At 62.9% G+C, this 57,671-nt stretch carries 44 protein-coding genes, 1 pseudogene and 1 riboswitch (1 of these 46 running past the window's edge); of the genes and pseudogenes, 13 read left to right on the forward strand and 32 right to left on the reverse strand.

Features of this window, described 5'->3' with window-relative positions; all coding sequences use genetic code 11:
• The coding region (locus D6858_RS01545; protein ID WP_165859593.1) for an Ig-like domain-containing protein at positions 1–1,359 on the reverse strand (1,359 nt) is incomplete at its 3' end.
• Positions 1,360–1,618: 259 nt separating this feature from the next.
• Here D6858_RS01545 and D6858_RS16005 point away from each other — a divergent pair.
• Complete coding sequence (locus D6858_RS16005; protein ID WP_120106541.1) at positions 1,619–2,338, forward strand: helix-turn-helix transcriptional regulator; 720 nt, start codon at positions 1,619–1,621, stop codon at positions 2,336–2,338.
• A gap of 103 nt (positions 2,339–2,441) precedes the next feature.
• Positions 2,442–3,365, forward strand: a complete 924-nt coding sequence (locus D6858_RS01555; protein ID WP_120106543.1) for a DMT family transporter — start codon at positions 2,442–2,444, stop codon at positions 3,363–3,365.
• On the opposite strand, the gene D6858_RS01560 is transcribed toward D6858_RS01555, so the two are convergent.
• The gene (locus D6858_RS01560; RefSeq protein WP_120106545.1) at positions 3,362–3,595 is read right to left on the reverse strand and encodes a hypothetical protein; all 234 of its coding nucleotides are present in this window, start codon (positions 3,593–3,595) and stop codon (positions 3,362–3,364) included. The two genes, D6858_RS01555 and D6858_RS01560, sit on opposite strands and share 4 nt — an antisense overlap.
• A 152-nt stretch (positions 3,596–3,747) precedes the next feature.
• On the opposite strand from D6858_RS01560, the gene D6858_RS01565 reads away from it, so the two are divergent.
• Positions 3,748–3,879, forward strand: a complete 132-nt coding sequence (locus tag D6858_RS01565) for an entericidin A/B family lipoprotein (protein WP_120106547.1) — start codon at positions 3,748–3,750, stop codon at positions 3,877–3,879.
• 55 nt (positions 3,880–3,934) lie between these two features.
• Here D6858_RS01565 and D6858_RS01570 read toward each other — a convergent pair whose 3' ends face one another.
• From D6858_RS01570 to D6858_RS01615, 10 genes are all read right to left on the reverse strand, one after another.
• Positions 3,935–4,393 carry an ABA4-like family protein gene (locus D6858_RS01570; RefSeq protein ID WP_120106549.1) on the reverse strand — a complete coding sequence of 153 codons (459 nt, stop codon included), beginning with the start codon at positions 4,391–4,393 and terminating at the stop codon, positions 3,935–3,937.
• A 12-nt stretch (positions 4,394–4,405) separates the two neighbouring features.
• Positions 4,406–6,004 (reverse strand): aminomethyl-transferring glycine dehydrogenase subunit GcvPB, encoded by a 1,599-nt coding sequence (gene gcvPB / locus D6858_RS01575; protein ID WP_120106552.1) that lies wholly within the window; start codon positions 6,002–6,004, stop codon positions 4,406–4,408.
• A complete protein-coding gene (gcvPA, locus tag D6858_RS01580; RefSeq protein ID WP_120106555.1) occupies positions 6,001–7,362 on the reverse strand; it encodes an aminomethyl-transferring glycine dehydrogenase subunit GcvPA in 1,362 nt (453 codons plus the stop codon). The genes gcvPB and gcvPA overlap by 4 nt, the downstream gene beginning before the upstream one ends.
• Before the next feature lie 97 nt (positions 7,363–7,459).
• Positions 7,460–7,831 carry a glycine cleavage system protein GcvH gene (gene gcvH / locus D6858_RS01585; protein WP_120106557.1) on the reverse strand — a complete coding sequence of 124 codons (372 nt, stop codon included), beginning with the start codon at positions 7,829–7,831 and terminating at the stop codon, positions 7,460–7,462.
• Positions 7,828–8,979 carry a glycine cleavage system aminomethyltransferase GcvT gene (gcvT, locus tag D6858_RS01590; protein ID WP_276308676.1) on the reverse strand — a complete coding sequence of 384 codons (1,152 nt, stop codon included), beginning with the start codon at positions 8,977–8,979 and terminating at the stop codon, positions 7,828–7,830. Before gcvT ends, gcvH begins: the two co-directional genes overlap by 4 nt.
• A 164-nt stretch (positions 8,980–9,143) precedes the next feature.
• Positions 9,144–9,240: riboswitch (glycine riboswitch) on the reverse strand.
• 51 nt (positions 9,241–9,291) lie between these two features.
• Positions 9,292–11,919 (reverse strand): methionine synthase, encoded by a 2,628-nt coding sequence (gene metH / locus D6858_RS01595; RefSeq protein ID WP_120106561.1) that lies wholly within the window; start codon positions 11,917–11,919, stop codon positions 9,292–9,294.
• Positions 11,920–11,942: 23 nt separating this feature from the next.
• On the reverse strand, positions 11,943–12,989 hold the full coding sequence (locus tag D6858_RS01600; RefSeq protein ID WP_120106563.1) for a homocysteine S-methyltransferase family protein: 1,047 nt from the start codon (positions 12,987–12,989) through the stop codon (positions 11,943–11,945).
• The gene (metF, locus tag D6858_RS01605; protein WP_120106566.1) at positions 12,986–13,885 is read right to left on the reverse strand and encodes a methylenetetrahydrofolate reductase [NAD(P)H]; all 900 of its coding nucleotides are present in this window, start codon (positions 13,883–13,885) and stop codon (positions 12,986–12,988) included. Before metF ends, D6858_RS01600 begins: the two co-directional genes overlap by 4 nt.
• Positions 13,885–14,910 carry an ArsR/SmtB family transcription factor gene (locus tag D6858_RS01610; protein ID WP_120106674.1) on the reverse strand — a complete coding sequence of 342 codons (1,026 nt, stop codon included), beginning with the start codon at positions 14,908–14,910 and terminating at the stop codon, positions 13,885–13,887. The genes metF and D6858_RS01610 overlap by 1 nt, the downstream gene beginning before the upstream one ends.
• 52 nt (positions 14,911–14,962) lie before the next feature.
• Positions 14,963–16,864: a glycosyltransferase family 39 protein gene (locus tag D6858_RS01615; RefSeq protein ID WP_120106569.1), complete on the reverse strand. Its 1,902-nt coding sequence runs from the start codon at positions 16,862–16,864 to the stop codon at positions 14,963–14,965.
• Positions 16,865–17,073: 209 nt separating this feature from the next.
• On the opposite strand from D6858_RS01615, the gene D6858_RS01620 reads away from it, so the two are divergent.
• The gene (locus D6858_RS01620) at positions 17,074–18,429 is read left to right on the forward strand and encodes a lipopolysaccharide biosynthesis protein (protein WP_133305213.1); all 1,356 of its coding nucleotides are present in this window, start codon (positions 17,074–17,076) and stop codon (positions 18,427–18,429) included.
• 42 nt (positions 18,430–18,471) lie between these two features.
• Here the strand turns inward: D6858_RS01620 and D6858_RS01625 are convergent, their stop codons facing one another.
• Together D6858_RS01625 and D6858_RS01630 are read right to left on the reverse strand one after the other, a co-directional pair.
• Positions 18,472–19,548: a polysaccharide pyruvyl transferase family protein gene (locus D6858_RS01625; protein ID WP_133305214.1), complete on the reverse strand. Its 1,077-nt coding sequence runs from the start codon at positions 19,546–19,548 to the stop codon at positions 18,472–18,474.
• 4 nt (positions 19,549–19,552) lie between these two features.
• Positions 19,553–20,473 carry a glycosyltransferase family 2 protein gene (locus D6858_RS01630; RefSeq protein WP_120106576.1) on the reverse strand — a complete coding sequence of 307 codons (921 nt, stop codon included), beginning with the start codon at positions 20,471–20,473 and terminating at the stop codon, positions 19,553–19,555.
• A gap of 95 nt (positions 20,474–20,568) precedes the next feature.
• On the opposite strand from D6858_RS01630, the gene D6858_RS01635 reads away from it, so the two are divergent.
• Complete coding sequence (locus D6858_RS01635; protein WP_120106578.1) at positions 20,569–21,573, forward strand: glycosyltransferase family 2 protein; 1,005 nt, start codon at positions 20,569–20,571, stop codon at positions 21,571–21,573.
• A gap of 873 nt (positions 21,574–22,446) precedes the next feature.
• Here D6858_RS01635 and D6858_RS01640 read toward each other — a convergent pair.
• Complete coding sequence (locus D6858_RS01640; protein WP_165859594.1) at positions 22,447–23,274, reverse strand: glycosyltransferase family 2 protein; 828 nt, start codon at positions 23,272–23,274, stop codon at positions 22,447–22,449.
• 103 nt (positions 23,275–23,377) lie between these two features.
• Between D6858_RS01640 and D6858_RS01645 the strand changes: the two genes are divergently transcribed.
• A complete protein-coding gene (locus tag D6858_RS01645) occupies positions 23,378–24,493 on the forward strand; it encodes a glycosyltransferase (RefSeq protein WP_120106582.1) in 1,116 nt (371 codons plus the stop codon).
• Positions 24,494–25,397: 904 nt separating this feature from the next.
• Here D6858_RS01645 and D6858_RS01650 read toward each other — a convergent pair.
• From D6858_RS01650 to D6858_RS01695, 10 genes and pseudogenes are all read right to left on the reverse strand, one after another.
• Entirely contained in the window at positions 25,398–26,348 is a 951-nt protein-coding gene (locus D6858_RS01650) for a glycosyltransferase family 2 protein (protein ID WP_120106585.1), read from the reverse strand.
• 178 nt (positions 26,349–26,526) lie between these two features.
• Positions 26,527–26,856 (reverse strand): hypothetical protein, encoded by a 330-nt coding sequence (locus D6858_RS01655; protein ID WP_133305215.1) that lies wholly within the window; start codon positions 26,854–26,856, stop codon positions 26,527–26,529.
• Between the two features lie 182 nt (positions 26,857–27,038).
• Positions 27,039–28,682, reverse strand: coding sequence for an acid phosphatase (acpA, locus tag D6858_RS01660; RefSeq protein ID WP_120106590.1), 1,644 nt, complete (start codon positions 28,680–28,682; stop codon positions 27,039–27,041).
• A 214-nt stretch (positions 28,683–28,896) separates the two neighbouring features.
• Positions 28,897–29,054, reverse strand: a pseudogene (locus tag D6858_RS01665) (IS5/IS1182 family transposase); the annotation flags it as partial.
• A 15-nt stretch (positions 29,055–29,069) separates the two neighbouring features.
• Positions 29,070–29,507, reverse strand: a complete 438-nt coding sequence (locus tag D6858_RS01670) for an SMI1/KNR4 family protein (protein WP_165859595.1) — start codon at positions 29,505–29,507, stop codon at positions 29,070–29,072.
• Positions 29,508–29,522: 15 nt separating this feature from the next.
• The gene (locus tag D6858_RS01675) at positions 29,523–30,983 is read right to left on the reverse strand and encodes an HNH/ENDO VII family nuclease (RefSeq protein WP_165859596.1); all 1,461 of its coding nucleotides are present in this window, start codon (positions 30,981–30,983) and stop codon (positions 29,523–29,525) included.
• A gap of 144 nt (positions 30,984–31,127) precedes the next feature.
• On the reverse strand, positions 31,128–31,694 hold the full coding sequence (locus D6858_RS01680; RefSeq protein WP_120106596.1) for a hypothetical protein: 567 nt from the start codon (positions 31,692–31,694) through the stop codon (positions 31,128–31,130).
• A 2-nt stretch (positions 31,695–31,696) separates the two neighbouring features.
• Positions 31,697–41,065, reverse strand: a complete 9,369-nt coding sequence (locus D6858_RS01685) for a two-partner secretion domain-containing protein (RefSeq protein ID WP_120106598.1) — start codon at positions 41,063–41,065, stop codon at positions 31,697–31,699.
• On the reverse strand, positions 41,062–41,436 hold the full coding sequence (locus D6858_RS01690; protein ID WP_120106600.1) for a hypothetical protein: 375 nt from the start codon (positions 41,434–41,436) through the stop codon (positions 41,062–41,064). Before D6858_RS01690 ends, D6858_RS01685 begins: the two co-directional genes overlap by 4 nt.
• A gap of 2 nt (positions 41,437–41,438) precedes the next feature.
• Positions 41,439–43,100, reverse strand: coding sequence for a ShlB/FhaC/HecB family hemolysin secretion/activation protein (locus D6858_RS01695; RefSeq protein WP_165859597.1), 1,662 nt, complete (start codon positions 43,098–43,100; stop codon positions 41,439–41,441).
• A 364-nt stretch (positions 43,101–43,464) separates the two neighbouring features.
• On the opposite strand from D6858_RS01695, the gene serS reads away from it, so the two are divergent.
• Genes serS through D6858_RS01715 form a run of 4 tightly spaced genes read left to right on the forward strand, consistent with a single transcriptional unit; the run spans position 43,465 to position 47,410 of the window.
• Positions 43,465–44,745 (forward strand): serine--tRNA ligase, encoded by a 1,281-nt coding sequence (gene serS / locus D6858_RS01700; protein ID WP_120106605.1) that lies wholly within the window; start codon positions 43,465–43,467, stop codon positions 44,743–44,745.
• Between the two features lie 54 nt (positions 44,746–44,799).
• The gene (gene surE / locus D6858_RS01705) at positions 44,800–45,564 is read left to right on the forward strand and encodes a 5'/3'-nucleotidase SurE (RefSeq protein ID WP_120106608.1); all 765 of its coding nucleotides are present in this window, start codon (positions 44,800–44,802) and stop codon (positions 45,562–45,564) included.
• Positions 45,561–46,343: a M23 family metallopeptidase gene (locus D6858_RS01710; protein ID WP_120106610.1), complete on the forward strand. Its 783-nt coding sequence runs from the start codon at positions 45,561–45,563 to the stop codon at positions 46,341–46,343. Before surE ends, D6858_RS01710 begins: the two co-directional genes overlap by 4 nt.
• Entirely contained in the window at positions 46,340–47,410 is a 1,071-nt protein-coding gene (locus D6858_RS01715) for a potassium channel family protein (protein ID WP_120106612.1), read from the forward strand. Before D6858_RS01710 ends, D6858_RS01715 begins: the two co-directional genes overlap by 4 nt.
• A gap of 39 nt (positions 47,411–47,449) precedes the next feature.
• On the opposite strand, the gene D6858_RS01720 is transcribed toward D6858_RS01715, so the two are convergent.
• Complete coding sequence (locus tag D6858_RS01720; protein WP_120106614.1) at positions 47,450–47,860, reverse strand: DUF1761 domain-containing protein; 411 nt, start codon at positions 47,858–47,860, stop codon at positions 47,450–47,452.
• Positions 47,861–47,941: 81 nt separating this feature from the next.
• Here D6858_RS01720 and rimO point away from each other — a divergent pair, with 81 nt between their 5' ends.
• Positions 47,942–49,321: a 30S ribosomal protein S12 methylthiotransferase RimO gene (gene rimO / locus D6858_RS01725; RefSeq protein ID WP_120106616.1), complete on the forward strand. Its 1,380-nt coding sequence runs from the start codon at positions 47,942–47,944 to the stop codon at positions 49,319–49,321.
• 77 nt (positions 49,322–49,398) lie between these two features.
• On the opposite strand, the gene D6858_RS01730 is transcribed toward rimO, so the two are convergent.
• From D6858_RS01730 to D6858_RS01745, 4 genes are all read right to left on the reverse strand, one after another.
• Positions 49,399–49,893 (reverse strand): GNAT family N-acetyltransferase, encoded by a 495-nt coding sequence (locus D6858_RS01730; protein ID WP_120106618.1) that lies wholly within the window; start codon positions 49,891–49,893, stop codon positions 49,399–49,401.
• Positions 49,894–49,904: 11 nt separating this feature from the next.
• Positions 49,905–50,162, reverse strand: coding sequence for a YjhX family toxin (locus tag D6858_RS01735; protein WP_120106676.1), 258 nt, complete (start codon positions 50,160–50,162; stop codon positions 49,905–49,907).
• 257 nt (positions 50,163–50,419) lie between these two features.
• The gene (locus D6858_RS01740; RefSeq protein ID WP_120106621.1) at positions 50,420–51,334 is read right to left on the reverse strand and encodes a bifunctional helix-turn-helix transcriptional regulator/GNAT family N-acetyltransferase; all 915 of its coding nucleotides are present in this window, start codon (positions 51,332–51,334) and stop codon (positions 50,420–50,422) included.
• Positions 51,335–51,668: 334 nt separating this feature from the next.
• Positions 51,669–52,961 carry a SulP family inorganic anion transporter gene (locus tag D6858_RS01745; protein ID WP_120106623.1) on the reverse strand — a complete coding sequence of 431 codons (1,293 nt, stop codon included), beginning with the start codon at positions 52,959–52,961 and terminating at the stop codon, positions 51,669–51,671.
• A 132-nt stretch (positions 52,962–53,093) separates the two neighbouring features.
• On the opposite strand from D6858_RS01745, the gene aqpZ reads away from it, so the two are divergent.
• Together aqpZ and D6858_RS01755 are read left to right on the forward strand one after the other, a co-directional pair.
• Positions 53,094–53,819, forward strand: a complete 726-nt coding sequence (gene aqpZ / locus D6858_RS01750; protein ID WP_120106625.1) for an aquaporin Z — start codon at positions 53,094–53,096, stop codon at positions 53,817–53,819.
• A gap of 126 nt (positions 53,820–53,945) precedes the next feature.
• Positions 53,946–55,187 carry a CaiB/BaiF CoA transferase family protein gene (locus D6858_RS01755; protein WP_120106627.1) on the forward strand — a complete coding sequence of 414 codons (1,242 nt, stop codon included), beginning with the start codon at positions 53,946–53,948 and terminating at the stop codon, positions 55,185–55,187.
• Between the two features lie 569 nt (positions 55,188–55,756).
• On the opposite strand, the gene D6858_RS01760 is transcribed toward D6858_RS01755, so the two are convergent.
• Positions 55,757–57,055: a sugar MFS transporter gene (locus tag D6858_RS01760; protein WP_120106629.1), complete on the reverse strand. Its 1,299-nt coding sequence runs from the start codon at positions 57,053–57,055 to the stop codon at positions 55,757–55,759.
• A gap of 582 nt (positions 57,056–57,637) precedes the next feature.
• Positions 57,638–57,671: the end of a malate synthase G gene (locus D6858_RS01765; RefSeq protein WP_120106678.1), read on the reverse strand. The gene runs 2,069 nt beyond the window's last position; the window shows 34 of its 2,103 coding nt (coding positions 2,070–2,103); its start codon lies beyond the right edge, outside the window — the gene reads right to left on this strand; the stop codon is at positions 57,638–57,640.

Below are 57,671 nucleotides of genomic sequence, written 5' to 3' on the forward strand. Positions count from 1 at the left end.
AAACGTCTGATCGACCGAGGCGCCGTCGCCATCGGTGGCGGTCACGGTCACGCTGTACACGCCGCCGGTGCCACCCTGACTGGCCGAGTTATCGACCGTGCCGCTGATGACGCCGGTCACCGGGTCGATCGTCAGCCCGGCAGGCAAGCCGCTGGCGCTGTAGGTCAGCGTGGGGCTGTCGATGTCGGTGAAGAACGAGGTCACATCGATAGCGGTCACCGTGCCTGCATCGATATCGGCCTGATCGACCATCGTGCCGACAGTCGTCGGCGCATCGTTGACCGGGTTCACCGTGATATCGACCGTGCGGGTCAGCGTTTCGCCCGATGCCGGATCGGTTACGGTATAGGTGAAGCTGTCCGGCCCGTTGTAGTTGGCATTCGGGGTATAGGTATATGTCCCGTCCGGGTTGACCACGACCGTGCCGTGCGAAGGATCGCTGGCCTTCTCGAACGTCAGATCGCCGCCGCTGGTCGTGCTGTCATTGCCCGCGACGCTGCCATTCACCGGCGTGTCTTCGTCGGTCGTCGCGCTGTCGTCAGCCGCCGTCAGATCGGTCACCGGATCGACCACGATATCGAGGTCAGCGGTATCGCTGCCACCCTCGCCGTCACTGACAGTGTAGGTGATGGTCGGCACCGTGCCGTTCCAGTTGGCGGCAGGTGTGAAGGTATAGGCACCGGTGCTGCCGATGGTGATCGTACCGACACCGGCGATGGTCACGGTGTCACCTGCTGCATGGGTGGCGGGATCGCCTGCCACTGTGAAGCTCGCCACACTCAGCGTATCGCCATCGGGATCGCTGTCGTTGGTCAGCACATTGCCGCTGACTGGCGTGTCTTCCGCAGTGGTGACAATGTCATCGGTGGCGACAGGTGGATGTTTCGGATCTTCTCCGCCACCGCTTGCCAGCGCGGCAATTCCTGCACCCCCTCCGAGAATGCCGAGCAGCCAGGGCCACCAGACGAAGCCAGCCACATCGTCGAGCTCAATTTCGGTGAAATGGAATTCAGACCATTCTTCTGGATACTGTCCCCACCAGACAACACCGTAATCGTCTTGCAGCACGAGCTCGTTACGACCTTCATCTGCATCGATTCCCTCGGTTCCGTCGGCACCGTCCGACGTGCCTTCCCTGGAATCGTTCGCGTCGGGATATTTGACGAAAAAGTCGTCGATGGCGATCTCCTGGCCATCCTTAAGGATTAGTACGAGACCGTCGCCCCGGCGTTCGTAGCTCGCTACATTTTCCGGCGCCAGCTTCAGTACGATAACGGATGGACGATGAAGAGAAATCTTTTCACCTTCATCAATGCTCCGCCGAGACCCGCTCTTCTTGTCAATAATCTCGGCGTTCACGAGGTTCGTTGAGACATGGGGGGCCGAAGCTGGCATGCAATTAAATCCCTGAATTTAAATTATATGCGATTGTATCCGGTTACAAAACCGAAACCCGAGGAATCATTAAGTAATTAACGTACCTGTTCAAATCAGGTGCATCATGATGCAGTCGCATCCAGCGATAACACAGCTATAGGAGGAAGAATTTACCCAAATTCTCCTCTCGTTATTGACCATTGAGCCATTCGGAACGCCAGATAGATTATCGCTTAAACATATGATAATAGACGTTTTAAATGCCGCCACATTCGCTGTCGCGCGAGCTCAGACGCGAGCAGACCTCGAAAAAGCGTTACAAAATGCTGTAACCGCGCTGGGGTTTGACAGCTTCAACCTGTCCTGCGGTAAATCCGACAAGCGGGAATTTATGCTCGATCCGACTATATCGTCGTGGACCGAAGCGGACATGAAACTGTACGATCAGGATCGTTGGGCAGAGCGCGACCCGCTGCTGGCCTATGCCGCAAGTGGCGGTGAAGTGCGCGGCTGGCACGTGGCCGACTGGCGAACCGAAAACGAGGAAGAGTACGCACGTTACCTTGAATATTCAGGGTTGAAAGGCGGTGTGACCGCCCCGCTGAATTCTCCATCGGGCGCGCTCGCCGCGATGACGGTGTTGTCCGCCACCAAAGACAAGTTCGACAGTCAGACTATCCGCAGCATTCCTTTGCTGGGGAGTATAGCGATGATGCGGCTCGAAACGCTGGGTTACGACAAATCCGGCCTTGCAACACCAAAAACGGTACTGGCCGATCTGACCGATCATCAGATGGAAATATTGCGGTGGGCCGCACAAGGTAAATCAAACGGCGATATCGGGCAGATTATCGGCCAGAAGAAGCGCACAGTCGATTATCATATGAAAACGATCCTGAAGAAGCTGGGAGTATCGACAAAAGTACAGGCGGTTGCGATCTACTCCTGTTCGTTTGAATGATATGCTTGTCTGGCCGCCGGTAACCGGCAGCACTTACCTTCCGCTGGGGCTCGGATAGATTCGCTCGCTTGCCTGATATCATCAGGCGCGTAAGCCCAGCGATGTGCAAACCGAACTGCCCCGACAACGCCCTATTCTGGCGCTGGTGATCCGCCTGGGTGCGGCATTGGCGCTGGCCATGATGCTGGTCTTCGTGAAACTCGGCAGCGAGAGCGGGATGCATCTGGCGGAGATTCTGTTCTGGCGACAGTTGCCGACTGTTCCGCTGGTGATCGGCTATCTGGCGCTGCGGGGTAATCTCGGCAAGCTGAAGACGCAGCGCCCGAGAGTACACAGCAAGCGCGCACTCTATGGATTGGTGGGGATGTTCCTCAATTTCGGCGCGGTTACGCTGCTACCGCTCGCTGAAGCGACGACGTTCGGCTTCACATCGGCCATCTGGGCGGTAATCCTGTCGGCGGTGCTGTTGAAGGAAACGGTCGGCCCTTACCGCTGGGCTGCGGTCGTGCTGGGGTTCGCCGGTGTACTCGTGATCGCGCAGCCCGGTCACACGCATATCCCGCTGTTCGGTGCGGCGGTGGCGCTGGGATCGGCATTTATGATCGCGTTGATCTCTATCCAGATCCGCGATCTCAACCGCACCGAAGAACCGCTGACCATCGTGTTCTATTTCGCGCTGTTCACGCTGCCGGTATTGGCGTTGTTTCTGCCATTCATCGGACACTGGCATCACACCCCCTACCAATGGGCCCTGCTGACCGGGCTTGGTTTCACGGGTTTGTTCGGCCAACTGATGCTGACCGCCGCGCTACGTTTTGGCCCGGTATCGAGTGTGATCGTGATGGATTATTCAGGGCTGATCTGGGCGACGCTGTTCGGGTGGTTGTTCTTCAGCAATCTGCCGCCGGCATCCACGTGGGTGGGCGCACCGCTGATCGTGATGGCTGGCCTGATCATCGCCTATCGCGAACACAAGCTGGCGATCGAGCGCGCAGACACCGTGCCGCCGGGCGGTGTAAACGTTTAGCCTGCCACCAGACCTTTCGCGGAAAGCGCCAGCAGAGCCGCGCCTATCACAGCGCAGACCAAGAATATTCCGGTCCACGGCACCCATCCCACCCGGTCGATCCGCGCCCGTTTGATCCGCCGGGCTTCCGCTATGCGTGCGACTGCCGCCACGGCAAAGAAGCCCGCTGCCCACAGAGCGGCGATTTCCGCGTCGCTGGCAAAGGCAAAGAATGCGTGCAGGTCCGTCATGCCACGGCATATGGGAGCTTACGCGACAGACGCCAGACTACACGCGATGAGCCGCGAAATTTGTTCGCGGCTGCGGGAACAGGCCAGCGCATCGACCGTTAACCCCCTCGACCACTTTTAACCGCCATATGTCCAGATCAAGGGGAACTTACATGGCACGCAAGATCATGATTGCCCTCGGCATCGCCGCTATCACCATGACGACCGCCGCCTGCAACACCGTAAAGGGTGTGGGGCGCGATATCGAGTCTGTCGGTCAGGCCGGTTCCGACGCGATCAACTGAGACAACACGCAATAACCAAAAGGCCTTTCGAGGTCGCAGGGAACGCCCGCACGGTTTATCCGGCGGGCGTTTTCTTTTTGCGCGACCATCCGCCGGGGCCGCGGGCACGCCGTTCACGCACCAGCAGCCACGCAAACAGCCCGACCGGCCCGACGAGGAAGGTCAGCAGCAGGAAGGGCACCTGAAACAAACGGCCAAATCCCTTGGCATCGGCATCGCGCGCGATCCACAGACCGGCAAACAGATCGAACGCCAGATAGTGCGTCCAGCCAATCGCGATGCCCGCATCGCTGGCGAACAGTTCGCGGATACCCGCAATCGTCGTGAACCGGGTGAAGTTCACTCCGCCCTGCGCGATCAGCACCGCGAGCCCACACGTATAGGCAAGCGAGAGCAACCCCACCCCGGCATAGAGCACCATCGCCAGCGGGAATGGCCGCCGGGGCAGCGCCAACAGCACGATCCACGCCACCAGCGCAATCGTATTGGTGACGGAAAACATCGCCTGCCACATTGCGCGCGCTCCTTAGCTTCCGCCCTGCTCGCTCAGCGATGGTTCGCCGGGCGCGACCTCCGGCTCGCTCCACGTCAGCACCGGCTTGCGCGCGGCGAGCGTTTCGTCGAGGCGGCGGCGCGGCGCATGGATCGGGGCCGCTTTCAGCGTTTCGTCCCCTGCCCGCGCCCGTTCGGCCAGACTGCGTAGCGCAGTGATAAACTGGTCCAGCCCGGCCTTGCTTTCCGTTTCGGTCGGCTCGATCAACATGGCACCGTGAACGACGAGCGGGAAATACATCGTCATCGGGTGATACCCTTCGTCGATCAGCCCCTTGGCCAGATCGAGCGTCGTCATCCCATCGGCAAAACCCTTATCGCTGAACAGCGCCTCGTGCATACAGGGACCGCTGGCGCCGAACGGGGCGTCGAGCACATCTTCCAGACTGCGGAGGATGTAATTGGCGTTGAGCACAGCATCGCCCGCCACTTGGCGCAAACCATCGGCCCCGTGGCTGAGGATATAGGCCAGCGCACGGGTGAACATGCCCATCTGCCCGTGAAACGCGCTCATCCGGCCAAAGCTGTGCGGATGGCGTTCGCCTGCGGTTTCTTCCTCCACCAGCGTCAACGTACCATCGGCATGCAGCTCGCTGAACGGCAGCGGGCCATAAGGGCACAGCGCCTCACTCAACACCACCGGGCCGGAACCTGGGCCACCGCCACCATGCGGAGTGGAGAACGTCTTGTGCAGGTTGATGTGCATCGCATCGACGCCCAGATCGCCCGGACGGACGCGCCCGACGATGGCGTTGAAGTTCGCCCCGTCGCAATAAACATATCCACCAGCGGCATGCACCGCGTCCGAAATCGCTTTCATATCGCGTTCGAACAGGCCGCAGGTGTTGGGGTTGGTAATCATCACCCCGGCGACATCCGGCCCCAGCCGCGCCTTCAGCGCCGCCAGATCGACGCGCCCTTCCGCCGTGGCGGGGATATTTTCCACCCGATAACCGGCAAAGGCCGCGGTGGCCGGATTGGTGCCATGCGCGCTTTCGGGCACGAGGATCACTTCGCGGGCGTCACCTTTCGCCTCCAGCGCGGCACGGATGCACAGGATGCCGCACAGCTCGCCATGTGCGCCGGCCTTGGGTGTCATCGCCACGCCGGGCATCCCGGTCAGCTTGCACAGCCACTGCGCCAGTTCGTTGATAACGCCCAGCGCGCCCTGCACCGTATCGACCGGCTGCAACGGGTGGACATCGGCAAAGCCCGGCATCCGCGCGACTTTCTCGTTCACACGCGGGTTGTGCTTCATCGTGCAACTGCCGAGCGGGAACAGGCCGAGATCGATGGCATAGTTCTGGCGGCTGAGGCGGGTGTAGTGGCGCACCGTTTCCGGTTCGGACAAACCCGGCAGGCCGATTTCCGCATCGCGCGCAAACCCGCCAAGGCGGTTACTGCTCAGGTCCGGTTCGGGCAGATCGACGCCGGTTGTCTCGCAATTGCCGATTTCGAAGATCAGCGGTTCTTCCAGCATCAGCGCCTTGTTGCCGGTGACGGTGTTGGTGCCGTCGGCAGCACCAGTGACAGGCGAAGTGGGCTTCCAGCCACTCTGGTTCGGGGCGTTCATGCCAGCACCTCCTCGATCGCGCGGCCCAGTGTTGCGATGTCCTCCTCGGTGGTCGTCTCGGTCACAGCAACGACCAGCCCACCCGACAGCGCATCGACTTTCGGGAACAACCGGCCCAGCGAGACACCCGCCAGCACTTTATCCTGCGCCAGCTTACGCACCACTTCGCGGGCATCGGCAGGCAGGATCACCGTGAATTCGTTGAAGAACGTGTCGTTGAGCACAGTCACCCCCGGCACTTGCGCCAGCCGGTCGGCGGCGATGCAGGCCAGCCGGTGGTTTTCCGCCGCCAGCGCCCGCAATCCTTTCTCACCCAACAGTGTCAGATGGATCGAGAACGCCAGCGCGCACAGCCCCGAATTGGTGCAGATGTTGCTGGTCGCTTTCTCGCGCCGGATATGCTGTTCGCGGGTGGAGAGCGTCAGCACAAAGCCACGCTTGCCCTCCGCATCCACGGTTTCACCGCAAAGGCGCCCCGGCATCTGGCGCACGTGTTTGGGATCGCGCACAGCGAACAGGCCAAGGTACGGCCCGCCAAATTGCAGACCGACGCCAATCGACTGCCCTTCACCAACCACGATATCCGCGCCCAGCTCGCCCGGCGCCTTGATCGCGCCCAGCGCCACCGGTTCGGTGTTCACCGCCACCAGCAGAGCGCCCTTGGCATGAGCGGCCTCTGCGATTTCTGCCAGATCGGGAATACGGCCCAGAATATCGGGATACTGCACCACGACACAGCTCGTCTGATCATCAATCCGGGCGATCAGCCCGGCATTGTCGGGCTTTGCCGTCAGCGAAGGCAGCGCGTCAGCGATCTGGTCTTCAGTGAATTTCGCCATTGTCTTGACCGTTTCGGCATAGTGCGGGTGCAATGCACCCGACAGCACCACCCGCTTACGCCGCGTTACCCGGCCCGCCATCGCCACCGCTTCCCAACATGCGGTCGAGCCATCATACATCGACGCATTCGCCACCGCGCAGCCATAGAGCTTTGCCACCTGCGTCTGGAATTCGAACAGCATCTGCAAAGTGCCCTGCGCGATTTCCGGCTGATACGGAGTATAGGCCGTCAGGAATTCGCCGCGCTGGATCAGATGGTCGACTGTCGCCGGAACATGGTGGCGATAGGCCCCCGCCCCCAGGAAGAACGCCGCATCGGCCGCCGCAAGGTTTTGCTTGCTGAGTGCGCGCATATGCTTTTCCACCGCCATTTCACTGGCATGGTGCGGCAGGCCTTCGATCGGCGCGGTCAGATAATGATCCGCCGGAACGTCCACGAACAGTGCATCGACATCGGACGCGCCGATGGTTTCGAGCATCGCCGAACGGTCGGTATCGGTCAGGGGTAGATAGCGCATAGTAACCCTTGTTGGTGCGCCCCCGCTCTGGCGAGGGTCTCTGGCAGCAGAGCACGTGGCATGTGCCCCCACTTGCGCGGGGGCGCACGTCAGGCCATCACAGCCCGTCCACGAATTCCTTGTACTTCGCTTCGTCCATCAGGCCGTCCAGCTCGCTGGCGTCGGCGATGGTCAGTTTGAAGAACCAGCCGTCGCCTTCGGGCGCGGTGTTGACCAGCGCGGGATCGCCTTCCAGCGCAGCATTGCCTTCGGTCACAGTGCCGCTGACGGGGGCATAGACATCGCTGGCTGCCTTGACGCTTTCGACCACCGCGGCATCGCCGCCCTTGGTCAGCGTGGCGCCTTCAGCGGGCGTTTCGACGAACACGATATCGCCCAGCTGGCTCTGCGCGTAATCGGTGATGCCGACAGTGGCACTGGTGCCGTCAACTTCGATCCATTCGTGATCTTCAGTGAAATAACGGGTCATTTGGCAGCTCCCTTGCGGAAATAACGATGGGGTACAAACGGCATCGGCACGACCGTGGCAGGCAGACGCTTGCCACGCACTTCGAGTTCGAGCGCGGTGCCGTGGGCGGAATGAGCGGTATAGACATAGGCCATCGCAATCGGATGGCCGAGCGTGGGGGAAAACCCGCCCGACGTGACAGTGCCGACTTTGGTAGCACCGGCGAATACATCGGCCCCTTCGCGCGCCGCCATGCGCCCTTCCAGCGCGAGGCCGACGCGCTTTGTCGGCGCACCATCGGCCAGCAGGCCCAGAACGCGCTCCGCACCGGGGAAGCCCCCTTCGGCGCGGCGGCGCTTGTTGATCGCGAATGTCAGGTCCGCGCTGACCGGATCGGTTTCGGGCGACAGGTCATGGCCATAGAGCGGCAGACCGGCCTCCAGCCGCAAGCTGTCGCGTGCACCCAGACCGATGGGCTTCACTTCCAGTTCGGCACACAGCCGACCGGCCAACTGTTCCGCCTGATCGGCGGCGACTGAAATCTCGAACCCGTCTTCGCCGGTATAGCCCGAACGCGACACCATCAGATCGAGTTCACCGAACTGATACTCTTTCGCTTCCATGAAGCCAAAATCGTCGGTCAGCCCGCGCATCGCCCGTTCGAGCGCTTGCGCCGCTTCCGGCCCCTGCAGCGCGAGCAGAGCGCGGTCTTCCAGATGGGTCAGCGTGATTTCATCCGGCAGGAATTCGCGCAAGTAAGCGATATCGTCCCACTTGGTCGCGCCGTTGACCACGAGATAATATCGCGCGGTGCCACCTTCAGGGGTAACATTGGTGACCATCAGATCGTCGAGGATGCCGCCGTTTTCGTCGAGCAGCAGCGAATAGCGCACTTTGCCCGGTTTCAGCGCGGCGATATCGCCCGGCAGCAGGGCCTCCAGCGCTGCGGCCGCGCCATCGCCTTCGACGATAAGCTGGCCCATGTGACTGACATCGAACAGACCGGCATGGTCGCGGGTCCACTGGTGTTCGGCCAGAATGCCTTCGTACTGGATCGGCATTTCATATCCGGCGAATGGCACCATGCGGGCGCCTTGCGCGCGGTGCCATGCATCCATCGGCAGAGCCAGAAGCTCGATAGTATCTTCGTTTTCGCTGCTATCGCTCACATCAGATTCCCGACAGGCGCGGCGATGCCCGGTGCAGGCATCTGAAACCGCCGCCCCCTCTGTCGGGAAACCTGAGAGCTTCGACTGGCCATTCCCCACCGAACAGCCCGCCATACCCCTTCGGTGGGCACCGCCAGCGCGATGCCGCTTTCCAGAGTGTCGCATTTCCTGCCACGGTCCGGTGGCCTGAGAGATTCCGGGGCGGTTGCTCCTTCGGCGTCCCTCGTCGGTATGACGCGGGAGCTCTCCCGCGGCAGGTGTCGGATTCGCATCCGGCGACTCAGTAATCCCTGCGCGATTCCCTGCGCGCGGTCAATCGAGATTGGGGCGTAACCACCGTTCGGCAGTGGCGATATCCACGCCTCTGCGCGCGGCATAGTCTTCCAACTGATCGCGCCCGATGCGGGCAACCCCGAAATACTCGCTCTGCGGATGCGCGAAATAAAACCCGCTGACCGCCGATGTCGGCAACATCGCGTTGCTTTCGGTCAGGGTGATTCCGGCGTTCTTTTCCACTTCCAGCAGATCGAACAGGATCGGTTTCAGCGAGTGATCCGGGCACGCGGGATAGCCCGGTGCCGGGCGAATGCCACGATACTGCTCTTTGATCAGCGCGTCGTTGGTCAGTTGTTCGCCCGCGGCATAGCCCCACAGATCGGTGCGGACATGTTTGTGCAGCCGTTCCGCGAATGCCTCCGCGAAACGATCCGCCAGCGCTTTCAGCAGGATATCGGAATAGTCGTCATGATCGGCGCGGAAACGTTCGATATGCGGTTCGATCCCGTGAATGCCGACTGCGAACCCGCCGATCCAGTCGCCCGCCGGATCGATGAAGTCGGCCAGACAGTAATTCGCCCGGTCGCGGCTCTTGCGCACTTGCTGCCGCAGGAACGGCAGGCGCACGTGTTCTTCGCGGCGGACGCGGTGGATCGTCACATCGTCACCATCGCGCGCGCAGGGCCAGAACCCGCAGACGCCGCGCGCGGTCAGCCAGTGTTCGTCGACGATCTGCTTGAGCATCGCCTTTGCATCGGCGAACAACTGGCGCGCGCTTTCGCCCACCACTTCGTCATCCAGAATCGCGGGATATGTGCCCGCCAGTTCCCATGCGCGGAAGAACGGAGTCCAGTCGAAGTGATCGACCAGATCGCGGAGCGACCAGCTATCGAACACATGGATACCGGGATCTTCGGGCGGCGCTGGCTTGTCGCTGAAATCGACTTGCGCCGCGTTATCGCGCGCTTCTTCCAATGTCAGCAGCACGCTGGCGGTCTTGCCCGCGCGCACATCGCGCACGTGGGTATAATCGGCGGCGACTTCTTCGACATAGCTGTCGCGCTGGGTATCGGACAGCAGCTTGCTCGCCACCCCGACCGCGCGGCTGGCGTCGAGCACGTGGATCACCGGCCCGTCATAGGCCGGATCGATCCGCAGCGCGGTGTGGATCTTGCTGGTGGTCGCCCCGCCGATCAGCAGAGGAATATCCATCGCCGCGCGCTGCATCTCCTCACCCACAGTGACCATTTCATCGAGCGACGGGGTAATCAGCCCCGAGAGGCCGATGATATCCGCGTCTTCGGCTTGCGCGGTTTCGATGATTTTCGACCAGGGGACCATCACGCCGAGGTCGATCACTTCGTACCCGTTGCACTGCAGCACGACGCCGACGATGTTCTTGCCGATATCGTGCACGTCGCCCTTCACGGTCGCCATCACGATCTTGCCCTTGGCCTTAGCGCCTTCTTCCTTCTCCGCTTCGATGAAAGGGATCAGGTGAGCCACGGCTTTCTTCATCACGCGGGCGGATTTGACGACTTGCGGCAGGAACATCTTGCCGCTGCCGAACAGATCGCCGACGACGTTCATCCCGTCCATCAGGGGGCCTTCGATCACTTCGATCGGGCGCCCGCCGCGCTCTGCGACAGCCAGACGCGCTTCTTCGGTATCGGCCACGACATCGGCGTCGATCCCTTTGACCAGCGCGTGTTCCAGCCGCCGTTCGACCGGCCAGCCGCGCCATTCGGCGGCCTGCTTTTCGTCTTCCTTGCTCTTGCCCTTATAGCTTTCGGCGAGCGCGATCAGCCGTTCGGTCGCATCGGGGCGACGCATCAGGATCACATCTTCGCAGGCAGCGCGCAGTTCAGGGTCGATATCATCGTAGATGTCGAGCTGCCCCGCGTTGACGATGGCCATATCCAGCCCGGCAGGTATCGCGTGATAGAGGAATACCGAATGCATCGCCCGGCGCACGGTTTCGTTACCGCGGAAACTGAAGCTGAGGTTCGACAGGCCGCCGCTGCAATGGACATGCGGGCACGCCAGCCGGATTTCGCGCACCGCTTCGATGAAATCGAGCGCGTAGCGATCGTGTTCCTCGATCCCGGTCGCCACTGCAAACACATTGGCATCGAAGATGATGTCTTCAGGCGGGAAGCCGATCCCGGTCAGCAGGTCATAGGCGCGAGTGCAGATTTCGACCTTGCGCTCTTTCGTATCGGCCTGCCCCGCTTCGTCGAACGCCATGACGACGACCGCCGCGCCATAGTCCATGCATTTGCGCGCATGGTCGAGGAACTGTTCCTCCCCCTCCTTCATGCTGATCGAATTGACGATCGGTTTGCCCGACACGCATTTCAGGCCCGCTTCGATCACGTCCCACTTGGAACTGTCGATCATCACCGGCACACGCGCGATATCGGGTTCGGCAGCGATCAGTTTCAGAAACGTGGTCATCGCCTCGACAGCGTCGAGCAGGCCTTCGTCCATGTTGACATCGACCACTTGCGCGCCGTTTTCCACCTGCTGGCGCGCGACTTCGACGGCGGCGGCATAATCGCCTGCCATGACGAGTTTCTTGAACCGGGCCGAACCGGTCACATTGGTCCGCTCACCAATATTGACGAATTGCGAGCCGGAAGAGGCAGTGGTCTGATCGTTCATTGTATGTCCGGTATCGGGCGCGCTCAGGCGGCCATCGTAAAGGGTTCGAGCCCGGCGAGCCGCGTGGCGACTTCGGGGGTCGGTATGGCGCGCGGCGTAGAGTGCGCCACCGCCTGCGCGATCGCGGCGATATGCGCGGGCGTCGATCCGCAGCATCCGCCCAGCACGTTGACAGTGCCGTTTTCCGCCCATGCCTTGAGCATTCCGGCGGTGGTTTCCGGCGCTTCATCGTATTCGCCCAGTTCGTTGGGCAGACCAGCGTTGGGATAGGCCATGATCAGCGTATCCGCGATCCGGCTGAGCAACTGTATATGCGGGCGCAACTGTTCCGCCCCGAACGAACAGTTCAGCCCCACGGTCAGCGGTTTGGCGTGGCGCACGGCGTGCCAGAATGCCTCCACCGTGTGGCCCGACAGATTGCGCCCCGACAGGTCGGTCAGCGTCATCGACAGCATGATTGGCACGTCGCGGCCCAGTTCGCGCTCCAGCTTGCGCACGGCCATGATCCCGGCCTTGCAATTGAGCGTGTCGAACACCGTTTCGATCAGAATAAAATCCGCCCCGCCCTCTACCAGAGCGGCGGCCTGTTCGTGATAGACATCGACCAGATAATCGAAATCGATCTCGCGAAAACCGGGGTCTTCGACATCGGGCGACAGCGACAGAGTCTTGTTGGTTGGCCCGATGGCCCCGGCGACGAAGCGCGGGCGGCCATCTTTCGCGGCGAATTCATCCGCCACCTGCCGCGCCAGCCGCGCCGATGCCAGATTGATATCGCGCACCAGATGTTCGGCCCCGTAATCCGCCTGACTGATACGGTTGGCCGAAAAGGTATTGGTTTCCGCGATATCGGCCCCCGCCTCGAAATAGGCGCGGTGGATCGATTCGGGCACGTCGGGCTTCGACAGCGCGAGGATGTCGTTGTTGCCTTTCTGATCGTGCGTCAGACCCAGATCGCCGGCATAGTCGGCTTCGGACAGTTTCCAGTTCTGGATTTCCGTGCCGAAGGCACCGTCGGTAATCAGCACGCGCTGCGCCGCCTGATCGATGAATTGCTGGCGGACACTCACTGGCTGTCTCCCGTCGCGCGCAGACCGAGCAACTGGCACACCGCAAATGCCTGATCCGCCCGGTTGAGCGTGTAAAAATGAAAATCGCGCACCCCGCCATCATACAGGCGGCGGCAGAAATCGGCGGCAACCGTCGCGGCGACCAGCGCGCGCGGGCCGGGGCGTTCGTCCAGCCCGTCGAACAGGCTTTCCATCCATCCCGGAATCGCGGTGTTCGCGCTCATCCGCCGGATCGCGGCAAAAGTCGTCACCGGCATGATACCAGGCAGGATCGGCACATCGATTCCCGCCGCCAGCGCCTTGTCCAGAAAACGGAAATAGGCGTCTGTCGAATAGAAGAACTGCGTAATCGCCTGGCTGGCCCCGGCATCGATCTTGCGCTTCAGGTTATCGAGATCGGCCTGCGCGCTGTCCGCTTCGGGATGCACTTCGGGATAGGCCGCGACCGAGATTTCGAAATCGTGCCGTTTCCGCAATCCTTCCACCAGATCGGCCGCACTTGCATAGCCATCGGGATGCGGAATGAAACGCCCGCCGCTGTCGGGTGGCGGATCGCCGCGCAGCGCGACGATATGGCGCACGCCCGCGTCCCAGTATGCATCGACGATTTCGTCGATCTCTCGCTTCGATGCGCCCACGCATGTCAGGTGCGCGGCAGGGGTCAGCGGAGTTTCGGTTACCAGCCGGGCAACGGTGGCGTGGGTCCGTTCGCGGGTCGAACCGCCCGCGCCATATGTCACCGAAACGAAGCGCGGGTTGAGCGGTGCCAGTTCCTTGATCGCGTTCCATAGCTGGGTTTCCATCTTCTCGCTCTTGGGCGGGAAGAATTCGAACGACACGCCGATATCGCCGGGCAGCGCCGCGAAAGCGGGCTCCTGCGGGGCTGGGGTATTCATCAGGAAACCTTTCGCGAACGGTCCGCGCCGGGCGCGGCAGAATGGCTGTGGGTATAGGTGTTGTCGGCAGTGGGCTGGCGCTGGCCGGTCCAGACTTTAACCACCAGTTCCCCCCCTTCGCAGGCATGCGGAGCACCGGGGGTAAAGCCATGCGCGGCCAGCATTTCCGCCATCTGCGCGTCTGCGAAACCCAGCCGCGCATGGGCGTGTTCGCGCCGCAGTTCCTCGCGCGAATGGGTCGCCAGATCGGCAATCGCGATGGTCCCGCCCGCACGGCACACCCGCGCCGCTTCTGCCAGGGCAAAGCCGGGTTCCTGCGCGTAGTGCAGCACCTGATGGAACACCACCGTATCGAAACTGCCCGGTTCGAACGGCAGCGCGCCCAGATCGCCCTGAACCAATGCCACCCGTTCAGCCGGGAAATCCTGCAACCGCGCGCGGGCGAGCCGCAGCATTTCGGGGCTTTTGTCCAGGCCGGTCACATGATCGGCATAAGGTTCCAGCAGTTCGGCAATCCGCCCGGTGCCCGTGCCGATATCGAGCACTTTGCCCAAGGGCTGCGCCGATAGCGCCGCGACCAGCGCCGCCTCCACCGTTTCCGCCGGAGCGAACAGCGCACGCAGGCGATCCCATTCCGACGCATGGGCCGCGAAATAGGCAGCGGCGGCCTTTTCCCGATTGGCGCGGATATCGGCCAGATGGCGGCGATCTTCGGTGCACTGGCGCGCGAAAGCGGTGTCTTCCCCTTCGGCAACCAGCAGCAGTTCGGCGGCGGCCTGCCGGGTGCGCGCACCGGCGTCCGCCCCCTCGGCAGGTGGCTGGCTGAGGAACACCCAGCTTCCCTCCCGCCGTTTTTCCAGCAGGCCCGCATCGCACAGGATCGCCACATGGCGCGATACGCGCGGCTGGCTCTGCCCCAATACTTGCGCCAGCTCGCCCACGGCCAGCTCCATCGCTCCGGCCAGCCGGAGGATGCGCTGGCGCGTCGGATCGGCCATTGCACGGATGAGGACATCGATGTTCACGAGGGACATAAAGATATGTTTATATCTAAAAAGTCAACCCGCGATTAAGCGCTCACTCCGCATCGGCAGGGGATTGCGGGCTATCCGCCCGAATAAGTTCGAATAATTCGGCTCTGCCAGTGCTCAGCCCGCTTTTTTCCAGTCGGTAGCCGGGCTGATCGATCAGTGCGCGGGTAACGAAGCGCGGCCAGATATAGACCCGGTATCCGCGATCGATTGCCTGATCGATCAGATCGAAATCGAACTTGCCAGTGCCGATATTGCGCTGTGCGATCACATGCCCCGGCTCCAGCGCCCAGCCGACAAGAAACGGCGCCGGGATAAAGGCCAGCGAATTGGCGGGCATCTGCCCGTATTCGCGGCTCAGCACATTGGCCCGGTCGCGGGTCCGCTGGCTGTCGTGCAGGTCGCCCCATCCCAGCATGGCCGCCATGCCGATCCCCGCGCCGACCGCCACCATCGCCAGCGACCGCAGCGCGGCCTGCCCGCGCCAGCGCAGCCCTGCCGCCAGAGCCAGCGCAGCGGTGATCAGGAACAACCACGTCGGCAGTATCTGGTTGGCCCCGGCAATATGGGTCGGGTGCCATTCGACCCACATCAGATGCGCGGCAACGCCCAGCGCCGCGCCCAGTATCAGCTTGCGCTTCGTCGCGGTGCCTGCCTGCGCCAGTTCCACGATCAGCGATGCCGCGAACACCGCGAGCAATGGCACCAGCGGCAGGAAATAACGCATGTTGATGCCCATCCCGCCGTGCCAGTCTTTCGGGAAGAACGGCAGGCTCCACACCAGTGCCAGCAGCGCCACGGTCCAGCGGATGCGCCGGTCGATCCCCCGCCCGGCATAGACCAGCGCGGCCAGCACACCGAGCCAGGGCATCGATTGCCCCAGCGCTTTCTTCCAGAAACCCCAGTAGCTGAGCGTGCCGTTGGGCAAATGCTGCATCCCCGGCTGCATCGCCTGCACATATGTCGCATCGACCACCAGCGCCCAGAACCCGTGCAGGTATCGCCACACGAACGCATGGGCGACCACCGCCGCAATCAGAGCCAGTGCACCTGCGATCCACAGCGCGGGCCGCCAGTTGGCGATCCGCTGGCTATAGCGATCCCATGCCAGCCGCCCGGCAACCGCCAGCAACCCGGCCACGACCAGTCCCGCCATCGCCAGCGCGTGGGAGGCGAAGTTGGTCCCGCCCGCCATCTCCTGTCCGTAGGACACAGGATTGAGCGTGCCGAACTTCGCCAGATTGGCCAGCGATGCCAGCACCACGAACGGCGCGAAGCCCGCGCCGGTCAGCGCAAGGCGATAAAATGGCCGGTCGGCAAACAGAAACAGCGCCATCGCCAGCGCGGGCACCGCCAGCACCGTATCGGTGCGGAACAGCAGGCCCAGCCCGATCAGCGCCCCGATGGCGAGCGAGCGGCGCGCCCTGCCCTGCGCGTCGGTCATGCTGTCGAACGACAGCGACAACGCGCCCGTCACACACATCACGCTGACCGCATGGGGCCAGACCGCAAACGCATATTCGAGGAAGAAACTGGCGCCGAGCAACAGCGCACATGCCGCCAGCGCCACCCGCTGCCCGCCGAAATGCCGCGCCGCCATGCGCCACAGCAGCCACACCGTGACCGCGGCGGACAGACTGTTGAGCAGCATCATCCCGTGCATACCGAACAGCGCAAGCAACGGTGCGCCCAGCACCGACATGCCCGGCGGATACTGCGGCACGATACCGTGCGGCCCCGCCACCATCAGCATCGGTTTCAACTGGTTGGAAACGACGCCTGCAATCCCGTTGTCGATGGCAAAGCCACCGCTGCGCCACATCGCATCGGCCCCGGCATAGAGGATGAATTCGTCAATCGTGAACAGCCCGGATGACATCTGGAACGTCGCAATGGCAAACACCAGCAACAGCAGCCCCAGCGCCGCCCATGATCGTGCCGATATCACGCGCGGAAATCCCGGCTGCTGACGGATGCGCCGCTCGACACAGAGCGGAAACCTATGAAGCGAAATGGGGATGCCATCATTGTCCGGGTTCTTTATGGGAAAGTGTGCAAAGGGGGTTTAGCCGATCCGGCAGGATTGCGGAACGCCCCCGTTTCCATCACCCCCGCCCGGCCCGGCGGCGCGCGCCATAGCAGGACGATGTCGATACTGTGAGCAGTTTCAGCCGCCTCTGGCAATTTGCCTTGTACGAAGGGCGCAAGCTGGCCGCCGGCCCCATCGCGCGCGCCAGCGGACTGAGCATGGCGATCCGCCTGTCGGGCATGGGCCTGCTGTTCGTTCAGGCGGTACTGACCGCGCGCCTGCTCGGCCCGGCGGGATATGGCACCACGGCGACGGTGCTGTCCGCCGCGCAAGTCCTGTCGAGCGCGGCAATGCTGGGATTCGGGGCACTGGCGGTGCGCGAAGTGCCCGCGCGGCGCGCGGCAGAGCAACCAGTCGCGCTGGCGGCATTCCTCCGTTTCTCTTTCCTCGCGACACTGGCCGTCAGCCTGATCGTCGCGCTGGTGGCATCGCTGGCGCTGATGCCTGCGATTCCTGTGGCAGAGACGATGCGCCACCCGTTTGCGCTGGGCGGGATACTGGTGATGCCGCTGGCCTTCGTCGCCCTGTTCCGGGGCTGGGCACAAGGTTTCGGGCAAATCGCGATGGCGCAAGTGCCGGGTGAATTCCTGCGCCCGGCGGTGATGGTGTCGGTTCTGGTCACAGTGGCGATTGTCGGGCTGGCGTTCGACCCTGCTGAATATCTGATCGCCGCCACGGTCGCCGCGCTGGTGGCGGCGGTGGTGGCATGGGTGTGGATCGCCCACAAGGAATTGCGCCACTTGCCCGCACCGGGCGACTGGGTGGGCGGGCGCGCGATCATAGCGGCGTCGTTCCCCTTTCTGGGCATGGGGATGATCGCGATTTTGCAAGGTGAACTGAACACACTGCTGCTGGCGGCACTGGCCGGGCCGCGAGAGACAGGCCTGTTCCAGCCGGTCGCGCGGCTGATGCCGCTGCTCGCCCTGCCGATACAGGCGGCCAGTATGCGCTATGCCCCGCGCATGGCCGAATTCTGGCAACGGGGGGAACACGAACGCATCCTGTCGGTCACCGGCACGTTCACCTGGACCACGACCCTGCTCACTCTGCTGGCGGGGCTGGCAATTGCCGGTGCGGGGCCGTGGCTGATGCTGGTGTTCGGGCGCGATTTCGGCGCCAGTGCGCCGCTGCTGTGGATCGTCGCCGCCGCGCAGGTGTTCAACGCCGCCTGCGGACCGTTGGGCGTGGTGTTCAGCATGGCCGGGCGAACGGGGATCGCGGTGTTCGGGCAACTGGCCGGGCTGGCGGTCAATATCGCGGTGGGGGTGCTGTTCATCCCGCACTATGGCGCGGCAGCGGCGGCGATGGGCATTCTGGCGGCGACAGTGACGTGGAATGTCGTGCTGCTGATCGCGATCCGGCGGATATTGGGGATCGATACCTCGATCCTTGGCGTGCTCACCCGCCGACGCGATGCCCGCTGAGACGTGGGCCGTTGAGACACTGGCCGCTGAAGGCGCGCCGCTTCACGTCAGGTCAGCGACATAGCGTTCCAACCCTGCGCGATAGTGGAGGCAGGCAGCGTGTAATTCCCGCCCGCGCCCCGCCGGATCGGCCAGCAACGCCGCAAACTGCGCCCGCATCGCATCGGCGCTGAACCCGTCGAGCGCGACCAGCGACGATTCCGTCCCCACCGATTCCGCGAAATCGCGACACTTGCCGCGATATTCGACCAGCAGGTTGGCCACCCCGCACATCGATGCCAGCACGCTGCCATGCAGCCGCACCGACAGCGACACGCCGGCATGGCGCGCCAATGCGGCATAGCCAGCGAAATTGCGCGGCTGATAGATCGGCGCCCCGCTCATGCCCGCCGCCGCCAGCACAGCGGCAATCGGCGGGTGATCGTCTGCATGGAACGCCAGCGGCATCACTTTCCACCCATCGGCCACCAGTTCACCCAGCAATTGCCCGGCGGCATGGTCGAATGCCGCCAGATTGGCGACATCCTGCGCGGTCTGGCCGGGGGAGGTGTTGAACAGGATCGTGCGTGCATCCGGGCTGGCCAGCGGCGCGTCGGGGGTCAGCGCCAGTGCCAGATCACCGATAACCTCTGCCCGCGCCACCCCGTTATCGTGCAGCTTTGCCAGCGAACGCGGGCCGCGCACACCCACCCGGTCAAACCGGTTGAGCGCAGCGGTCCAGCGCGGATCGAACGCGGTTTCCCCGGCGGAAAAGCCGGGGCTGCCAACACCGGTGCCCAGTGTCGCCATCGCTACCCCGGCGTCGAGACAGCGTTCGACCAGATCGATATATCCGCCGTTTATCAGTGTGCCGCCACCGACAAAGGCCCGCCGATGCCGCGCCTTGCCGCCCAGCCGCACCGCGGCCAGAACCTGCTCGACCCGCGGGGTGGACAGGATTTCGGGCCGTTGCCCCAGCAGATGCGCGGCGGCATCGGCCATCGCTTCATCGCCCAGATTGGCGTGGCCGACCCAGCCGATATAGCCGAACTTACGCCCCGGCTTCGCCACCGTGCTTGCCAGGCGCGACAGGCCGGTGCGGGCCAGATTGGTCAGTGATTGCAGCCGCCCCAACGTCACACCGTCACACCCCGCGCTTGCCGACGGACTGGCTCAGCCGCCCCAGATTCATTGCCGCCTGCGCCAGCGCCATTGCCGCCCCCGCCCGGTCGGCACGGGCATAGCGCATGGCAGACCGGGCACCGAACACCGGCACTTTGGCAGCAGCAAGCGCCGCGCCGCCCAGCCCGCCACCGTCCACCACCGCCGCGCCCCGACCGATCCGCACGAAGCGGGAAAGCTGATGCCGCAAAGTCATCTCCTGAGCGCCAACGATATGCGCGACAATCGCCTGCGGCACGAAATGGACCGCTTGCCCACGCTGCGCCAATGCGCGCACGAACTGGCTGTCTTCCCCACCGATGGGCGTCCCGCCAGCCCCGAAATTGGCGGCCCCAAAGTTAGTGGCACCGGTATCGAACCGCACATCGCCCAGCGCGCTGCGCCGGACCGCGAAATTGCCGCCTTTCACCTCGATCGGATCGACCGGCCCGGCATGGCGGCCCAGATCGGTGCAGCCGCAGGCACGGCCCGCCTGCGCCAGCATTTCGAGCCATTCGGGCGGCGGCGCGACCCAGTGCGGGCGCACCGCCCCGGCGAACACGCCCACGTGCGGCGAACTCTCCGCCGCCTCCACATAGGCCTGCGCCCAGTGCGGCACGGGCAGCACGTCGTCGTCCATGAAAATCAGCAGATCGCCCTGCGCCGCCTCTATCCCGCGGTTGAGCGCGTGGGATTTGCCGGGGCGCGGTTCGCTGAGAAACTGCGCGCCATGCGCGGTGGCAAACCGGCGCATGATATCGGGCGTGGCATCGCAGCTGGCATTATCGACCAGCACGATTTCCCATGCGCCCTCTGGCCGTTCGACCTGCGCCAGCGCGTCCAGCGCCGCCCCAAGCGTATCGGCGCCGTTGCGGCTGGGAATGATGATCGAACACCCGGTCATGGAAAAGTGCCTTATTACGCCGGGATGGGACGCGACAAGCGGCGCCGGGCCAGCTATGCGCTGACAAGCCCGATGGAAGCCCGATAGTGTCCCGAATGCCACGCCTCTCGGTCGTGATGGCCGTCTATAACGCGCAGGCCCACTTGCGCGCCGCGATCGACAGCGTGCTGGCGCAATCGATGGGCGATTTCGAACTGATCGTGGTGGACGATACCAGCAACGATTCCACCCCGCAGATTCTGGCCGACTATGCCGCCGCCGATCCGCGGGTGATCGTGGTCCGCAACGACAGCAACCTTGGCCCATACCCCAGCGCCAACCGCGCGCTCGCCATCGCCCGCGCCCCGCTGATCGCGCGGCTGGATGGGGACGATCTGTGCGAACCCGATCGGTTTGCCAGACAGGTCGCGTTTCTCGACGCGCACCCCGATCATATGCTGGTGGGGTGCAGCTATATCTCTATCGACGAAAACGGGCGGCAGCGGTTCGTGCGGCGCAATCCGATGGGCTGGCGCGTGGCGCAATGGGCGGTGCGGTTCCGTATGCCGATGGTCCACCCCGGTTTCTGCTATCGCCGCCTGATGCCCGATGGCGCGCCGGTACGCTATGCCACCGATGTGCGGTTCGCGCAGGATTATCGGCTGGCGGCGACACTGGCGCAGGCGGGGCGGATCGCGGTACTGGGCGAACCGCTGGTGCGATACAGGATGCATCCCGGCAATATTTCGATGACTAGGCTGGCCGATCAGGATCGCATCGCGCGCCAGATCGCGTGGGAACAGGTCGCCGCGCACTATCCCCCATCGCTGCACCCGCGACTGGCCGCGTTTCTGGATGTGCTGTACCGCCAGCAAGCGCCCGATTCCGCGCCGCTGGCGCAATCGGCCAGCGGCCTGCGCGCCGCGCTGGCCTACGATGGCGCAGGCGTGCCCGAACGACGGCGCGCGGCGGGCATTCTGGCGGAGGCATTCCTGCGCGGCGGCGGGATGCAGGCGGTGCGGCTGGGCGCGGAACTGGCGCGGCAGGCCCCCGACATGCTGGCCCCGCTGGCGCTGCGGATGCTCGAACTGAAAGGCTGGAAACCGCAGCGGGGGGAATAACCGGACGGCTCGGTCAAGCTGCCTCCCCTCATCTCCTTCGTCATTGCGAGGAGCCGTCAGACGACGTGGCAATTCAGGGCCTGCCCTCGCCCCAGCCACGACCGCTGAAACCTGTCACACGAAGACACGAAGGCACGGAGTGGATTTGGTTCGGGAGATAGGGGGCCTGCCCAATCACCCCCGCCCCCGTCCGCAAAACAGCACCCCGTCGCCCCGGACCTGATCCGGGGCCCAGCTTAACCTGCCCCACCGCGCCTGTAGAAGCTGGACCCCGGCTCAAGGCCGGGGTGACGAAGTAGAGGAACCATCCCTCCCCCTCGTCATTGCGAGGAGCCGCAAGGCGACGTGGCAATCCAAGGCCCGCCCGTGCCCCAGCCACTACCGCTGAAACTTGTCACACGAAGGCACGAAGGCACGGAGTGGGCTTGGTTGGGAGATAGGGGCCGCCCAATCACCCCTGCCCTCACCCGCAAAATAGCACACCGTCGCCCCGGACCTGATCCGGGGTGACGCGGGACGATCAGAAACACCCCTGCCTCGTCATTGCGAGGAGCCGAAGGCGACGTGGCAATCCATGGGTCGCCCTCTCCCCAGCCACGACCGCCGCAACTTGTCACACGAAGGCACGAAGGCACGGAGTGGGCTTGGTTGGGAGATAGGGGCCGCCCAATCACCCCTGCCCTCACCCGCAAAATAGCACCCCGTCGCCCCGGACCTGATCCGGGGTGACGCGGGACGATACGAAACACCCCTACCTCGTCATTGCGAGGAGCCGCAGGCGACGTGGCAATCCAGGGACCGCCCCCTCCCCACCCACAACCGCCGCGATGGGCGGAACCGTCAGGCCAGGGATTGCGCCCCCAAAAAACCACCTTACCCCAGCAGCTTCCCCTTCAGCCAGCCCAGCGCATAAGGCGGCAGGGTCAGCGGCAGAGTCAGCCAGTCGGCCAGCCCCGGTTTCTGCGATGGTGCGGGTGTTCCGCCCAGCACCGCGCGGCCATGCCCGGCATAGAACAGGCGGCGCGCGATCCACGGCAGGCGGGTGCGTTCGGGCGGCACGACATGGGTGACACAGGCCCGCCCGTCGTACACCACCTCCAGCCCGGCGGCGCGCACGCGGGCGCAGAATTCGCTTTCTTCGCCGCTGAACAGCTTGCCTTCGCGGCGGCCCAGCGTGGGGTCGAACCGCATGTGCGGCGGCAGCTTGGCCATATCGACCGCGAACCCGGCCCCCACCACCCGGTGATAAGGGAACGTGCCGGTGCCGAGGTCGAGCATCGAATACTGATCGTTCACCACCCGCGCTTTCGCCCACAGCGGCGGTTTCCCCGGCCAGCCGGGCACGATGCGACAGCCCGCCACCGCCACCCGCGCATTATCCGCCAGTGTCTGCGCCAGCCGCGCGGCCCAGTCGGGCGCGGCCATCGCATCGGCATCGAGGAACAGGACCATCGGATGCGCCGCATGGTCCATCGCCAGATTGCGCGCTTCGGACAGGCCGCCCAGCCGCGCGCGGATCATGCGGAACGCCAGCGGCGCACCGGCAAACGCCTGTTCGGTAATCCCGCCCGCCATATTCTGTTCGATAAACAGCACTTCGCCGGTCACGCCCTGTTGCGCCAGGGCATGCCGGATCGCCTCCGCCACCAGCGCGTCCGGCTCGGCATATCGGGTCAGCGTGATGGTGACAGCTTGCGGCACGCAGAGTTCCTGTGATCGGCATGATCGGATCGAGCGATAGCATCGCGCGCCATTCGCCTCTAATGGGGCTTGCTCCACCGCTCAAGGCAAACCGATACAACCGATGACAGCACCCCGCCCACTGCAACGGATCGCTCTGATCGGGCCGGTCGCCCCGCTGCGGAGCGGGATCGCACGGCACAGCGGCGCGCTGGCGGCGGAACTGGCGCGGTGCAGCGGCGCGACGGTGCGGGCGTGGTCGTTTTCCCGCCAGTATCCCGCCCGCCTGTTCCCCGGCGAAGCGCAAGTCGACCCCACTCTGCCCCCGCCCGCCGGGGTATCGGTGCGGCAGACGATCGACACGCTTAACCCGCTGACATGGCGGCACACCGCGCGCGAAGTGGCGACATTCGCGCCCGATCTGGCGATTATCCCGGCATGGACGTTCTTCACCGCCCCCGCGCTGGGCCGGATCGCGCGCGATCTGCGGCGGCGCGGCATTCGGGTGGTGGCAATGGTCCACAACGCCCGCGATCACGAGGCGGCGGGATGGAAAAACCGCCTGCTGGCATGGCAGATCGCACAGGCCGACCGCGCCGTGGCCCACAACGCCCCCGTGGCCGCGCAAGTGGCCGCCATCGCCCCGGCAATGCCCGTCGCGATCAGCCCGCACCCGCTATACGACGATTACCCCACGCCCACCGGCACTCTGCCCCGCCGCGCCGCGCTGGAACTGCTGTTTTTCGGTCTGGTGCGCCCGTACAAGGGGCTGGACCTGCTGACAGAGGCACTGGCGCAGAGCGGCCTACACGATGTGCGGCTGACCATCGCCGGCGAATTCTGGAGCGGGCTGGAAGAAACCCGCGCGCAAGTCGCCCGGCTGGGCCTGTCGCACACGGTCGAGATCATCCCCCGCTATCTCAGCGATGCCGAAACCGCGGAGCTGTTCGCCCGGTGCGACGCACTGGTCGCCCCCTATCGCGCCGCGACCGGATCGGGCGTGCTGGCACTGGCCCAGCATTATCAGCGCCCGGTGATCGCCAGCGACGTGCCCGGTCTGCGCGAAGCGGTGGCACACGGCGAAACCGGCTGGCTGTTCCCCGGCGGCGACATCGCCGCGCTGGCCGCACTGCTGCGCGATACCTCCACCCGCGAAACCGCCGCCGCGATGCAGCCCGCACTGGCGGCACAGCGCGATGCGCTGTCGTGGGCGAAACTGGCAGAGGCGGTTGTGGGTTAAGACGTGTGGGTGGGGAGGATGCAGAAAAAATGCGACCAACGCGCCGGTGCGGCGAGCGCCCGCCATACCCTCTCCCCGCCCGCAACACCGCACCCCGTCGCCCCGGACCCGATCCGGGGCCCAGCTTAACCTTCCCCCGCCGCGCCCGAGGAAAGCTGGACCCCGGCACAAGGCCGGAATGACGATAGTGGAGGAACAACATCTCCCTCGTCATTGCGCGGAGCCGCAGGCGACGTGGCAATCCATCAACCGCCCTCTCCCCCACTACGACCGCCGCGATGGGCGAAACCGTCGGGTGGAACCTTGTCACACGAAGACGCAAAGGCACGGAGCAGGTTTGGTTCGGGGCTAATGGCCGCACTGCCAATGGTTGGCCAATACCACCGCCCATCTCCCCCCTCGTCATTGCGAGGAGCGCAGCGACGCGGCAATCCATGGGCCACCCTTGCCCCCACTCACAAACGCCGCGATGGGCGGAACCGTCGGGCGACAGTGTATCACACGAAGACGCGAAGGCACGGAGTAGGTTTGGTTCGGGGTTAATGGACGCACTGCCAATGGTTGGCCAATACCATCACCCGTATCCCCCCTCGTCATTGCGAGGAGCCGCAAGGCGACGTGGCAATCCATCAACCGCCCTCGCCCCCGCCACGACCGCCGCGATGAGTAGCACCGTCAGTCCATGGATTGCTTCACTCCGCTCGCAATGACGAACAGAGAGGTGGGTGCGAAACCCCCCAGCGAGAACGTGCCTTCACCCTTCCTCGTCATTGCGAGGAGCCGCAGGCGACGTGGCAATCCATCGACCGCCCTTGCCCCCACTCACAACCGCCGCGATGGGCAACACCGTCCGCCCCACGGATTGCTCCGCGGCATCCGCAATGACGAAGAGCGCGCCCCACCCCTAACGCTTCAGATCGTCCTCGATCCGCCGCACGCGGTTGGATAGCTGTTCCAGCAGTTTGCGGTTGGCGCTTACCAGATCGGCCAGAATGCCCAGCATCACGCACAGGAAGCCCAGTACCAGCAGGCCGACCCCCAGCACCAGCGATTGCAGGTGTCCGTCGCCCTGCCCGTCGATGTAGAAATAGAGGAAGCGCAGCACCGGGATCGCCCCGATCACGCCCAGCAGCGCGCCGATAAAGGCAAACACTTTCAACGCGTAATACTGGGCATAGGCACGCATGATAGTGGTGCCGGTGTTGACGATGAACTGCGGGATCGAACTGAACAGGCGCGACGGGCGGATCGGGCCGTTGGTCCGCACCGGCACCGATGTCACCGCCATTCGTTTGCGCCCGGCCTGAATCAGCATTTCGGTGGTGTAGGAAAATTCGGTGGTGACGTAGATCCGCCCCGCCGCTTCGCGGCTCATCGCGCGGAACCCGCTGACCGCGTCGTCCACTTCCACCCGCGACAGCCGCCGCACGGTCGCGCTGCCGAGCCGTTGCAGCAGGCGCTTCACCGGGCCGAAGTGGGCATTGTTGCCGACCCCGCGATCCCCGATCACGACATCGGCGCGGCCATCCAGAATCGGTTGCACCAGCGCGGGGATATCGGCCCCTTCGTACTGGTTATCGGCATCGGTGTTGACGACGATATCCGCCCCGGCAGCCAGCGCCGCCTCTATCCCGCTGCGGAATGCCGCCGCCAGCCCGCGATTGCGGCGGTGGCGCACGATATGGTGCACCCCCAGCTTGCGCGCGACATCGGATGTGCCATCGCTGCTGCCGTCGTCGATCACCAGATATTCGACGGTGTCGATGCCGGGGATCGTGCGCGGCAGGCAAGCGATCGTTTCGGGCAGGTGATCGGCCTCGTTATAGGCCGGGATCTGGATAATCAGCTTGGTCATGCGGCTCTCGTTCCCTGTCAGCCGCGCGGTTTAGGGGACAGGGGCGGCAATCGGCAAGCGGTGGCGTGCCGTCATGCACCGCGATGAGCAGGTTGGCGCGAGAGCGGGCCTGCCAGAGCCATCGGGGCAAGCCCATGCGGCACGGCCCGCCCGCCTGACGCGAGCCGTTTACTGCGGGTTACTTCGGCGCAGCGGTATCGCCGGTTGCCGCATCCGGCTGGGCAGCGGGTGCCGGGGCGGCTTTGCCGTGGGCTTTCACCTTGTGGTGCTTGGCATGATCGGCGTTGGTTTCGCTGGCGGGGGCGACCTGTTTGGCGGCCTCCTTCGCGGCGGGCACATTTTTCGCATCGACAGTGTCGCCGGTCGAATCGCCCGAACCGCCGTTGGCGATAATCCCGCTGGCCTTGTTGCTGCGGGTCGTGTTGTGGTTGGTCGGATCAACCGCCAGCGCAGGCTGCGCGATCAGCATGGCGGCGCCGGCAGCGACGATAATTTTGGAAATTTTCAAACGATCTCCCCCTTTTTGCAGCAATTATGCTGCCATCAGTGAGATTCGGTGCCTGAATGCCCCTTGAACATGCAGTATAAAGACAAGTCTGCACAACATTCTGATAAAAGCTATCATTTAGCCCTTATTATCAGAATATTATGACCAACATTTAGTGTCAAACATCCTGTCAAAGCGCCTCGTTAAAGCGTCAGCGACCCGGTCAGGTCGCCTGGCGGCGGACCGCCTGCGGCAATCATGGCTTTCTCCCGCTCGACAAGGCCCGGCAGCGTTTCCAGCCCGAACCGCCGAACCAGAAAACGTGCAATAGAACCAGTATCATAGATCGTATGATCGACATGGCCACGCTTGGCATGGGGCGACACGATCAGGGCCGGAATGCGAGTGCCCGGCCCCCAGCGATCCCCCTTCGGAGGGGCGACATGATCCCACCAGCCACCGTTTTCGTCGAAAGTGATAACCACCAGCATCCGATCCCATTGCGGTGACTTGCGAAGCACGTCGATCACGCCCGCCAGATGCCGGTCGCCCGCATCGACGTCCGAATATCCGGCGTGCATATTGAGGTTTCCCTGAGGCTTATAGAAGCTAACCGCAGGCAGCTTGCCCTCCTCGGCATCGGCCAGAAACCGGTTGGTCCGCGCCGTTTCACCCAGCCCGCCATCGCGCAGATGACGCGCGCGCTCCGGCGTTCCGGGCGCGAACCGAATGAAGTAGTTAAATGGCTGATGATGCGGCTGAAAGTTCGGGCTCCACGGGAATTCCTTGCTTTTCGCATCGCCATCGAGCGCCGCCGACCACCCCCCGGCATACCACGCCCAGCTAACCCCGGCCGCGCTCAACCGGTCGCCAATCGTCGCATGGCTTTGCGGCGGCAAAGTCAGCGGGCTGCTTGCCAGCGCATAGCCTGGTTTATCGGGATCTGGTTGATAACCGGGCATATATGGCGGCAGCATCGTGTTCACCGCGCGGAAATCGGGGGAGATAGAATCCGGTTGAAACCGGAGCGGCCCCTCCAGTGCACTGGCGGCCGTACCAGGCCGGACCAGAGGACGAAGCTGCCCCGGAAAGGCCGGATCGAATTTCACAATCTTGCCCTTCGCCGGGCTCTCGTCCGCATTGGGATAAAACGGGGCGGTGGCCGATATCAAATACTGATGATTGAGAAACGACCCGCCAAATGCGCCCATGAAGAAGTTGTCACACAAGGCAAATTCGCGCGCGATCTGCCAGATACGCAAATTTGCGCTGCCGTCGCCATAGTGGCCCATCACCAGCGCGCCGCTATCGCCCCACGCGACAAAGCCATCGTTGCGACCGCCGTTGATCTGCAACTGGTTGTTGTAGAAGCTATGTATCAGATCGCGTGTGATAATTCCGTGCGGAAGCGGGTCGCCATCCGGCGTTTTCAGAGCGAACGGAGCGTTAGGCAGTTGCGGCAGATCATCCGGCCCGATCAGAAACTCCCGGTGTTGCACCACCTGCTTCACCGGCACCAGCCCTTCCCATACCGGGGGAAGGTGAGGCAAAACGGTGCCATCGCGATCCCGCTGACGGAAACGCTCTGGCGCCACTGTGTCGAGCGGCTGTTCGAGCCCGGGAAAGCCCGCGAACAGATTGTTAAAGCTGCGGTTTTCTGCATAGATCACGACCACTGTATCGATCGCGTCGCGCAAATTTCCATCTGCGGATTTCCGTGATGCCTTTGCCTGAACCGGTGCATCGATACCGATCCCGGCCACAGCGGTCACTGTCGCCAGTCCGCCGAGCAATTCTCGCCGGTTGATGCCCGAAATATTTACAGATTTATCTTTATTTTCAGACATATAAAAACGCAACGCCGCTCAATAATGCAGATTACAATCCGCTCGGATCGCCACTCACCCGACAGTGCAAAGTCGGACGCCTGCGACAGTTCGCTCGATAGCCTGCAAATCGATTATCGCCAAATCAGGCGGGTAGTGCATCCATTTCGGGCTGGTGACTGACCGCCTCCCTGTTGTCTCCCAGCCCGCTGCGCCCACGACCAGGACGCATTGATCAGAGCCAGAAGATGATGGCTGCGGCGAGAGCGGCGGCGGAGAAAAGGCGTCCGGGCAGCGATCGTAGCGGGTTGCGACGCGTCTCCAGTCCTTGAGACGCCCGAACATGATCTTCATGCGATTGTGGCGTTTGTAGCGGCGCTTGTCATATTTGACGGTCTACTTCCGTGATCAAAGTTGGAGACGACCCTCTGACAGATCAACGCAGAAGGCAAAAAAGTCAGACGACACCATTCGGTTTACACCTGGACCTATTGCTATGATTTTAGTGTTGGGTGACACCGCCGTATCTAGAAAAAAGAAGACCCCAGTGCCATCTTCGGTGATCGGCACGTATGCCGGGTTCTCAGAGCCAGACTGCGCCCACTCCCTCAACTGCTTTGTTACTTTTACCACATCTTGCCAGAGTGGCGGATTGTTCTTTTTAGGATCGGGCAAGCCATAGATTTCGAGACCTCCAATCAAACCAGAGCCGAACCTCCGCAGAAAGTCTCGGTACTGCTGCGGGAAGCTGACTTTTAGCTCGGTCTCTGCTGCAATGATCACATCTTCAGGAATTGAACCAAAAACCTCACCTCTGGCACACATATCTTCAAATTTCTGATTCATAGTCATCAACTCACCTCACTCAGTGATCTGCCCGGAGTTGACAAATCCTTGGTAGCGTTCCTGCCAGTAGGATTGCGAGTAGTTAGGCTGCCGGATCGGGCTACCTGGACCGAGAATATGAAGCGGGCCGCCAGTCGTCGGATTGTAGCGGTTTTGAGACCGTGTAACCTCTATCATCTGACCCGTTTCTCGGCCCACATGGTGCAGCTGCAAAGGCTCCCAATCGCCGCTAGCGTTCCGGACAAATGGTGCCTGACCATTTCTCATTCTGGTGATGTTCTGAGAACTCAGCTCGATATCCGAGCGTTGGACGACCAATTCCCCGCGATGACGAGTTACATTTGTCCATGTCGAACTATCTCCGAATGTAGCCTCTGCATTTCTAAGGAACTGAGCTTCATCGGCGTTTCTTGCTGTTACCCCACGGAAACGTCCACTATTTCCGGCATTATCATTCGCCAGCACATCGGGTCCAGTGGGAACATCCGCACCCTCGCCATATCCGGGCAGTGGGGGCTGTGCGTCGGGCATGGGCGTAACCGGCGGTGGCGACAAGGCTGGTTCGGGGAGAAGGCCGGGCAGCTGCCCATATTCCCAGACTTCCTCGCTCTGGTCGGGATAGGCCTCAATTCCCGCTTTGCTATCAGGCGGATACGCCGGAAAAGTCTCCTGCACAGGTTCCGGCAGATCCGGGATCAGGTGACTGGCACCCATGGCCAGAACGCCGCCTGCTATCATACCGACAATGGCCGGCGCATTCGGACGCTTGCCGCTGCTCATGACATACTGGCCCAGCGGCCCGGAATAGTTCGCCGCAAATTCAGCAAACGGAAGCTGTGCCGCATTGGGTGACACCAGACCGGCAGCAATCATCTCTTTCACGATGACTTCGCCGGTGACTGCCGGACCGGCAGCGTTGGCAATTGCATTTTCAAGATAGAGCTGCCGGCCAGCTTCGGCCATCTCCGCAATCTGTGCGCCGCTTAATGTTCCACTGGCATACTTATCCTGTAATTTCTGCAACATAGCAGAGTCACCGCCAGCAGCCATTTCGATCTGCGCGGCCATGTAGGCATCTCCGGCCTCCTCCAGCGATTGCCCTTCCGGATTGCGCAGGTGGGCAATGAGTGCTTCTTCATTGCCGCCAAACAGGCCCAGAGCTTCATTCCACGCATCCGGCCAGCCCGCCTTGAACTCTTCGATCGAAACGCCGCCTTCTTCGGCAACCTGAATGATGGTTTTGCCGTTGCTGACGACGTTCGCATTATTCTGCGTCTCGATCCGGGCGGAATGGTTGGCGCTGGTGGCATCCAGCCCGGCCCCTTCGGCAATGGCGGTGACCAGCGTGGCTACCAGATTGGTGCGCGCCTGCTGGTCTGCGAGGCTCAGCCTCTCGTCTGCCGTGTCGATCGCGCCGTCGTGGTTAAGGTCCTCATCCCTGGGTGCGCCCAGACCATCGAGCAGGTTGTTGAGCACCACGCTCGTCGCAGCCCCCATCGCCGCCGAACCGCCAAAGGACAAATCGTCAGCGCAAACGATGGGTTAAAGCAGTGCGCGTTACACATGCCAAATTACGCAGAAATGAAGGACGAAGGCGGACAGTGAGGGGAGTAGCGCGATTCAGGCAGGCTCTCTTAGCCAAAGGGGATCAGCCGATGCCTCCAGAAACTCCGCATCCGTAAATTTCCGAAACTTTCTGTCTGTTCTGATCTCTGTAGGTGAAACTACAATTCTTGGAAAATCCTTCATTCCTTTAGCAAGATATTTTTCAACCCAAAACGGAGCCTTTTCAAACCCGGCAAAAAACTTCTCGAAGACATCCAGAAGCGTGGGTTTGGCGGGATCAATACGGCGATGCTGATAGTCAAACGCCCCCTCTTCCCGGTTGAACGGATACCGATCCCACGCAACGCGGTCGGAACTGAGTGCGGAAAATGCCTCCTTGAGTTCGGAAGCCTCCTTCTTAAAGCGCTCAAGGTTATACCCATTCACCAGAGTCCGATATAGATCATGCGAAATGGTCGGGTAGCAATCCTCCAGAACCCCTTCGGATATCAGGTCGTTCAGGAGCAGAAAAAATGTCTCTACATCCCCCTTCGTTCCGAGCATGAACGAGTGGTTTGGGAATACCAGCCCAAAGGAATTCCGTCTCTGATCAACAAGGTCGCTGGGGCGGTTCCGGGTCATGTTTACTCCAAAAACTGTATGTCACGGGGAGTAAGGTTTGTCCGATCCATAATCCCGTCAACAATAGCATCCTTTTGTACATCAGTCACATTTTGGCCTCGGATATCGATCCTCAACTCCTGATTCATGCCTGGGGTGATGTTGTCCGTCTGCCTGTTGATCGAATTCGAAGCGTCCCGGATGAGAGAACTCTGGCCGCCGCTTCTCGACAGATCGTAGTTTTTAACTTCTATCGCGCAATTGTCGGCAACACAGTCAACTCGGATACTTCCCTTGGTCCCGTTCAGCACAGAATCACCGTCCTTATAGGATTGCTGACCGACCCCACCCGTTTCGTCCAGAACATCCTCCTCAGACTGCCGCCAAGACGGTCTTTTACCCGTGTTCGGAACATCGTCTGCTCCCTTTGAGGCGTTAGCAGCATCTGCTCCTGCGTCGAGCAGGTCATCGACGAGTGCGGCGGCATTATCTGCCTTGCCCGCTTTCGGCAGCAGCCCGACGCCGCCCTCGGCAATGGCGATGCCAGCGGTAGCGGCAAAATAGGTGAGCTCGGCATCCTCGCGGCTCATGCCCGCTTGCATCAGGCCCGTAACCCCGAACGACAGAACCTCTTTTCCCGTGAACAGCTTTCGGGTGCCTGTTACGGCCTGATCAGCGCCAGCCAGTACCCCGGCAGCTCCGGCGGCACATCCAGCGCCAACCGTTTCCGCGCAGCTTGCGAGCCCCCCGGTGAAGCTGAAAAAGACAGCAGCCGTGCCGCTTGCAGCTTCCAGTGCCCCCTTGAACCGCGTGCCATCCGGCGAATTCAGGAATGCATTGGACCGCTGGATCCCGCAAACAAGAGACGCATCGCCTGCGCACAGCGCATTGTCGATTCTGTCTTGCTCAAGCCCGGCATCAATATAGGCGCCGTACAACTGGCCAAATGCGTCGTAGAACTCGTTGTGTTCTACGGAACAGACTTCGGGCTCAGCGCCGATGCATGCGGACCATGCGTTGTAATTCTCGATAAGCTGATCGGCTGTAAGGCCGGTGCCTTCGGCCACTTCATCCAGAAGCGTCTGAAATTCGGCGCTCTTCCCATAAAGTTCATCGAGGCCATACCCCTCAGGAATGGCACGAGTCACTCTCTCGACATGATTACCCGCGGCTGTGCGCTCGGCGTTATTCTGCGTCTCGATCCGGGCGGCATAGTTGGCGCTGGTGGCTTCCAGCCCGGCCCCTTCGGCAATGGCGGTGACCAGCGTGGCTACCAGATTGGTGCGCGCCTGCTGGTCTGCGAGGCTCAGCCTCTCGTCTGCCGTGTCGATCGCGCCGTCGTGGTTAAGGTCCTCATCCCTGGGTGCGCCCAGACCATCGAGCAGGTTGTTGAGCACCACGCTCGTCGCAGCCCCCATCGCCGCCGAACCGCAATCGCCCGCACCGCCCGCCGCTGCGCCTGCACAGCCAACTATGCCCTGAAGCGCAAAGCGCGCTTCCTCGCTGTTCAGATCGTCGGCAATGTCCTTCACCTCGCTTGTCGCAAGGCTCTGCAGAACGTTGACCGCGCTCGCCTGGACCAGACCGCCCGCAGAGCCGGCCACATTGCTGCTCGCCGCCCCGTTCAGCGCGGTCAGGACGATATTGCCAGCACCGCCCGCACCCCAGATGGCAAACGGGCTGGTCGCGGGATCTTCATCAGGATTTTCCACCCGCCATTCCGCGTCGTCCGTCGCTCGATTGGCGAGGAAGGCAGCGGTTTCCCGCGAGAGAGTGCGCGCGGCCTCAAAGCCCAGCGCGATCTCCTCGCGCCTGGCATCGGTGAACTGCTGCGCCAGCGCGCCATCATTGACCCCGGCTGTATCGCGGCTGATGCCGGCGGCCACCGCCCCGCTCTTCGCATCGCCGCTGGTAATCACGATCGCCCCCGGCGCAAGCGCACTGTGGGTCGTGCCCGATTGATCGCCATGCGCGCTCATGGCGACAGGTGGGCTGGCCGATATCGTGCCAAGCCCGGCAACAGACAGCCCCGGCAGCGCACTGCCGCTCGTGCTGGCGGGCGTCTCCACCTTGCCGCCATTGCCCTGCCCTACATTGCTGGCTTGCCCGAACGTAATGCCGCTACCCAGCGAAATCTCGCGTGCGGAGTACCGCTCGCGATTCTGGATGTCGCTGGAGGTCAGCGTGCCGGTGGTGAGACTGTTGCTGCCGATATCGGCAGTGCTGGCGATCACCCCGCCGACAAGGCTGGTATTGCCGCTGACGTGTACAGCGAACCCGCCCGATCCGGCGTAAATTCCTGCCTGCTTGTCCTCCCCGACGCTGGCGAATGTGCCTTGCTGGTCCGACGAGGACAGGTTGCCTGAGATCGCTGCGCTTCCCGCGCCGGCGATCGGGACGCTGACCGAGAGCCCGAAGCCGGAACTTTTCGCGTTGTGGGTCGAGGTATCCTGGAGGCTGACAATGCCGAGATTGCCAACATCGACCTTCACCTGGCTCGCTGAAAGCTGCCCTCCGGTCAGGCCAAGCGCGCGCGGGGTCGTCACACTTGCAATATTGCCTGCGGAAGCCGCCGCATCGGTATACGTCGTCGAAGAGCCCGAATAGTTGCCATGCCCGCCACTGACACTGGCGGTCGCTCCGATCCCTCCCGCGGAAATCGACATCCCGATGCTGGCGCCGGAGCTTTTCGAAGTGCCGCTCTCACTGGCATGGGCGGCGGCGGCGGCCAGCGCGATATCGCCTTCTGCCGCCACCGTGAGGTTCTTCGCAGCCCTGACAGCGGAACCGGTGATATCGATGATAGAGCCCGCATCCGCACCATTGGCGAGAAGCATCACGTTGTTGCCGGTCACCAGGCTGCCGACGACCGTCTCGTCGCTGGTTGCACTGGCCGACTTGCTCGAGGAGAACCCGAGCGTGACGGCTACCTGGCCGGCGTTCTTAATATCCGAGACTGAACCGATCTTCGATGCGGCCCCATAGGCGTTGTAGGCGCCCAGTCCGCCTGCGAGCGCGGCAACCGCCTGAGTGCGTTCGTTGCCGATCGAGGTGGCGACCTGTGCCATGTCGGCCGCTGCCGTCACGCCGGAGAGGATCGGGCTCGACACCCCGACCGAGAGCCCAAAGCTGGATGATCTGGTCGTGCTGGAGGTATCGCTGGTATCGACTGCATTGGCGATATCGATCGATTTGCCTGCCAGCAGCACGTCGGCGCCGCCAGCGACCGTGCTGCCTGTAACGGAGAGTTTGTCGCCCGAAACGATGGAAACATCGCCGTTCTCGCTACCGACGAGCGAGCCCACGTTTGTGACCTGGCTGGTATCGGTGGCGCTCTTTGTCCTGGCGACACCAGCAAACAGTCCGCCACTGTCCAGAGACAGGCCGCTCTTCTTGATCTCGAACGACTGGCTCACCGTGCCTGTCTCGGTCATGGTGCCGATTTCGACGGTGCCGCCTGCAGTAATGGTGAGGCCGTTTGATGCAACGGCATTCGAGCCAAGGATGCGGGTGTCACCAGTGCTGGTAAGGTTGACGATATCGCCCGACAGTGTCGAGGAGACAACGGTCTGACCGGTTCCGGCATAATGGGTTGTGGTCGTGGTCGAGGACAGCAGGCCACCGGTTCTGGTTACTGTGTCGCGGGTGACGCTGGCGCTGTCGGTTACCCCTTCGACGGCAATGCTGCCCGCCTGCACATCGAGCGCGCCGCCTGCGTCAACGGCGCCACCCTTGATGCTGAGCTGCCCTGCGGTCACGAGCGCGGTATTGCCGCCTGCCGAGAGTGTGGAAAGCCGATGGGTCTGCTTGTTCTCGTTTTGCGTGAACAGCGCCTTGCCCTCGCGGCCCACGCTCATGCCCGACATGCTGTCCACCGCCGACCCGATCACAATGCCATCCTGGCCAGAGGTGGTCAGGTTGCCACCGGCAGCAAGATCCGATCCGGTGATCGTGACTTTGCGCCCAGATATCAGCGTCAGATTGCCGCCCGCAGTGACCTGGCTGCCTATATTGCTGGCCGTCTTCGTCAGCGACATGCCCTGATGCGATGCCGCAGCCCGATAGGCCGTTGCCACCGTTGCCGTGGTCGCGGCCGCCTCCAGAGTGAGGTTGCCGCCCGCTGCAAGCATGACATCGCCGCCAGTGATCACCCCGCCACGGCTCGTAAGATCATCGCTCGCAGCTGCCACACCGTGCGCGCCCAGATCGAGGCGGCCGGTGTTGGCGATCGTGCCCGCCCTAATTGTCGATTCAACGGAAGCGCGGATAACCCCGGCGTTAGTGAGCGCATCGGCAGAGCGCAGCGCAATGTCGCTGCCCGCGATGATCGCCCCGCCCGTGGTCAGATCCTGCTGGTGGACACTGCTCAGGTAGACCCGGGGCGCCAGCACCTTTTGCGGGCCCGAAGGCGTCTCGACCGTCACTTCGACCAGAAGGACGATGTCGGTAGTAAGCGTCGCCATCTGCTCGGCCGAGAGGCCGACGCCCAGCGCCAGCCCGAAACGCTGCATATAGGCCACGCCCGCATCCATCAGCGAGCGGTATTGGACTTCGCTATCGGAAAAGCCCGCAAGCCGCTGGACACCGGCAACAGCTACCAGTTGATCGGAGATCAGTTGCTGTTCATAGAACGCATCGCCAAGCCGACGCTGAACGCGGGTCGGATCATAGCCGAGCCGATCGATAAAATAGTCGGTGGAGAGGAAGTTGCCGTAGTTGGTGAAGGCCGGGTTAGTCTCGACCAGAAAGTTTGCCGAGGGATCGGCGTAATGGAACAGCCCGCTCAGATTGAGCGTCAGGCTGCCGGGCGTACCTGCCGCCTGTCCCGTGACTGTGGCTGGCGTGGCGGCGGCGAGCGCCGCGCCGACACTGGCCAGTGAACCGCCGCTGACCCTGGTGGGCCCGGCAGTGTCCGGCAGGGCGGTGGCGGTAACGGCTTCGGAGTGGGCGGCATAATCGCCGGGGTTGCCGCCAGTCTGGCCGGTAACCAGATTGTCGATGGTGCGTGCATCGATCGCCAGCGCCCCGCCTGCTGCGATAACCGAGGGGATCGCGAACAAGCTCTTTGCATCGACGCTGGAGTACGGTGTGGTCGAATTAGTCTGCCAGCTCTTGCAGCCGGTTATGGGGCAACTGCGGCTCTGCGTCAGCAGGGTGCCCGTGCCGGTAACTGTATGATAGCCGGTAAAGGCGCTGTTGGTGACGTTTGTCGCTCCGAGCGCGAGGTTGCCCGACGCGCTGATTGTCGAAATATCGTTGAGCAGCGTTGCGGCATTGATCGTGATGTTGTTTCCCACGATCGTCGAGGCGCCGCTGTCGGCTGTGATCGTCGTGTCGGTGACCGTCTCAGTATAGTCGAGAACGGTGCGGTTGCGCTTGTTTAGGTTGTTGATGATCTGACGCGGGGTCGCGCTGAGCACGCTCTCTTGTGTAGTGAACAGCGCGCGATTGTTGGTGACGGTCTTGGCGTTGAGGAGAATGTCGCCCTGCGCCTGAACCATGCCCGACGCATTGGTGAACGAGGCCGCCGATCCCGCCCCGTCAGGCCCGGTCAGCGCAATATCGCCCAGGCTGTAGAGCCAGGCTCCATCACGGTTGGTGATTGCGCCCGCGCTCGCCAGTGACAGCATCAGCGAACGCGTGGCGATGATCGCCGGCGCACCCTGATTGAGGATCGATTGCTGGCCACTGATCGCAACGGTATCCCCGAAGATCGCCGCTTCGTTGCTAACGCTTTGCCCGGACAACCTCACCGACTGGCCGTTGATCAACCCTCGATTATCGAACTCCTCTGCGGCGCTGATCGTCAAAGCGGGGGCCGCGATGCTGCCGCTTGCGCTGTTGGCGATCGCAGCGCCCCCGGTCAGCTCCAGCCCGGTGCCGGCTTCGATTATGCCATCATTGGTGAAGTTGCCGCCAACCGACAGATTAAACACGCCCTGGCTGCCCAGCATTTCGCCCGCCGCATTGACGTAATCGCCTGCAAGCGCGAGAGTCAGCGTATCGGAGGCAACCAGCTTGCCAAGGGTGCCGCCGCTCATCGCAATGTCGAGCAGATGGGTGGCCGCCAGCGTACCGGCAGCAGCTCCCGTGCCATTGTCGAGCACGGTGGTGCGGACAACCAGATCCCGCGCTGCACCGATGCTGCCACGGTTGGCAAGGCCGCCCGTAAGGTTCAGCGTCGTATCCTGTGCCGCCCACAGAGCCCCGCCTGCCGTGGTGCTCAGGATACCACCGCTTACCATCAGATCGCTTCCGGCGGCAATCTGGCCTGTGCCATTTTCAGTGCTGGCCGCCAGCAGCGTCACCATGCCATCGCCGGCAAGTACGCCAGCATCGTTCAGCAGCGACGCGGTAGTCAGCGTGAGGCCGGTCGAACCCGCGACGATCTGTCCCGAACGATTGTCGAGGCTGGAACTGGCCACGACCGCGGCAGCGCCCGTAGCTCCCACCTGACCGCCGGTGTTGGTCAGTGTGGCAGCGCGAATGCCAAGTGTGTCGCCATAGATAGTGCCGCCGTTGGCGAGTACGCTCGCATCGAGCGAGATCGAAGTGCCCTGCACCAACCCCTGATTGATGACGCTCGACGCGGTGATCACAACATCGCCTGACGCGCCAATGGTGCCGGTGCCGTTGGTCAGAACCAGAGTCTGCCCGGCAAGAGCACCAATCGACAGCCCTGTACCACCACGCGCGACGATTGTGCCCGACCCGTTAGCGACCGAAGCCGCCGTGAGATCGAGCGCATCCGTACTGTCGATATGACCGCCGTCATTTCCCAGACTGGAAGCGTTGATCGTCAAGGCCTTGTCCGCCTGGATCGTGCCGGCAAGATTCGAGAGCGTCTGGCTGGCCGTCAGCGTCCCGCCCAAGGCGGAAGCGATCAGCCCCCGGTCGTTGATGAGAGTCTTTGCAGTAAGGGCAAGCGTTCCGTTCGAGACGATCTCGCCATCGCTGTTGTCTGTTCCGCCTTCGATGGCACCCCGCAGGGTTCCCGCACCGGCATGTGCAATCCGGCCACGACTGTTCGCGAGAGCGCCTGCGTCCAGGATCAGGTCATTGCCAGCAAAGATTTGACCGGCCGTATTGTCGAGCAGACCACTGACACTCAGGCTGGCATTGCCGAGCGCGTTGAAGTTGCCACCGAGGTTGCCGAACGTAGAGGCCGCGAGCGTGACGGTCTGCCCCTGAACCGTTCCGCCCGACAGATCGACACTCTGGCCACTGAGCGTTAGCGTGCCTGGCGTCACGATCTGCCCGCCGGTTCCGGTCGAGACGGCCCCCTGAGTGGACGTAAGGGTTAGCGTTCCGCCATCCGCCGAACCGCCGCCCAGCGCCAGGTCGCCGCTTCGTGCCGTAACCGTGAGGGTATTGGCACCGGTCAAACGGCTGCCTGTGCCCAGCATCACCGAGCCTGCGGCAACGGTGGTGCTACCCGCGGAGCCGATCAGCGCATTAGAGCCAGTCAGGTTGCCGGTCGCATCGAAGTTAAGCGCAGCAGCGGTGCCGGTCGCCACGACCCGGCCTCCATCGCCACCCAGCGAGTCCAGTCTCGTATCGAGCAGGCCCGTTGTCTCGATCGTGCCACCCGCGTTCGATACCGTTCCTGCCGTAAGGGCAAGGCCAAGACCAGAGGCAATCTGCCCGCCATCGTTGACGAGATTGTCTTTGAGCGCGAGCTCTCCGCTGTTGCCAGCGGTGATCTGCCCGTCCGTGTTGTCGAGGCTGGCGGCAGTAAGCGTGAGCGCGCCATTGGTCGCGATCTGGCCGTTCGTATTAGCGAGCACCCCACTGACACCGAGCTGCAACGTATCGTTGCCCAGCGCCAACACCTTGCCGTCGTCGTTGGTCAGGCTGCTGCCCGACAGCATCAACCCGCCTGCCGACTGGATCAGCCCGGAGACGTTTAGGGTCGCTCCGGTTTGCACGGCGAGGCTGGCGCCAGCATCAATCACACCATTGGCGTTGTCGAGGCTGGCGCTCTGCAGGGTAACGGTCTGGCCCTGAATGAGACCATGACTGGTCAACCTGCCGCTTGCAGAGAGGTCCAGAACTCCGCTGCTGCGTACATCGCCGGTCACACCAATGCTGGCCGCCGTAGCGATCAGGCCGGAACCCTGTACGCGGCCAGTCAGATCAATCGCTGCTGCACTGAGCGTAATTGTGTCATGTGCCATGACCTCGCCGTCCAGCCCAATCGTGCCGCTGCTCGTCAGTGCAAGATTGCCCGTCTGACTGAGCGAACCATCGCGGGCGAGCCCCGCGGCGATGGTTGCGGCGCCGGTCACGCTGCCGCTGCTGATCGACAGGTTGCTGCCGCTCGCGATAAGCCCATCGCCGGTCACGCTGGCGCTGGTGATCGCCAGTTGCCCATCGGTGTAGAGCTGACCGCTAGCGGCGAGATTGGCCGCGGTCTTGATAATGCCGCCCCCCGTGCTGGTGAGCGTACCGGCAATAGCAATCCGCCCATCGGCAGACAGCGAAACACCTCGTTCGAGCCCGGCGATGCTGCCATCGACATTGACGCCAAGCCCGGCTTCGGTGCCGATCAGGCGAATGGAGCGGGCATACATACCGCCCAGTCCCGCAACATCGAGCCCGAATGCGGGTTGGTCGGCCTGCGCTGCCGATTGAGCTGTGACGACGATCTCGCGTGTACCGCTGCGGGCATCGCCTGCCCCAAAGCTGGCGTTGATGCTATCTGCCCAAACGCCGCCGTTAAGTACGATCGCGCGGGCGAACAGGTCGAGCCGAGCGCGCGAGGCATCGAGCCCATGCCCGTTGACCGTCAGCGTACCGTCAGTGATATGGTAGCTGCTGAGCGAACCGTCGCTGCCACGCACCGGACTTGCTGCCGCCAGCGCCACGGACGCGGCATTGAGAAAGCCGCAGCCCCGACAGGTGATCCCATAAGGATTGGCCAGCACCAGATCTGCCTTTGATCCTGCGATCTCGATATAGCCGACAAGGTTAGAGGGGGCCGCGCCTGCCACCTCGTTAACGATCAGCGAAGCTGGCCCGGAGGTCTTGAGGTTGGCATTGCCGTCGATATAGCCGGCAAGGCTGGTGGTGACGATCTTGTCCGAGTTGTTAAGGATCAGCCCGCGCGCATCGACGTTGAAGTCCTGATAGCGATTGTAGCTCGTGCCGTTCGCAGGCGTGGCGATTTTGACGACCGGCGTGCCATTCGCTGCCATGTCCAGGCTCGGCGTAGTGGTAGCAGGCTGATCGGGGATCGGAACGATAGCTGCATCCTGGGCACTTGCCACTACGCTGCCAGTCAGGAGTGCGCCGGAAAGCGTGGCGCGCAGCAACTGGTTTGCTATGACGCACAGCGATGCAGAAATCTGCCAATGGCGTTGGCGACGAACAGGGGGAAAGGCCCCGGTCATGCCGCTTCCCCCTCCAGCGATGCCGCCGGTTGGTCGAGAATTCCGCTGATCGCCCTGATCGCCGCGCGTAAATTGTCGCGGCAATCCTCTTCGCGAAGTTGCGGGAATACTTCGTACAGCGGCAACAGCCGACGCCAAAGCGCCTCCGCGCCGGAGTTTTTTCTGACATCGTACCACGCGTGCTGCGGTTTGTTGCGGGTGGCCAGCGCTGTTGGAAGGAGTGGTGCCGGATTGTCGTTTCCCGCAAGGCAGTTGAAACAGGGCACTGCCTTTTCGATACCGAAGTCGGTTACGCGGTAGCCGGCATGTTCAAGAACTGCCCTGACGATACCTTCACTCATCTCTTTTTTGAGCCTGCTGGCGAAGTTCATAATCAAAATCCCACAGCCGCGCTCAAACCGAGGCGGACCTTGTGTATGTTGGCGATCTGGCGGCCGATGACCGGAAGTGCCGCGAAGACATCGAGTGAAAATACCCCGCGCCGGACCCGGAGACCGCCGCCAGCGCCAGCGCGCAGCCCCTGGCCATTCTCGACCGCGCCCATATCGAACAGGGCATAGGGTCTGAACTGGCCGGTCACCTTGAAGCCCAGTTCCTGCCGGACAAACCAGCCTGTCCGGCCAATCTCTGCGGTGTCGCTATCGAAACCGCGTACCGAATAGGGGCCACCTACTGAAATCAGGTCCGATCCATAAAGGTTGCGAGCGCTCCACTGGCCATGAGCAGTGGCTCGCCAGCCTTCGATCGGGCCACTGCCAAATGGAACCGAAATGCCCAGATCCGCCGTTACGATGCGGTAGCGCGCGGTGGGCAAGGCAGCGGGCCGGTCTGCAACTTCGCTCTGGGCACCCAGGAACTTGATCCCGGCGCGCAGAGCCAGTGCGCTGTCGAGATGCACAGGCCCCAGTTCGCGGCGATCGTTGATGCCGATCTCCAGATCGGCCAGGTTCTGGCGCTGGATGCCGATCTCGATATCGTTGATGAAGTTGTGCGCCCAGCGCCGCGACAGGGCCAGGCGCAAGGCGGTCTTGGACGTGCGGTCGCGGTGAATGACCCGCTCCGCCCAGACACTCATCGCATCGAGCTTGCCGCGCGTGGCAAAATCCGTGACTTCGCCAACCACCGTCTGGCCATAACGGTTACTCGAGGCCGATGCCCCGAAAGTCCACCAGCCCATTGGAAACGACAGCGAAGCCCCGCTTCCCTTGCTGTCCGCAGGCAGGCCCGGCGCCTCGATCCGCCGGTTGTAGGACAAGTTGAACACTTCCGAAGCGCCCAGCAAATCGAGCGCGGAGACTTGTACCGATCCCTGCCAGCGACCCACTGTAGCGCCGGCGAAGTTGTTGACTGATACCGATCCCGAAACAGGCAACCTGTCCGGCAGCGTTACATCGAGGATTGTCTCGCCCGGACCCTTTCCCGGCACCAGATCGACGCGGACCTCGCGGGACGGCACACGACGGAGCTGTTCCAGCCCCTGCTCAATTCCGCGCAGATTGACTATGTCGCCTTTGTGCAAGGGGGAGGCCACATCCCACGAAAAGTGCCGGTCCCTGCCATTTGTACGCACTGCGCTGACGACGCCCGGGATAACCACCACGTGCAGCGTCCCCGAAGCCAGATCTTGCTCCGGCAATCCGGCGCGCGTCGTTACCAACGCCCTGTCGAGAAACGCGGCCTGCAGGCTCTTCAGAATGTAGTTGAGACCCTGTTGCCCCGCACAGCGTCCGCGAAACCGATCCAGATATCCCGGAACCCAGCGCAACTTACGTGCGGCCACCCCATCCACCGCAATCGCGTGAATAGTGAAGCAAGGGCTTTCTTCAGGAAAAGCGCCAAGAGAGGGCGCTTCCTGCCCTTCCAGTCTGGCGTTGGGCGCGTTCTCCCTGACAGCGCGCTCGGCAGCCTCGCGCTCGGCACGAATGCGCGCCTGTTCCTGTGTGGAAGGGGATACATCCTGCGCCAGCGCCTGAGACGCGGTGAGCGACAGAGATGCCAGCACAGCAATCCGACCGGCGCAGCCGCCGCATCTCATAAGTCGCCCCCAATTCATGAGCGCGCCGGTGACTATTTCAACATGTACCTCAGATTAACGAAACAGATAATCTATAATATTTATGTCATTTTTCATTTTTACATTCTGTTAAAATAGAATATAATTCGTTATCTTTAATAGTGTATGACTCTAATTATATTGGTAATACTTTAGATTTCCACATAAAGGCACCTCTGCAGTCGGCTTTCCTAATAGGGGCACCGCCCGGGCGCTGGGAACGTCGCACTGAAACAGGCGGTTCCGCATCGCGCTTTCGATTCTGCAAGCCCAAATTTCGTGACTACGCATCAAACCCGCCACCCGCGCATTGCACCCCGCGCGGTGCTGGGGCATAGGCGCGACCATGCATGATATTCGCCTGATCCGGGACAATCCCGAAGGTTTCGACGCCGCCCTCGCCCGCCGTGGAGCTGCCGCGCAATCCGCTAACATACTGGCGCTCGACGAAAAACGGCGCGCCGTTTCGACGCAGGCGCAGGAACTGCTCAGCCGCCGCAACGACGCGTCGAAAGCCATCGGCGCGGCGATGGGCGCAGGCGACAAGGACAAGGCAGAAGCGTTGAAGGCCGAAGTCGCGCGGATCAAAACCGATCTGCCCGCGCTGGAGGAACAGGAACGCGCGCTGACGGCCGAACAGAACGACCTGCTCGCCAGCCTGCCCAACCTGCCCGCCGACGACGTGCCCGAAGGGGCGGACGAAGCGGATAATGTCGAAGTATCGCGCTGGGGCACGCCGCGCGAATTCTCCTTTACGCCTCAGGAACATGCCGATCTCGGCCCGGCGCTGGGGATGGATTTCGAAACCGGCGCGGCGATTTCGGGGGCGCGGTTCACGTTCCTGCGCGGGCAGATGGCCCGCCTGCAACGCGCCATCGCGCAATTCATGCTCGACCGGCAGACCGGCGAACGTGGCTATACCGAATGCGCCCCGCCGCTGCTGGTGAAGGACGAGGCGATGTTCGGCACCGGGCAACTGCCTAAATTTGCAGAGGATTTGTTCCGCACGACCGATGATCGCTGGCTGATCCCCACCGCCGAAGTCAGCCTGACCAACGCAGTGCGCGAACAGATTATCGAAGACTTGTCCGCTCCGCTGCGGATGACCGCGCTAACCCCGTGCTTCCGTTCCGAAGCGGGCGCGGCGGGCAAGGATACGCGCGGCTATATTCGCCAGCATCAGTTCGACAAAGTCGAGCTGGTCTGCGTCTGCCGCCCGGACGACTGGCAGGCCGAACACGATCACATGGTCCGCAGCGCGGAACTGGTGCTGGAGGCGCTGGACCTGCCCTATCGCAAGATGTTGCTGTGCACCGGCGACATGGGCTTCGGCGCGAAAAAGACTTTCGATCTGGAGGTCTGGCTGCCGGGGCAGAGCGCCTATCGCGAAATCAGCAGCATCAGCTGGTGCGGCGATTTTCAGGCGCGGCGGATGAATGCCCGCTATCGCCCGGCGGGGGAGAAAAAGCCCGCTTTCGTCCACACTCTCAACGGGTCGGGCCTCGCAGTCGGGCGCACGCTGGTCGCGGTGCTGGAAAACTATCAGCAGGAAGACGGATCGGTCGTGGTGCCCGATGCGTTGCGTCCGTGGATGGGCGGCATCGACCGGCTTGTCCCCGCCACGTAATCCGCATGTGTTGAGAGCGGCGCGTCCCCACACCTGCAATTGAAAGACTGACTTGTGAAAATCCTCCTGACCAACGACGACGGTATCCACGCACCCGGCCTGACAGTGCTGGAAGAAATCGCCCGCCAGATTTCCGACGACATCTGGATCTGCGCGCCGAGCGAGGAACAGTCGGGCGCGGGCCACTCGCTCACGCTGACACGCCCGGTGCGCCTGCGCAAACATGGCGAGCGGCGGTTTTCGGTATCGGGCACGCCGACCGACTCGGTCACGCTGGGCCTGCGCAAAGTGATGGAAGGGAAGCCAGACGTGATCCTGTCGGGCGTCAACCGCGGGGCCAATCTGGGCGACGACGTCACCTATTCGGGCACGGTATCCGCCGCCATCGAAGGCGCGCTGGCCGGGGTCCGCTCGATTGCGCTGAGTCAGGTCTATTCGACCGAAGGGATGGCCGATGCCGTGCCGTTCGAGGCCGCGCGGGCATGGGGCAAACGGGTGCTGGAACCGCTGCTGGATGCGCCCCTGCCCCGCCGCACGCTGGTCAATGTCAACTTCCCTGCGCTCCACCCCGATAAAGTGAAGGGTATTCGCGTGGTCCGTCAGGGGTTTCACGATTATTCGCGCGGCTCTGTCGTGGAAGGGCGTGACCCGCGCGGCTATCCGTATTACTGGTTCGGACTGGAAGCGATGGAACACACGCTCGACCATGGGACGGATCTGGAAGCAATCGACGATGGCTATATCGCGGTGACCCCGCTGCAGCTCGACCTGACGCACCATTCCTCGCTCGGCGCTCTGGCGGAGCGGTACGAGGGATGATGCGCTACGCCATCCGCCCGCTGTTGCTCGGCGCAGCGTTGCTGCTGGCGACCGCCGCAGGCGACCCGGCGACCGAAACCGAACATGTCGTGCAGGAAGGCGAAACGCTGAGCGGCATCGCCAACCGCGCCGGGGTGGAAGCGGTCGCCATCGCTGTCGCCAACGGGCTGGCCGAGCCTTATTCGGTTCAGGCCGGACAAAAACTGACCATCCCGCGCCAGCGCACGCATACGGTGAAGGCGGGCGAGACGGGATATGGCATCGCACGGCGTTATGGCGTTCCGTTCCAGATGATCGCGATTGCCAACGGGCTGGACGATAGCGGCACGGTGAAGCTGGGGCAGAAACTGATTATCCCGGCGATGGTTACGCCCCCGGCCAGAACGCAGGCCACCCCGACAGAACCGTATTTCCGCCGTCCCCACGATGGCACGATCCTGCTCGGCTATGCCGTGCGCGCCGATGGCAAGGGGCATGACGGGATCGATATCGCCGCCAACCCGCTCGACATGGTGCGCGCCGCGGCCAGCGGCAGCGTGATCGGCATCAGCCACCACGATCCGCGCATGGGCCGGATGGTCACGCTCGATCACGGCAATGGCTGGCGCACGGTGTACGGGCATCTGGCGCGGATCACCGTGAAGATGGGCGATGTTGTCAAAACCGGCGAACGGATCGGGCTGGCCGGGCATTCCGGCGATGCCAAACGGACCGAGCTGCATTTCGGCATTCAGCACAACCGCAAGCCAGTCGACCCCGCCACCAGATTGCCGCGATGAGCGACCGGGACGATCCGCCACGAGAGTCAGGCAAAGTGCCCGATCTGAAGGGCAACCGTTTCCAACCCTTGCGGCGCGCGCTGAAAGTGCCGGTCTGGGCCGATCTCGGCATCCGGCTGGGGCTGGCGTTCGGCCTGCTGGGCATGGTCGTGCTGATCCACTGGTGGGATCGCGACGGGCTGGTCGATAACCTCGATGGCCATGTCTCGTTCCTCGACGTGGTCTATTTCACGATGATTTCGATCACGACCACCGGTTTCGGAGATATCGCCCCGATATCCGACCGCGCCCGTCTGGTGGAGGCGGTGATCGTCACTCCGATCCGGTTCGCGGTTCTGTTCATTTTCGTGGGCGCCGCCTACGATTTCGTTATTCGGCGCAGTTGGGAGAAATGGCGCATGGCCCGCATTCAGGAAAAGCTGACCGACCATGTCGTTGTCCTCGGATTCGGCATTTCGGGGTCGGAGGCGGTGCGCGAACTGATCGAACGCGGCACCGATCCGCAATCGATCGTCGTGCTCGATCCCAGTGAGGAACGGCTGTCTGTGGCCGAGGCGATGGGGTGTAACGTCATGGCAGGCGATGCCTCACGCGATGAAACCCTCGTCGCTGTGCGCATCCACCGGGCCAGCAGTGTGCTGGTATCCGCCGGGCGCGACGATTCCTCGATCCTGATCGTGCTGACTGTGCGCCACCTTGCGCCCAATGTGCCGATCAGCGTGGTCGTGCGTGCATCGGACAACGAACTGCTGGCGCGGCAGGCCGGGGCCGACAACGTCATCAACCCAGTGCGCTTCACCGGCCTGTTGCTGGCGGGCAGCGCGCAGGGTTCGCATATTGCCGATTACATGGCCGATCTCGCGTCGGTCGGCGGGCGCGTGCAACTGATCGAGCGAGAGGTCTTGCCCGAAGAAATCGGGCGCGGGCTGAACGATCTGGCCACCGGTGGGCGCGGCCTGCGGCTCTATCGCGATGGCGCGGGCATCGGGTTCTGGGAAGCAGGGGCCGCCATCATGCAGGAAGGCGATCTGGTGGTGGAAATCAGAGCGACAGACGAATTCGGCTGACGAATTCGGTTGAGCGCGAGCTCGTCTGCGCCTCTCCGCTTAGCTAAGCAGGAAAAACACCAGCCCCATCGTCAGATAAGCGGCCAGCCAGTATCCCGCATCGATCAGGGCAATGCGCGTGGTGACGCGGGCGTGGGTGTAACTGATCCACAGCGCGGGGATGACGAAGGCAATCGCCAGCCCGCCGCTCATCATAAACCACAGCCACGGTTTAGCCGCCAGCGTCGCTTCGCCCACGCGGGCAAACATATGCCCCATCATCGCTGACGTAATCAGCAACAACACGCCGGTCAGCACCATTTTGGGCAACGGACCTTTGGTGGGCAGAACCTTGCCCGGCTTGATATCGCGCGTTCGGGCGCGGCCGAACAACGGCCCCCACCACACGGCGCTCACCGCTCCGGCAGTAACAGCGGCAATGATTACGGCGAACCAGTTGACAGGTCCCAATGCGATCTTCCCGGGTTAGCTATTGTTATACATTCACTCTAGTAGCGCATTCGACTGCATCGGTGTAGGGGGCGCGGCATAATGTCTGATTCCACTTCATCTATTGCGATCCCCGATCAGAAACGCGTCGGCATGGTCAGCCTGGGTTGCCCCAAGGCGCTGGTCGATTCCGAACGTATCCTCACAAAGTTGCGGGCCGATGGCTACGCGATGAGTCCCGATTATGCCGGGGCCGATGTCGTGCTGGTGAACACTTGCGGCTTCCTTGACAGCGCGAAGGAAGAAAGCCTCGCGGCTATCGGTGAAGCGATAGCGGAAAACGGCAGAGTGATCGTAACCGGTTGCATGGGCGAAGAAGCGGACACGATCCGCGCCCGTTTTCCGCAAGTGCTGGCAGTGACCGGCGCGCATCAGTATGAACAGGTGGTCGATGCCGTGCATGAAGCGGCCCCGCCATCGCAGGGGCCGTTTGTCGATCTGGTGCCGCAGCCGGATATCAAGCTGACCCCGCGCCATTACAGCTATCTGAAAATCTCCGAAGGCTGCAACCATTCGTGCGCGTTCTGCATTATCCCGCAATTGCGCGGGAAACTGGCCAGCCGCCGGATCGACGCGGTGCTGCGCGAAGCGGAAAAGCTGGTCGCGGCAGGCACGAAAGAACTGCTGGTGATCAGTCAGGATACCTCCGCCTATGGCGTCGATATCCGGCACGAGGAACGCCAGTGGCACGGCCACCCGGTGCGCGCGCATATGACCGACCTCGCCCGCGAACTGGGTCAGTTGCGCACGCCCGACGGGCACACGCCATGGGTGCGGCTGCACTATGTCTATCCCTACCCCCATGTCGATGCGATGATCCCGCTGATGGGTGAAGGGCTGCTGACGCCGTATCTCGACATTCCGTTCCAGCATGCCAGCCCCAAAGTGCTGAAGGCGATGAAGCGCCCCGCGAACGAAGCCAAAGTGCTCGAACGCATCAAATCATGGCGCGCCATCGCGCCCGATCTGACGATCCGTTCCAGCTTCGTCGTCGGCTTCCCCGGCGAGACGGAGGAGGATTTCACCTACCTGCTCGACTGGCTGGAAGAGGCGCAGCTTGATCGGGTGGGCGCATTCCGCTTCGAACCGGTCGAAGGGGCCGCAGCCAACGATCTGCCCGATCCCGTGCCCGAAGCGGTGAAGGAAGAACGCTATGCCCGGTTGATGGAAGTGACCGAGCGGATCAGCGCCGCCAAACTGGCCGCCAAAGTGGGCCGCACTCTGCCGGTAATCGTCGATGAAGTGGGTGAACCCGACGAAGACGGCGACATCGGTGCCACCGCCCGCAGCCAGGCCGATGCGCCCGAAATCGACGGGCAGGTCTTCCTGCGCAATGTCCCCGCTACGCTGGCGGCAGGCGACATCATCGATGTAACAATCGAAGACGCCGACGCGCACGACCTGTTCGGGGTGCCTGCCTGACAGTCTGCGCCGGACCGGGCCGATAGGGGAAACCGGGCCGCATATCGCGCGACATGCGGCCCGATTCCCATTCCTCGTTATTGATCCAGACCGAACGCCGGATGATGGATCAATTCCCCGCATGGCTCTGCGCCATCGAATGAAATCGCCTGAACCACCTCGGGCGGGCAGTCCGGCACGAACAATTCGGGAAAGGTGCGGAACCCGAAACGGGCGTAATACACCGGATCGCCAACCAGTGCGGCTCCGCGGCTCGTCTCCCGCAGTCTGCGCAAAGCCTCGCGCATCAACGCCGTTCCAACTCCGCTGAGACGGTGAGCAGGTGCAACGGCAACCGGACCGATCAGGCTCCAGCCATCCTGTTGCCCCACTCGCGCAGCCGATGCGGCGAGATAGCCGATCACCTCGCCGCCCTCCTCCGCCACCAGAGAGAGCGAGAGGGCATTTGCCACTCGCAACCGCTCGACGATAGCTGCCTCGGTTCCCGTTGCCTGAGCGAGCAAACGCATGGCATCGGTAATCACCTGTTCGATCGCCGGAATATCGGCGGCCGTTTCAATACGAATTTTCATATCCGTTATCCTCAACGATTATCGGGTTGAGCGCGCACAGAACGGCGGCCCCGTTCGGAAATGCGATACGGGCTCGACATGCGGGATTCGACGAGCCGCTTGCGCCGGAGTTTCTGGAAAACCTCCAGCGTACAATCGGCCAGCACATGGCCGTCGCGCGTAAAGCAAAGCACATCGATAATACGGCCACTGTCGGACCGTTGATGGCGGATACATCCGCCCTGAGCGAGCACGTGCAAAACGCGCTGCTCGCTGCGTGAGATGTTCATGATTAAACCTGTAAACCAGTGTGATCGGCACAGCACCTCGACCCCGGCATAACGCCAGGTCGACATGGTGCAGTCAGATGTCTCGATCGGTCGAGACGATCAGCGGATGGTTACAAGCTCCGGCATCTACAATTCCTGTGCCTGAAATGGGCAGGCCTTTCAGATATGTACGGGTGGGGTTGCAGTCAATCCCGTGCACCGGAAATGGCAAATGTACGCGCACCGGCGACAGACGCCCCGGCGGGCAACAGCATGGCTCAGCTATTCAGGATCAGTTGCCAGGTTTCACCCTGCACCGGCTCTCCGAATTCGTGATGAACGTCGGTCGAGATGCATTCGAACCCGTTGCGGGTATAGATACGACGTGCCGCGTCGAGCACCGTATGCGTCCACAACGTGATCCGATCGTATCCTTTCTCCCGCGCGAAATCGATGCATGTGCGCACCAGCGCATCGCCAATTCCCCGTCGGCGGGCGAACGGTTCGACATGCAGCAAGCGAAGACGGGCCACCCCGCCGCCTTCGTCTGTGAGAAAGACTGCACCGGCCATCACCCCGGCAAGGTCGGCAACCCAGCACCCTTCGCGATCCGGGTTGAACTGGCGAAGAAATGCCGCTGTCGTTTCCGCCTCGACTGTTTCAAGAGCGCGGCCCCAGCCATGACTTTCCGCGTATAATATCGATTGTCGGGCAGCGACCTGACTGACCTCCCCGACACGAGGGGGGCGGATGGTGAACGACATGGGAGCATCGGGATCGAGCAGCAATTGCGCTCTGGTCAGGGCCTGCACCAGATCCTCCTGCTCCACCGGCCCCAGGCGCCCGAGATCGTGGGCGACGGCGGAACGCTGGCGTTCGTCCATCTGGCCGAACACCGTGCGCCCCGCTTCGGTCAGGCGGATCGGTCGGGTGCGCGCGTCGGCCTCACCATGATCGCGCGTGACCCATCCGCGATCTTCGAACCGCGCAGTCATACGGCTGAGGTATCCGCGATCAATCCCGAGATCGGCCTGCAACGTGCTGGCCTGAACCGGCTCCTGCCGAGCTATTTCGAACAGCAGGCGCGCCTCTGCAAGGTTCGCGTCTGTATCGAGAAAACGTGCGTTCATTGCACCCACATGCCGGGTGAAGAAGCGGTTGAAGGTCCGAATGGCCTCTATTGTGGTGTCCATGTCGCCTTAAAAGGCAATTATGTTGACTGAGTCAACTATATAAATCGTAGTCTGAGAAAGCGAAGATCAGGCGCGCCCCGCCCCCGTGCAGATTGCGCTGTCCTACACACGGCAAAACCGTCAGCTTGGAGGTATGACTGCCACGCCAAGCTTTGCCGTTTTCACTGCGGACCGATCCCCACAAATGGGGCGATTTGCAAAGGCCACAGTGCGCTTGCGAAAATTAGCCGCAAGTCACTGTTCCAGAAGGGAAATCTGCAAAAAGTCACATCTTTCGAAACTGCAGGGAGCGGTCCATGTCTCTCCCGCGCCGGCAGGTGCCAGCAGGCAGATGCTAGTCGTCGTCGGAGCGGCCACGCCCGCCCCAGCGGAACGGGGTGTGCCAGCGCGGCGCATCGATCTCTCCGCGTGACAGGCGCAGCGCCAGACCCAGCACCGTGCCCACGGCAATCGCCAGCGCCAGATCGGCCAGCACCGTCATCACCGCCGTCAGCAACAGCAAAGCGAAATCGGCGCGCGGCATCTTCAGCCGTTCGCCCCAGCGGTGCGGCTCGCTCATCGTCCATGCCGTCACCACCAGCAGCCCGGCCAGCGCGGGCAGCGCCAATGCGCCGGCCAGCGAACCGAGGAACACCATCGCCGCCAGCACGACCAGCGCGTGGACCATGCCCGCCACAGGTGTGCGCCCACCGGCGTTCACATTGGTGGCCGTGCGGGCAATCGCGCCGGTCGCGGGCAAACCGCCGAACAATGGCGATGCGATGTTGGCCGCCCCTTGCGCGATCAGTTCGGCATTCGACCGGTGTGCGCCGCCGATCATCCGGTCTGCCACGATGGCGGACAGCAGCGACTCGATCCCCGCCAGAAAGGCAATCGTCAGTGCCGATGGCAACAGAGCGATCATCAGTTCGCCGCTTATCGTCGGCAGATGCGGCATCGGCAATCCATCGGGCAGCGCGCCATACCGGCCCGCGACCGTCTCCACCGATGGCAGCGCAAACGACGCCACAACGCTGGCCAGCGCGACCACCAGCACCAGCCAGGGGATACGCGGGGCCAGACGGCGCAGGATCAGGATCGCAGCGACGCTGCCCACCCCCATCGCCAGTGCCGCCGGATCGACAGTCGCCCGCATGGCCCACAGCCCCTGCAGCTTGGGCAGAAAATCGGCGGGCAGCGCCGGGCCGCTCATCCCCGCCAGATCCTTGATCTGGCTGAACGCGATCACCACTGCGATGCCGATTGTGAACCCCTCGATCACCGCTTCGGGTACATGGCGGATCAGGCGGCCCGCGCGCAGGAAACCGGCGATCAGCAGGATCACACCCGCCATCAGCGTAGCGACCAGCAGGCCGCCGTAGCCATGATCGTGGATCACGCCATAGACCACAACGATGAACGCGCCGGTCGGCCCGCCGATCTGCACCCGGCTGCCGCCCAGAGCGGAAATCATGAACCCGCCGACGACCGCGGTAATCAGCCCGGCGGCAGGCTCCGCACCCGAAGCGATAGCGATGGCGATGCTCAACGGCAGCGCGACCAGCGCCACGGTCAGCCCCGCCAGCGCATCGGCGCCGAATGCGGAGAACGAGTAGTGCTGCATGGTAGTAAGGATTTTGGGCTTCATCGTGGATGCCTTAGGACATCGGGCGCGATTTTGCAGCCGCCTTTCGCGCCAACCGGCTTGCCAATCGCGGGGCGCGCCGTAAGGTTAACACATCGTTGCGGGTCGCACCAACGATAAGGGGAGGATCGTGCGATGATCCGTAAACTTTCCGCCGAATTCTTCGGCACATTCTGGCTGGTGTTCGGTGGCTGCGGCTCTGCCGTTCTGGCCGCCGCTTTCCCGGAACTGGGCATCGGGTTTGCCGGAGTCGCGCTGGCATTCGGGCTGACCGTGCTGACGATGGCCTATGCCGTGGGCGGCATTTCGGGCGGGCATTTCAACCCGGCGGTTTCGCTGGGGCTGGCGGTGGCAGGCCGCTTCGCATGGAAGGATCTGATCCCGTACTGGGTCGCGCAAGTGATTGGCGCGATTGTTGCCGCCGCTGTGCTGTTCGCCATCGCATCGGGCAAGGCCGGATGGGAAGCGGGCAGCTTCGCTTCCAACGGGTATGGCGCGCTGTCGCCCGGCGGATATTCGATGCAGGCGGCACTGCTGATCGAAATCGTGCTGACCGCCGGATTTCTGGTGGTTATTCTGGGCTCTACCAACCCGGCGGTGCCAGGCGGATTCGCCCCGATTGCGATCGGTCTGGCGTTGACGCTGATCCACCTGATATCGATCCCGGTCACCAACACCTCGGTCAATCCGGCGCGGTCCACCGGGGTGGCGCTGTTCGCGGAAACCGGCGCTGTGCCGCAACTGTGGCTGTTCTGGCTGGCTCCGCTGGTCGGCGGGCTGCTGGGTGCGGTTATCTGGCGCTATATCCTGATGCCGGGTGAATCGCTGCAAGGGATTGCCGGCGAAGGCAATATCGAGTGACATCGAGAGGGGCAGCGAACCCGCCAGCGTATCGCCTGCCCCTCTTACCCAACTCGCCCGGTCAGCGGATAATATGGCCCGCAATCCCCCTTGGCGAAGGGCCTTAAACGCGCCTATCGGTCTGGCATGACCGATCCCCACAACTCCGCCCCGCCCACCTCCACCGGCCCCCTCGCCGGGCTGACTGTGCTCGATCTCAGCCGGGTGCTGGCCGGGCCGTGGTGCGCGCAGGTTCTTGGCGATCTGGGTGCAGAGGTTATCAAGGTCGAACAGCCGGGTATGGGCGACGACACCCGCAAATGGGGGCCGCCGTTCCTGCCTGACGGATCGGGCGACGCATCGTATTATGCCTGCGCCAATCGCAACAAGCGCTCCATCGCAGTCAATATCGCTACCCCCGAAGGGGCGGACGTGATCCGCGGCATCGCAGCCAAAGCCGATATCGTAATCGAGAATTTCCGACCCGGCGGGCTGGCCAAATACGGGCTGGATTACAGCGATCTGCGCGCGATAAAACCCGATCTGATCTGGTGTTCGATCACCGGGTTCGGCCACACCGGGCCGGAAAAGGATCGCGGCGGATACGATTTCCTGATTCAGGGGATGAGCGGGCTGATGAGCGTGACCGGCGCGCCCGATGGCCCGCCGACCAAGGCCGGGGTGCCGATTGCCGATCTGCTGACCGGATTGTGGGCCGCCATTTCGGTGCTGGGCGCGCTGCACCACCGCACGCAGACCGGCGAAGGGCAGCAGATCGACCTCGCGATGTTGGACGGTACGATTGCCATGCTCGGCAACCACTGGGCAAGTGCGCTCAACGCCGGGGCGGAACCGCAACGGATGGGCAATCAGCACACGACAATCGTGCCGTATCAGGACTTTGCCTGCGCCGATGGCAATGTGCTGGTGGCCTCTGCCAACGATCAGCAGTTCCGCCGCCTGTGCGGCATTCTGGGGCTGGATGAACTGGCGGACGATCCCCGCTTTGCCGAAATAAAGGGGCGCGCTGTCAATCGCGCGGCGCTGATGGAATATCTCGAACCGGCGATTGCGAAGTGGCAGTCGGACGATTTCGTGGAGGCGATGCACGCCGCCAAAGTGCCCGGAGGAAAAGTGAATTCCATCCCGCAGGCGCTCGCCCTGCCGCAAGTGGCCGCGCGCGAACTGGTTAAGTCACTCAGCCGGAGCAATGGGGGCACAGTGAAAGTCGTCGGCTTTCCGGGGCAACTCTCGGAAACGCCCGCCGATTACCGCCGCGCACCGCCACTCGCCGGGGAGAACACACGCGAAGTCTTGCGCGAAGTGCTGGGAATGGACGACGCAAAGATCGCCGCTCTGGAGCAGACAGGCGCCATCGAAACGCGATAGCCGCCATCGCATCGGTTGCGGTGGAGGCGAAAGGCGGTCCTTGGATTGCCACGTCGCCTGCGGCTCCTCGCAATGACGAGGGATGGATGGGAGAGGCGGTTTCGCTCCTCTCGTCGTCCCGGTCCCCACCTTTCCACTCGTCATTGCGAACGCAGTGAAGCAATCCATGGCCCGACACCCTCTCCCATCGCATCGGTTGCGATGGAGGAAACGTGCGCGCCATGAATTGCCGCGTCGGCTGCGGCTCCTCGCAATGACGAGGCTGAGAATACGCACGTATAGTATTGGCTAACCATCGGCAGTGCGGCCCAAACCCCGAACCACTCGCCTCCGTGCCTTCGCGTCTTCGTGTGACAAACTGTCATCCGACGTCGCTTCCCATCGCAGCGGCTGCAATCAAGGCGAGTCCTGCCTCTGGGCTGCCACGTTGCCACGCCCCTCGCAATGACAAGGGGACGGGCGAATGGATGGGCAGTGTCAGGTTAGCCTGCCGCCCCGGACTTGATCGGGAACCCCGCTTTCCTTCCAACCGCGCAGCAGCATCGCGCCACCACGCCGGCAAAACCGCCTCACGCCTCGGCAGGGCGCCGTGCGAAGATGCCGAACCCGGCGATAATGGCGTAGCAGATGACCGGCAGGATCAGCGCAAAGGCCAGGCTGCCGCTGGCATCGGCCAGCGCGCCGAAGGCCAGCGGAACGATCGCCCCGCCGCAGATCGCCACGTTGATGATGCCCGAACCGTCTGCCGCGAGCGATCCCAGCTTTTCACATGCCAGGCTGAAGATCGTGGGGAACATGATCGCGTTCATCAGGCCGACCGACAGCAGGGCATAGCCCGCGACATGGCCGCTGGTGTTGGCCGAAATCAGCACCAGAGTAATCGCGCCCGCCGCAACGCACGCCAGCAGTTTGCCGGGGCTGACCATCCGCAGCACTGCCGATCCGATGAAACGCCCGACCAGCGCGCCGCCCCAATAGAACATGATCATCCAGCCGATCACCGATTCCGGCTGCCCCAGAACGCGGGACTGCGCGAGGTAGTTGATCATGATCGAACCGATCGACACTTCCGCGCCGACATAGAGGAAGATGCACAGCGCACCGTAGCCAAAGCGCGGGCGCTGCAGCAGCTTGAACCCGCCGAGGAAGCTGCTCGCTTCATGCTTTTCCCCTTGCAGGCGATTGCGGAACGACCACACCACCGCGGCGACAATCGCCAGCGCAATGGCGAGCCCGATATAGGTGTTTACGATCACAGCGCTTTCGGCCGAACGATAGGCATCGAGCGCCGGGCCTGACAGTTCGTCCGCACTCACTTTGGCCAGACTGCCAAGGATCAGCCCGGCGCCGACCAGCGGGAAAATCGTGGTGCCCAGCGAATTGAACGCCTGCGCAAACGTCAGGCGGCTATGCGTGGTTTTCGGCGGGCCAAGCAGCGAAATCAGCGGGTTGGCCACGACCTGCACGATCACCACGCCGCTGGCGAGCACGAACAGCGCGAACAGGAACAGGCCATATGTCGCCGTCTGGCTGGCAGGGATGAACAGCAGACAGCCCGCCATCATCGTCAGCAATCCGGCAACCGCGCCACGCATATAGCCGATTTTCTTCACCAGCTGCGCGCCGGGGATACCGATCGCGGCATATGCAGCGAAGAAGCAGAACTGCACCAGCATCGCCTGCGTGTAGTTGAGCGTAAACAGCTCTTTCAGCTTGGGAATAATCACATCGTTGAGCGATGTGATCCCACCGAAGATGAAGAACAGCCCGAATACGAAGAACTGCAAACCGGGCGCGTTGATGTGTTCGCCTTCCACTTCCGCCGGTTGCGGATCGGTACTGCTTGCAGCTTGGGGGGCGAGCGCCATCGGGTATCTTCCTCTCGTGAACCGTGGGCCGGGCTTATCCTCCACCCGGTCGCAAGGCGCAAGTGGTCGTCCGCACCGCGCGGGCCGTCAACGTGAATATGAATGCACGAATTCATCCGGCACGGCGCCGGGCCCCGGCTTTCGGCATCTATCTCCCTGTTCGTCATTGCGAATGCAGTGAGGGAAACCATGAAGCGGTGGTCCCGCCCATTGCGGCGTTTGTGGTGGGGCGCGGGCGGGCCATGGATTGCCGCGTCGCCTGCGGCTCCTCGCAATGACGAGGCTGAGGATACCCACGGAGGCTGAGGACACGGGCGATAGTATTGGTCAGCCATCGGCAGTGCGACCTTACCTCTGAACTAAACCCACTCCCTGCCTTCGTGCCTTCGTGTGACAAGCTTCCACCCAACGCCCCCGCCCATCGCGGCGGTTGTGATGGAGACAAAGGGCGGTCGATGGATTGCCGCGTCGCCTGCGGCTCCTCGCAATGACGAGGGTGGATAGTAAAGTGAGAGAGCTATGCCACTCTCCGCCACGCAACCCGCTCCACCCTATCGCGGAGCGGGATAGCAGCGCAGAACCTCAACTTTGCGCCTTTACTTTCAGGCGATAGGCG

This window comes from Tsuneonella suprasediminis, assembly GCF_003605755.1.
In the GTDB taxonomy this organism is placed as follows: Bacteria; Pseudomonadota; Alphaproteobacteria; order Sphingomonadales; family Sphingomonadaceae; genus Tsuneonella; species Tsuneonella suprasediminis.

Excerpts from the sequence above, each read along its gene's own strand:
- D6858_RS16005 (WP_120106541.1), top strand. The coding sequence starts at position 1,619 with ATGATAATAGACGTTTTAAATGCCGCCACATTCGCTGTCGCGCGAGCT.
- D6858_RS01715 (WP_120106612.1), top strand. The coding sequence starts at position 46,340 with ATGAGCGACCGGGACGATCCGCCACGAGAGTCAGGCAAAGTGCCCGAT.
- D6858_RS01645 (WP_120106582.1), top strand. The coding sequence starts at position 23,378 with ATGACAGCACCCCGCCCACTGCAACGGATCGCTCTGATCGGGCCGGTC.
- acpA (WP_120106590.1), bottom strand. The coding sequence starts at position 28,682 with ATGTCTGAAAATAAAGATAAATCTGTAAATATTTCGGGCATCAACCGG.
- D6858_RS01735 (WP_120106676.1), bottom strand. The coding sequence starts at position 50,162 with ATGAACATCTCACGCAGCGAGCAGCGCGTTTTGCACGTGCTCGCTCAG.
- metF (WP_120106566.1), bottom strand. The coding sequence starts at position 13,885 with ATGAATACCCCAGCCCCGCAGGAGCCCGCTTTCGCGGCGCTGCCCGGC.
- aqpZ (WP_120106625.1), top strand. The coding sequence starts at position 53,094 with ATGATCCGTAAACTTTCCGCCGAATTCTTCGGCACATTCTGGCTGGTG.
- D6858_RS01570 (WP_120106549.1), bottom strand. The coding sequence starts at position 4,393 with ATGTGGCAGGCGATGTTTTCCGTCACCAATACGATTGCGCTGGTGGCG.
- D6858_RS01740 (WP_120106621.1), bottom strand. The coding sequence starts at position 51,334 with ATGGACACCACAATAGAGGCCATTCGGACCTTCAACCGCTTCTTCACC.
- D6858_RS01565 (WP_120106547.1), top strand. The coding sequence starts at position 3,748 with ATGGCACGCAAGATCATGATTGCCCTCGGCATCGCCGCTATCACCATG.
- D6858_RS01680 (WP_120106596.1), bottom strand. The coding sequence starts at position 31,694 with ATGACCCGGAACCGCCCCAGCGACCTTGTTGATCAGAGACGGAATTCC.
- D6858_RS01745 (WP_120106623.1), bottom strand. The coding sequence starts at position 52,961 with ATGAAGCCCAAAATCCTTACTACCATGCAGCACTACTCGTTCTCCGCA.
- serS (WP_120106605.1), top strand. The coding sequence starts at position 43,465 with ATGCATGATATTCGCCTGATCCGGGACAATCCCGAAGGTTTCGACGCC.
- gcvPA (WP_120106555.1), bottom strand. The coding sequence starts at position 7,362 with ATGCGCTATCTACCCCTGACCGATACCGACCGTTCGGCGATGCTCGAA.
- D6858_RS01730 (WP_120106618.1), bottom strand. The coding sequence starts at position 49,893 with ATGAAAATTCGTATTGAAACGGCCGCCGATATTCCGGCGATCGAACAG.
- rimO (WP_120106616.1), top strand. The coding sequence starts at position 47,942 with ATGTCTGATTCCACTTCATCTATTGCGATCCCCGATCAGAAACGCGTC.
- D6858_RS01630 (WP_120106576.1), bottom strand. The coding sequence starts at position 20,473 with ATGACCGGGTGTTCGATCATCATTCCCAGCCGCAACGGCGCCGATACG.
- D6858_RS01650 (WP_120106585.1), bottom strand. The coding sequence starts at position 26,348 with ATGACCAAGCTGATTATCCAGATCCCGGCCTATAACGAGGCCGATCAC.
- gcvPB (WP_120106552.1), bottom strand. The coding sequence starts at position 6,004 with ATGAACGCCCCGAACCAGAGTGGCTGGAAGCCCACTTCGCCTGTCACT.
- D6858_RS01670 (WP_165859595.1), bottom strand. The coding sequence starts at position 29,507 with ATGAATCAGAAATTTGAAGATATGTGTGCCAGAGGTGAGGTTTTTGGT.
- gcvH (WP_120106557.1), bottom strand. The coding sequence starts at position 7,831 with ATGACCCGTTATTTCACTGAAGATCACGAATGGATCGAAGTTGACGGC.
- D6858_RS01685 (WP_120106598.1), bottom strand. The coding sequence starts at position 41,065 with ATGACCGGGGCCTTTCCCCCTGTTCGTCGCCAACGCCATTGGCAGATT.
- D6858_RS01635 (WP_120106578.1), top strand. The coding sequence starts at position 20,569 with ATGCCACGCCTCTCGGTCGTGATGGCCGTCTATAACGCGCAGGCCCAC.
- D6858_RS01755 (WP_120106627.1), top strand. The coding sequence starts at position 53,946 with ATGACCGATCCCCACAACTCCGCCCCGCCCACCTCCACCGGCCCCCTC.
- D6858_RS01710 (WP_120106610.1), top strand. The coding sequence starts at position 45,561 with ATGATGCGCTACGCCATCCGCCCGCTGTTGCTCGGCGCAGCGTTGCTG.
- metH (WP_120106561.1), bottom strand. The coding sequence starts at position 11,919 with ATGAACGATCAGACCACTGCCTCTTCCGGCTCGCAATTCGTCAATATT.
- D6858_RS01760 (WP_120106629.1), bottom strand. The coding sequence starts at position 57,055 with ATGGCGCTCGCCCCCCAAGCTGCAAGCAGTACCGATCCGCAACCGGCG.
- D6858_RS01695 (WP_165859597.1), bottom strand. The coding sequence starts at position 43,100 with ATGAGATGCGGCGGCTGCGCCGGTCGGATTGCTGTGCTGGCATCTCTG.
- D6858_RS01560 (WP_120106545.1), bottom strand. The coding sequence starts at position 3,595 with ATGACGGACCTGCACGCATTCTTTGCCTTTGCCAGCGACGCGGAAATC.
- D6858_RS01690 (WP_120106600.1), bottom strand. The coding sequence starts at position 41,436 with ATGAACTTCGCCAGCAGGCTCAAAAAAGAGATGAGTGAAGGTATCGTC.